At 45.6% G+C, this 57,671-nt stretch carries 51 protein-coding genes and 2 tRNA genes (2 of these 53 cut by a window edge); 30 read left to right on the plus strand and 23 right to left on the minus strand.

The window, feature by feature from the left end; genetic code table 11:
- The 10 genes from dusB to hflX form a co-directional block, all read left to right on the plus strand.
- On the plus strand, positions 1–435 hold the 3' portion of the coding sequence (gene dusB / locus V7723_RS02410) for a tRNA dihydrouridine synthase DusB (RefSeq protein ID WP_335682824.1). It extends 552 nt beyond the left edge of the window; 435 of the gene's 987 nt are visible here — the last part of the coding sequence; its start codon lies off the left edge, out of view; the stop codon is at positions 433–435.
- Between the two features lies 1 nt (position 436).
- Entirely contained in the window at positions 437–1,555 is a 1,119-nt protein-coding gene (locus V7723_RS02415; RefSeq protein ID WP_335682825.1) for a two-component system sensor histidine kinase NtrB, read from the plus strand.
- Positions 1,556–3,001, plus strand: a complete 1,446-nt coding sequence (gene ntrC, locus V7723_RS02420; RefSeq protein WP_443024168.1) for a nitrogen regulation protein NR(I) — start codon at positions 1,556–1,558, stop codon at positions 2,999–3,001.
- Between the two features lie 100 nt (positions 3,002–3,101).
- On the plus strand, positions 3,102–5,315 hold the full coding sequence (locus tag V7723_RS02425; protein ID WP_335682827.1) for a sensor histidine kinase NtrY-like: 2,214 nt from the start codon (positions 3,102–3,104) through the stop codon (positions 5,313–5,315).
- Positions 5,316–5,317: 2 nt separating this feature from the next.
- Positions 5,318–6,724 (plus strand): nitrogen assimilation response regulator NtrX, encoded by a 1,407-nt coding sequence (gene ntrX / locus V7723_RS02430; protein WP_335682828.1) that lies wholly within the window; start codon positions 5,318–5,320, stop codon positions 6,722–6,724.
- A 50-nt stretch (positions 6,725–6,774) separates the two neighbouring features.
- Positions 6,775–8,151, plus strand: coding sequence for a Trk system potassium transporter TrkA (gene trkA / locus V7723_RS02435; RefSeq protein ID WP_335682829.1), 1,377 nt, complete (start codon positions 6,775–6,777; stop codon positions 8,149–8,151).
- Between the two features lie 5 nt (positions 8,152–8,156).
- Positions 8,157–9,644, plus strand: a complete 1,488-nt coding sequence (locus tag V7723_RS02440; RefSeq protein ID WP_335682830.1) for a TrkH family potassium uptake protein — start codon at positions 8,157–8,159, stop codon at positions 9,642–9,644.
- 15 nt (positions 9,645–9,659) lie between these two features.
- Positions 9,660–10,517, plus strand: coding sequence for a D-amino-acid transaminase (locus V7723_RS02445; RefSeq protein ID WP_335682831.1), 858 nt, complete (start codon positions 9,660–9,662; stop codon positions 10,515–10,517).
- Positions 10,518–10,726: 209 nt separating this feature from the next.
- On the plus strand, positions 10,727–10,972 hold the full coding sequence (gene hfq / locus V7723_RS02450; protein ID WP_251932295.1) for an RNA chaperone Hfq: 246 nt from the start codon (positions 10,727–10,729) through the stop codon (positions 10,970–10,972).
- A gap of 146 nt (positions 10,973–11,118) precedes the next feature.
- Positions 11,119–12,321, plus strand: a complete 1,203-nt coding sequence (hflX, locus tag V7723_RS02455) for a GTPase HflX (RefSeq protein WP_335682941.1) — start codon at positions 11,119–11,121, stop codon at positions 12,319–12,321.
- 9 nt (positions 12,322–12,330) lie between these two features.
- On the opposite strand, the gene mazG is transcribed toward hflX, so the two are convergent.
- A complete protein-coding gene (gene mazG / locus V7723_RS02460) occupies positions 12,331–13,146 on the minus strand; it encodes a nucleoside triphosphate pyrophosphohydrolase (protein ID WP_443024169.1) in 816 nt (271 codons plus the stop codon).
- Positions 13,147–13,247: 101 nt separating this feature from the next.
- Between mazG and V7723_RS02465 the strand changes: the two genes are divergently transcribed.
- Positions 13,248–13,850 carry a regulatory protein RecX gene (locus V7723_RS02465; RefSeq protein WP_335682833.1) on the plus strand — a complete coding sequence of 201 codons (603 nt, stop codon included), beginning with the start codon at positions 13,248–13,250 and terminating at the stop codon, positions 13,848–13,850.
- Between the two features lie 494 nt (positions 13,851–14,344).
- Here V7723_RS02465 and V7723_RS02470 read toward each other — a convergent pair whose 3' ends face one another.
- The 8 genes from V7723_RS02470 to V7723_RS02505 form a co-directional block, all read right to left on the minus strand.
- Complete coding sequence (locus V7723_RS02470; protein WP_335682834.1) at positions 14,345–14,806, minus strand: GNAT family N-acetyltransferase; 462 nt, start codon at positions 14,804–14,806, stop codon at positions 14,345–14,347.
- A complete protein-coding gene (locus tag V7723_RS02475) occupies positions 14,807–15,565 on the minus strand; it encodes an MBL fold metallo-hydrolase (RefSeq protein WP_335682835.1) in 759 nt (252 codons plus the stop codon). It lies immediately after the preceding gene.
- Positions 15,562–16,350, minus strand: a complete 789-nt coding sequence (locus V7723_RS02480) for a TatD family hydrolase (protein WP_335682836.1) — start codon at positions 16,348–16,350, stop codon at positions 15,562–15,564. Before V7723_RS02480 ends, V7723_RS02475 begins: the two co-directional genes overlap by 4 nt.
- A 13-nt stretch (positions 16,351–16,363) precedes the next feature.
- On the minus strand, positions 16,364–17,464 hold the full coding sequence (locus V7723_RS02485) for a DNA polymerase III subunit delta' (protein ID WP_335682837.1): 1,101 nt from the start codon (positions 17,462–17,464) through the stop codon (positions 16,364–16,366).
- The gene (gene tmk, locus V7723_RS02490; RefSeq protein WP_335682838.1) at positions 17,461–18,105 is read right to left on the minus strand and encodes a dTMP kinase; all 645 of its coding nucleotides are present in this window, start codon (positions 18,103–18,105) and stop codon (positions 17,461–17,463) included. Before tmk ends, V7723_RS02485 begins: the two co-directional genes overlap by 4 nt.
- 15 nt (positions 18,106–18,120) lie before the next feature.
- Positions 18,121–19,272, minus strand: a complete 1,152-nt coding sequence (locus V7723_RS02495; protein ID WP_335682839.1) for a D-alanyl-D-alanine carboxypeptidase family protein — start codon at positions 19,270–19,272, stop codon at positions 18,121–18,123.
- A gap of 79 nt (positions 19,273–19,351) precedes the next feature.
- On the minus strand, positions 19,352–20,338 hold the full coding sequence (locus tag V7723_RS02500) for a septal ring lytic transglycosylase RlpA family protein (RefSeq protein ID WP_335682840.1): 987 nt from the start codon (positions 20,336–20,338) through the stop codon (positions 19,352–19,354).
- A 69-nt stretch (positions 20,339–20,407) separates the two neighbouring features.
- The gene (locus V7723_RS02505) at positions 20,408–21,394 is read right to left on the minus strand and encodes a lytic murein transglycosylase (protein WP_335682841.1); all 987 of its coding nucleotides are present in this window, start codon (positions 21,392–21,394) and stop codon (positions 20,408–20,410) included.
- Between the two features lie 241 nt (positions 21,395–21,635).
- On the opposite strand from V7723_RS02505, the gene V7723_RS02510 reads away from it, so the two are divergent.
- From V7723_RS02510 to V7723_RS02530, 5 genes are all read left to right on the plus strand, one after another.
- Positions 21,636–21,725 (plus strand) — tRNA-Ser (locus V7723_RS02510).
- Positions 21,726–21,879: 154 nt separating this feature from the next.
- On the plus strand, positions 21,880–22,188 hold the full coding sequence (locus V7723_RS02515) for a hypothetical protein (RefSeq protein WP_335682842.1): 309 nt from the start codon (positions 21,880–21,882) through the stop codon (positions 22,186–22,188).
- Positions 22,189–22,343: 155 nt separating this feature from the next.
- Positions 22,344–22,904 (plus strand): cupredoxin domain-containing protein, encoded by a 561-nt coding sequence (locus tag V7723_RS02520; RefSeq protein ID WP_335682843.1) that lies wholly within the window; start codon positions 22,344–22,346, stop codon positions 22,902–22,904.
- Between the two features lie 62 nt (positions 22,905–22,966).
- On the plus strand, positions 22,967–24,700 hold the full coding sequence (locus tag V7723_RS02525; RefSeq protein ID WP_335682844.1) for a copper resistance system multicopper oxidase: 1,734 nt from the start codon (positions 22,967–22,969) through the stop codon (positions 24,698–24,700).
- Positions 24,697–25,422, plus strand: coding sequence for a copper resistance protein B (locus V7723_RS02530; RefSeq protein WP_335682845.1), 726 nt, complete (start codon positions 24,697–24,699; stop codon positions 25,420–25,422). Before V7723_RS02525 ends, V7723_RS02530 begins: the two co-directional genes overlap by 4 nt.
- 240 nt (positions 25,423–25,662) lie before the next feature.
- On the opposite strand, the gene V7723_RS02535 is transcribed toward V7723_RS02530, so the two are convergent.
- The gene (locus tag V7723_RS02535) at positions 25,663–26,505 is read right to left on the minus strand and encodes an alpha/beta hydrolase (protein ID WP_335682846.1); all 843 of its coding nucleotides are present in this window, start codon (positions 26,503–26,505) and stop codon (positions 25,663–25,665) included.
- A gap of 602 nt (positions 26,506–27,107) precedes the next feature.
- On the opposite strand from V7723_RS02535, the gene V7723_RS02540 reads away from it, so the two are divergent.
- The 4 genes from V7723_RS02540 (at position 27,108) to V7723_RS02555 (ending at position 31,588) form a co-directional block, all read left to right on the plus strand.
- The gene (locus V7723_RS02540) at positions 27,108–28,169 is read left to right on the plus strand and encodes a fatty acid desaturase (RefSeq protein ID WP_335682847.1); all 1,062 of its coding nucleotides are present in this window, start codon (positions 27,108–27,110) and stop codon (positions 28,167–28,169) included.
- Positions 28,170–28,424: 255 nt separating this feature from the next.
- Entirely contained in the window at positions 28,425–29,306 is an 882-nt protein-coding gene (locus V7723_RS02545) for a DUF2306 domain-containing protein (protein ID WP_335682848.1), read from the plus strand.
- Positions 29,307–29,650: 344 nt separating this feature from the next.
- Positions 29,651–30,400, plus strand: coding sequence for an SDR family NAD(P)-dependent oxidoreductase (locus V7723_RS02550; protein WP_335682849.1), 750 nt, complete (start codon positions 29,651–29,653; stop codon positions 30,398–30,400).
- Positions 30,401–30,496: 96 nt separating this feature from the next.
- The gene (locus V7723_RS02555; RefSeq protein ID WP_335682850.1) at positions 30,497–31,588 is read left to right on the plus strand and encodes a hypothetical protein; all 1,092 of its coding nucleotides are present in this window, start codon (positions 30,497–30,499) and stop codon (positions 31,586–31,588) included.
- 64 nt (positions 31,589–31,652) lie between these two features.
- On the opposite strand, the gene V7723_RS02560 is transcribed toward V7723_RS02555, so the two are convergent.
- Together V7723_RS02560 and V7723_RS19740 are read right to left on the minus strand one after the other, a co-directional pair.
- Positions 31,653–32,075: a GNAT family N-acetyltransferase gene (locus V7723_RS02560; protein ID WP_335682851.1), complete on the minus strand. Its 423-nt coding sequence runs from the start codon at positions 32,073–32,075 to the stop codon at positions 31,653–31,655.
- Between the two features lie 13 nt (positions 32,076–32,088).
- Entirely contained in the window at positions 32,089–32,346 is a 258-nt protein-coding gene (locus V7723_RS19740; protein WP_443024162.1) for a YjhX family toxin, read from the minus strand.
- A gap of 288 nt (positions 32,347–32,634) precedes the next feature.
- Here V7723_RS19740 and V7723_RS02565 point away from each other — a divergent pair, with 288 nt between their 5' ends.
- Positions 32,635–33,405, plus strand: coding sequence for a DUF4886 domain-containing protein (locus V7723_RS02565; protein WP_335682852.1), 771 nt, complete (start codon positions 32,635–32,637; stop codon positions 33,403–33,405).
- Positions 33,406–33,424: 19 nt separating this feature from the next.
- On the opposite strand, the gene V7723_RS02570 is transcribed toward V7723_RS02565, so the two are convergent.
- Positions 33,425–36,574 (minus strand): efflux RND transporter permease subunit, encoded by a 3,150-nt coding sequence (locus V7723_RS02570; RefSeq protein WP_335682853.1) that lies wholly within the window; start codon positions 36,572–36,574, stop codon positions 33,425–33,427.
- Positions 36,575–36,577: 3 nt separating this feature from the next.
- Complete coding sequence (locus tag V7723_RS02575; protein ID WP_335682854.1) at positions 36,578–37,714, minus strand: efflux RND transporter periplasmic adaptor subunit; 1,137 nt, start codon at positions 37,712–37,714, stop codon at positions 36,578–36,580.
- A gap of 323 nt (positions 37,715–38,037) precedes the next feature.
- Between V7723_RS02575 and V7723_RS02580 the strand changes: the two genes are divergently transcribed.
- Positions 38,038–39,756 (plus strand): tryptophan halogenase family protein, encoded by a 1,719-nt coding sequence (locus tag V7723_RS02580; RefSeq protein ID WP_335682855.1) that lies wholly within the window; start codon positions 38,038–38,040, stop codon positions 39,754–39,756.
- Positions 39,757–39,772: 16 nt separating this feature from the next.
- Here the strand turns inward: V7723_RS02580 and V7723_RS02585 are convergent, their stop codons facing one another.
- Entirely contained in the window at positions 39,773–40,246 is a 474-nt protein-coding gene (locus V7723_RS02585; protein WP_335682856.1) for an L-2-amino-thiazoline-4-carboxylic acid hydrolase, read from the minus strand.
- A 124-nt stretch (positions 40,247–40,370) separates the two neighbouring features.
- On the opposite strand from V7723_RS02585, the gene V7723_RS02590 reads away from it, so the two are divergent.
- Complete coding sequence (locus V7723_RS02590) at positions 40,371–40,982, plus strand: NADPH-dependent FMN reductase (RefSeq protein ID WP_335682857.1); 612 nt, start codon at positions 40,371–40,373, stop codon at positions 40,980–40,982.
- A gap of 2 nt (positions 40,983–40,984) precedes the next feature.
- Here V7723_RS02590 and V7723_RS02595 read toward each other — a convergent pair whose 3' ends face one another.
- The gene (locus tag V7723_RS02595) at positions 40,985–42,244 is read right to left on the minus strand and encodes a flavin-dependent oxidoreductase (protein WP_335682858.1); all 1,260 of its coding nucleotides are present in this window, start codon (positions 42,242–42,244) and stop codon (positions 40,985–40,987) included.
- Positions 42,245–42,268: 24 nt separating this feature from the next.
- Positions 42,269–43,036 (minus strand): SDR family NAD(P)-dependent oxidoreductase, encoded by a 768-nt coding sequence (locus tag V7723_RS02600; RefSeq protein WP_335682859.1) that lies wholly within the window; start codon positions 43,034–43,036, stop codon positions 42,269–42,271.
- A 178-nt stretch (positions 43,037–43,214) separates the two neighbouring features.
- Here V7723_RS02600 and V7723_RS02605 point away from each other — a divergent pair, with 178 nt between their 5' ends.
- Positions 43,215–44,519: a diguanylate cyclase domain-containing protein gene (locus tag V7723_RS02605; protein WP_335682860.1), complete on the plus strand. Its 1,305-nt coding sequence runs from the start codon at positions 43,215–43,217 to the stop codon at positions 44,517–44,519.
- Between the two features lie 68 nt (positions 44,520–44,587).
- Positions 44,588–45,232: a DsbA family oxidoreductase gene (locus V7723_RS02610; protein WP_335682861.1), complete on the plus strand. Its 645-nt coding sequence runs from the start codon at positions 44,588–44,590 to the stop codon at positions 45,230–45,232.
- A gap of 8 nt (positions 45,233–45,240) precedes the next feature.
- Here V7723_RS02610 and mfd read toward each other — a convergent pair whose 3' ends face one another.
- A complete protein-coding gene (gene mfd / locus V7723_RS02615; protein ID WP_335682862.1) occupies positions 45,241–48,741 on the minus strand; it encodes a transcription-repair coupling factor in 3,501 nt (1,166 codons plus the stop codon).
- A gap of 4 nt (positions 48,742–48,745) precedes the next feature.
- Entirely contained in the window at positions 48,746–49,024 is a 279-nt protein-coding gene (locus V7723_RS02620; protein WP_335682863.1) for an FAD assembly factor SdhE, read from the minus strand.
- A gap of 151 nt (positions 49,025–49,175) precedes the next feature.
- Here V7723_RS02620 and recG point away from each other — a divergent pair, with 151 nt between their 5' ends.
- Positions 49,176–51,269, plus strand: a complete 2,094-nt coding sequence (recG, locus tag V7723_RS02625) for an ATP-dependent DNA helicase RecG (RefSeq protein ID WP_335682864.1) — start codon at positions 49,176–49,178, stop codon at positions 51,267–51,269.
- Between the two features lies 1 nt (position 51,270).
- On the opposite strand, the gene V7723_RS02630 is transcribed toward recG, so the two are convergent.
- The gene (locus tag V7723_RS02630) at positions 51,271–52,008 is read right to left on the minus strand and encodes a DUF502 domain-containing protein (protein ID WP_335682865.1); all 738 of its coding nucleotides are present in this window, start codon (positions 52,006–52,008) and stop codon (positions 51,271–51,273) included.
- 205 nt (positions 52,009–52,213) lie between these two features.
- Here V7723_RS02630 and V7723_RS02635 point away from each other — a divergent pair, with 205 nt between their 5' ends.
- Together V7723_RS02635 and V7723_RS02640 are read left to right on the plus strand one after the other, a co-directional pair.
- Positions 52,214–53,905, plus strand: a complete 1,692-nt coding sequence (locus V7723_RS02635) for an ATP-binding protein (protein ID WP_335682866.1) — start codon at positions 52,214–52,216, stop codon at positions 53,903–53,905.
- Positions 53,906–54,006: 101 nt separating this feature from the next.
- Positions 54,007–54,762, plus strand: coding sequence for a glucose 1-dehydrogenase (locus tag V7723_RS02640; RefSeq protein ID WP_335682867.1), 756 nt, complete (start codon positions 54,007–54,009; stop codon positions 54,760–54,762).
- Between the two features lie 43 nt (positions 54,763–54,805).
- Here V7723_RS02640 and V7723_RS02645 read toward each other — a convergent pair whose 3' ends face one another.
- The gene (locus tag V7723_RS02645; RefSeq protein WP_443024170.1) at positions 54,806–55,306 is read right to left on the minus strand and encodes a peptidylprolyl isomerase; all 501 of its coding nucleotides are present in this window, start codon (positions 55,304–55,306) and stop codon (positions 54,806–54,808) included.
- A gap of 283 nt (positions 55,307–55,589) precedes the next feature.
- Here V7723_RS02645 and V7723_RS02650 point away from each other — a divergent pair.
- Positions 55,590–55,665 (plus strand) — tRNA-Lys (locus tag V7723_RS02650).
- A 238-nt stretch (positions 55,666–55,903) separates the two neighbouring features.
- Positions 55,904–56,629 (plus strand): class I SAM-dependent methyltransferase, encoded by a 726-nt coding sequence (locus V7723_RS02655; RefSeq protein WP_335682869.1) that lies wholly within the window; start codon positions 55,904–55,906, stop codon positions 56,627–56,629.
- A 90-nt stretch (positions 56,630–56,719) separates the two neighbouring features.
- Here V7723_RS02655 and V7723_RS02660 read toward each other — a convergent pair whose 3' ends face one another.
- Positions 56,720–57,553, minus strand: coding sequence for a tetratricopeptide repeat protein (locus V7723_RS02660; protein ID WP_335682870.1), 834 nt, complete (start codon positions 57,551–57,553; stop codon positions 56,720–56,722).
- 12 nt (positions 57,554–57,565) lie between these two features.
- A protein-coding gene (locus tag V7723_RS02665; RefSeq protein ID WP_335682871.1) for an MlaC/ttg2D family ABC transporter substrate-binding protein crosses the window boundary here: on the minus strand, positions 57,566–57,671 show its end. It continues 521 nt past the right edge of the window; the window shows 106 of its 627 coding nt (coding positions 522–627); the start codon falls outside the window, past its right edge; it ends in the stop codon at positions 57,566–57,568.

Raw genomic sequence — 57,671 nt, forward strand, 5'->3', positions numbered from 1 at the left:
TGGCGGTTTATCGGAGACGTTAAGCAAGCGGTTTCCCTGCCGGTTTTTGCCAACGGCGATATTTTGACCATTGAGAATGCCAAAGAGGCGCTTGCACAATCCGGCGCGGATGGCGTGATGATTGGCCGCGGCAGCTATGGCAGGCCGTGGTTTGTCTCGCAGGTTGCCGCCTATCTGGCAACCAATGATGTCGTCCCAGATCCAGACCATGAAACTCAGAAAGCCGTTGTTCTCGAGCATTATCGGGCCTTAATTGAATTATATGGCGAAGAGGTGGGAACCCGTGTCGCCCGCAAGCATTTGAGCTGGTATTCGGAACGGCTGCCGGGAGGCAGTGTTTTCCGCAGCAAAGTGATCCGGATGACTGATTGGCGGGCAGTCGAACAAGAAATAATTGCCTTTTATGACGGGTTTTCGTTACAGGAAAGTGCCTAACATGGACACTCGGACAGGAAAAGAACAAGAAACAGCGACAGACGCTGACGTGATGGCCAGTTCGGTTCTTAATGCCATACCCGATCCGATTATCGTCATTGATGAAAAAGATTGTATCAGTCTGGCTAATCCGGCCGGTGAAGCGTTCTTCGGCGCCTCTCTTTCCATATTACAACGCACAAACCTTACGGAATTGGTGCCTTTCGGAAGCCCGCTGTTCGGATTGGTTGAGCAAGTGCGGCAAACACGCGATTGCGTTTCGGAATATGGCGTAGATCTGGGCACCCCCAAAACCGGCATAAAAAATGTTAATCTTCAGGTGTCCTCCCTCTATGGCACCTCCAGTGTTGTCGTACAAATTGAAGAACGGACAATTGCCCTTAAGATGGACCGACAACTGACCCATCGCGGCGCTGCCCGATCTGTCACCGCCATGGCGACGATGCTGGCCCATGAGGTGAAGAACCCTTTATCCGGGATCCGCGGGTCCGCGCAGCTTTTGGAGATGAATGCGTCTGATGCGGATCGGGCGCTAACTCAGCTCATATGCGATGAGACGGACCGTATTTGCGCACTCGTCGATCGTATGGAAGCCTTTTCCGATGATCGGCCTATCGACCGGGACGCCGTGAATATTCACGAGGTGCTGGAACATGTGCGCATGGTTTCTGCCGCTGGATTTGGTAAAAACATCGTCTTTCGCGAGAATTATGACCCATCGTTGCCCTTCGTTTATGGCAATCGCGACCAACTTGTTCAGGTACTCCTAAATTTGATTAAAAACGCAGCTGAGGCCGTGCCGGACGATAAGGGCGAAATTATCCTGACGACGGCCTATCGCCACGGGATCCGGCTTGCGGTTCCAGGCAGCACGGATAAAGTCCAGCTTCCCCTTGAAGTTGGCATTCTCGATAACGGACCGGGCATTCCGGAAGAAATCGTCCCTCATATTTTTGATCCCTTCGTGACGACAAAAACCGGCGGCAGCGGCCTTGGATTGGCCCTCGTTGCCAAGATTGTTGGCGACCATGGCGGCATTGTTGAATATGACAATCGTCAATCTGGCGGAACTTTCCTGATCCGGCTGCCAATTTACAACTTTACCAGAACGGAACCATAAATAATGGCAAATACCATTTTAGTCGCAGATGACGACCAGAGTATTCGCACCGTTCTGGATCAGGCCCTCTCCCGGGCGAACTATATTGTTCGTTCTACAAGCAATGCGGCAACCTTGTATAACTGGGTGCTTGAAGGGGCGGGCGATATTATTCTCACCGATGTAGTGATGCCCGATGAAAACGGTCTGGATTTGTTGCCGCGGATCAAGAAAATACGCCCCGATATCCCGGTGATCGTCATGAGTGCGCAGAATACGTTGTTGACCGCCATTAAGGCGACGGAGCGCGGGGCCTACGATTACTTGCCGAAGCCGTTTGATCTGAAAGAGCTTCTACAAGTAGTCGAGCGGGCGCTGTCCAAGCCCAAGAAACCTTCACGCCGCAGTGGCCAGGATGACGAGGAAGAAACAAAAATTCCCTTGATTGGTCGTTCGCCGGCCATGCAGGAGATTTATCGAGTGCTGGCGCGGCTGATGGGGACAGATCTGACGGTTTTGATTTCAGGTGAAAGCGGGACGGGGAAAGAATTGGTCGCCCGTGCATTGCATGAATATGGCAAACGGAAAAACGGCCCGTTTGTACCGATTAACATGGCCGCAATTCCCAAGGAACTAATTGAATCAGAATTATTCGGACATGAAAAAGGTGCCTTTACCGGTGCGGATGCCCGGGCCATTGGCCGATTTGAACAGGCGCAAGGCGGGACATTATTCCTCGACGAGATTGGGGATATGCCGGTGGAGGCGCAGACGCGGTTGCTTCGGGTGTTACAGCAGGGTGAATATACCACTGTTGGCGGCCGGACGGCCATTAAGACGGATGTGCGCATTGTTGCAGCGACTAATCGGGACCTGCGGCAATTTGTGCGACAAGGGCTGTTCAGAGAGGATTTGTACTATCGTCTGAACGTGGTCCCGCTACGGCTTCCGCCTTTACGGGAGCGGGCGGAGGATATTCCTGATCTGGCGCGGCATTTCCTGAAACAAACCCACGAAGAAGGCTTGCCGACCAAAAGTATTGGCAGTGACGCCCTGGAAATGCTCAAGAAGCATAAATGGCCGGGAAATGTTCGGGAACTGGAGAATCTTGTGCGGCGCCTTGCCGCCCTGTATTCCGATGATGTGATTGATACCTCCATCATTGAACAGGAGCTTGCGCCGCAAATTTCAAGTGGCGTTGGTGATGTTAATATTGAAGATGAGAATCTTGGGACTGCAGTAGAGCGGCATCTGTCGAAATATTTTGCGGCGCATTCCGGGAATCTTCCGCCAACCGGCTTGTATGACCGCATTTTACGGGAAATTGAACGGCCTTTAATCAGTCTTTCGTTAGAAGCAACTAACGGAAATCAGATAAAAGCCGCGGATTTACTAGGGGTCAACCGGAACACCTTGCGGAAAAAGATACGTGAGCTTGATATTCAAGTTGTGCGCGGCCTAAAGTGATGCTTAAATACCACAATGTGGTATATTGACGAACTGAACCTATTTGTTGGAGAAAGAGCTGTTTTCAGCCCCTCCGTCGTTGATTTGGTGGAACAGTAGAGTGACACAAACACAACAGGTTGATAAGAAATCGGATTTCGCATTGCTGCGATGGGCGAAGAAGATCGGCCTCGGCCCGAAAACCTCTTTCTTTGTGGCGATGCTGGCCATTGCCAGCGGTATCGCTACTTATGAATCCCTGACCATTGAAAACCCGGTTTACACACGGCTTCTGCTGATTGTCGATATTGTCATCGTTGTCCTGTTGGCGATCGTTATTTGTCACCGTTTAATCCGTATGTGGCGTAAAGGGCAGGTGGGCGGATCAGGTAGTCAGATGCATCGTCGGATCGTCCGGCTGTTTTCCCTGATTGCCGTGGCGCCGGCCTTGATGGTGGCGCTGTTTTCGGCGCTGTTCTTTAATATTTATTTTCAAAAGCATTTCTCGGATCCGGTGAATACGGCAGTTTCGGAATCTCTAGTTGTCGCCGATGCCTATATCAAGGAACATATCCAGAATATCCGATCCGATGTGTTCGCCATGGCTGCGCAGATTAACCGGGCGCCACCGCAAATTCTAGAAAACAGGGCTCGTTTTGGTGCGTATTTGAGCGATCAGGTAATTGCCCGTAATCTGAGTGAGGCTGTTGTCATAGATGGGTCACAGACGGTCATCGCGCAATCCGAACTAAGTTTTGCGTTAGAGTTTGATGAAATATCTCCGGCGACATTCAATGAAGCTCGGGAGCAGGATGTTGTCATTACGACTAACGGGACCGATGATCGGGTGCGAGCGCTGATCAGGCTCGACCGATTGTTGGATGGCTATCTGTATGTAAGCCGATTTATCGAACCCCGGGTTCTCGAGCATCTGGAACGTACTCGGGCCGCTGCGGCGGATTATCAGGAACTCAAAGATGAAGGGTTCGGAATTCAAATTCAGTTTGCGGCTGTCTTCTTTATTATTTCGCTCATGGTGGTTTTGGCCGCCGTATGGTTTGGGCTGGTTATCGCTTCCCGTCTGGTTGGCCCCATAGAGGATCTCGTCAAAGCTGCGGAACGGGTTCGCGCTGGTGATTTACACACTAAAGTGGACGAGCACCGGGCATATGACGAAATGGCAACTTTGTCCCGGGCTTTCAACCGGATGACAGGGCAATTACTGACTCAGCGCAAAGAACTGGAAGAGACCAACGATAAATTGGATGAAAGACGCCGTTTTACCGAAGCTGTACTATCAGGTGTTTCTGCCGGGGTGATTGGGGTCGATAAACATGGCCTCATCAATCTGCCCAACCGTACGGCAACAGAACTGCTTGGCAAGAAGTCTCAAGAACTGGTCGGTCAGCCGTTTGCAGATGTTTTACCGCAAATTGCTTTCCTGCTCGATGAAATCAGAGAACGGCCATACCGCGTTGCGGAAGGCCAGGTTCAACTACAAACCGATGGCATTCATCGGCATTTACTTGTTCGGGTGTCCGCCGAGATTTCCGGTAGCGGATTGCAAGGTTTTGTTGTCACATTGGATGAAATTACCGATCTGGTGTCTGCCCAGCGGATGGCCGCCTGGGGCGATATCGCCCGCCGTATTGCCCATGAAATCAAGAACCCACTGACCCCAATTCAATTGTCTGCAGAGCGGATAAAACGTAAATACGGCAAACAAATTGTCGAGGATATTGATGTCTTTAATCAATGTACCGATACGATTATTCGGCAAGTCGGCGATATTGGTCAGATGGTTGATGAATTTTCGTCCTTTGCCCGTATGCCAACGCCGAAATTCAGTCCCGAAAATTTGGGTGAACTAGTAGGCCAGGCGACCTTTTTACAAAAAGTTGCGCACCCTGAAATCGAGTATATTTTCGATGATACGCCCGCGCCTATGACTTATGACTGCGATGCATCGCAAATCAATCGGGTCATCACTAATCTGCTGCAAAATAGTGCGGATGCTATTGCTGGACGCGACGGTCTGGAGATAGATCTTGAAAAAGGCCGGATCGTAATCGAGATGTTCCGCCAGGCTGAAAACTTTGTCATACAGGTTACGGATAATGGCCGAGGTCTACCGGAAAAAGATCGCAGACGCTTGACTGAACCCTATGTTACGCACCGGGAAAAAGGCACCGGCCTGGGATTGGCAATTGTGACCAAAATTATTGAAGAACATGGTGGCACGCTCACCATGCTGGATGCACCGAACGGGACAGGGGCTCAAATACAAGTGACCTTTCCTACAAATGAAATAAGATTAAGAACAGGGAACGACTGATTATGTCTGCGGACATTTTAATAATCGACGACGAATCCGACATTCGGGACCTCATTGCTGGAATCCTGGAAGACGAAGGATATGAAGCGCGAACGGCCGGAAATAGTGATGAATGCTTCTCTGAAGTCTCTCATCGCCGACCTAACCTCGTTATCCTGGATATTTGGCTTCGGGGCAGTAAACTGGATGGCATTGAGATCTTGCAACAACTGGTAAAAGATCATCCGAATTTGCCGATCCTTATGATCTCGGGCCACGGCAATATTGAGACAGCGGTACAAACCATAAAGCTTGGTGCCTATGACTTTATCGAGAAACCTTTTAAAGCAGAACGCCTCATTCAGCTGGTTGAAAGATCATTAGAAGCCGTGCGATTGCGTCGCCAGGTTAAGGAATTGAAACACAAGGCCGGTGAAGTCCTCACAGATTTAATCTGTCGATCCAATGTAATGATACAGTTACAACAAACCATTGAAAAGGTGGCGCCAACAGGCAGCCGTGTGCTGATTGCCGGTCCCTCGGGCTCGGGTAAGGAAGTTGTGGCTCGCCTTATTCACGAACAATCAACCAGAAGCGCTGGACCATTCGTTGTCCTCAACGCCGCCACCATGGCACCTGAAAGAATTGAAATTCAGTTATTCGGGGTTGAAGAAGGACGCATGAGTTCGACAAAAGGCGGGCGACGTGGTTTGCTTGAAAAGGCCCATGGCGGTACGATTTTCCTGGACGAGATCGCCGATATGCCAATGGAAACACAGGGCAAAATCTTGCGCGTACTTGTGGACCAATCATTTCAGCGGGTCGGTGGTAGCGAAAAAATAAAAGTTGATGTACGGGTCATATCGTCGTCCAGCCAAGATTTGCAGGACGCCATGCAGAATGGAAAACTACGCGAAGATCTTTATCATCGCTTAGGGGTCGTTCCAATTTCGGTGCCACCGTTGAGGGAAAGGCCCGAAGATATTGGACCGTTGGCACGATTTTTTATCGAACGCTTCGCGACCAGTTCAGGCTTACCCATCAGGAAAATAGGAGAAGACGCTGTGGCAACATTGCAAGCGTCATCCTGGCCTGGCAATGTACGGCAGCTTAAAAATGTTATTGAGCAAATAATGATTTTGGCGACGGGTGACAAGTCAGCTCCAATAACCGTGGATATGGTGCCACCAGACGCCGGATCTGCGCAATCGGTTATGGTCGGGCAAAATGATAACACGGAAATCATGGCTTTGCCGTTGCGTGAGGCCAGAGAACGCTTCGAAAAAGAATATCTGGAGGCCCAAATAAACCGGTTTGGTGGAAATATTTCGCGTACGGCCGCTTTTGTTGGTATGGAGAGATCCGCTTTGCATCGGAAGTTAAAATCGCTGGGCGTGAACAATGGTGAACGAAAGAAATTTGCCGAGTAGTGCCTGTGATTTAGGGTGTCGATGTTGACATATGGGGAGTATTTACCGCAATGAAGGTAATTGTTTGTGGCGCAGGGCAAGTCGGATCGAATATTGCGCGTCAGCTTGCCCGAGAGGGAAATGACGTCACGTTAGTGGACCAGTCAGCAGAATTGGTGCGTAAAATTGGCGACGAACTCGACGTGAGAGCGATGGTTGGGCATGCTTCCCATCCGAATGTGCTTGAACGGGCTGGCGCAACTGATGCTGATATGTTGATTGCGGTAACTTACAGTGATGAAGTCAACATGGTGGCGTGCCAAATTGCCCATTCGTTGTTTGATATTCCGAAAAAAGTCGCCCGTATCCGCTCACAACAATATCTCGACCCTATGTGGGCTCATTTATTCAGTCGCGATAATTTACCGATCGATGTCATTACCTCACCAGAAATCGAGGTGGCACAAGCCATTGAGCGACGGTTGAAGGTTCCTGGTGCCATAGATACTGTTTCTTTTGCCGACGGCCGGGTTCAGGTGATCGGAGTTCGGCTGGATGAAAGATGCCCGATCGTCAACACACCTCTGCGGCAATTGACAGAATTGTTCCCGGATTTGAATATTGTCGTCGTCGCCATTTATCGTGAAGGCAACATGATTATTCCGTCAAGCGTTGACCAGATGTATCCTGGAGATGAAGTTTATTTTGCGGCGGACAGTAAACATGTTTCCCGAGCCATGCCGTTGTTTGGGCATGAAGAACAGGAAGCCAGGAGTATCGTCGTTGTTGGCGGCGGGAATATTGGTCTTCATTTGGCGCAATTTATCGAAAAGAACATGCGGAATGTTTCGTTGAAAATTATTGAACATAATCGGAAACGGGCGGAGGATATTCTGGAGCATTTGGAGAATACGGTCGTGTTGCATGGCGATGCACTTGATCCGGATTTGCTTCAGGAAGCCAATGTTGCTCGGGCGGAAACCATTGTTGCGCTGACAAACGATGACGAAGTCAACATTCTGTCTTCCCTTTTAGCAAAAGGGCAGGGATGTGAAACAGCTATTACACTGATTAATAATCCGGTATTCGGTAATCTTGTAACAACGCTAGGTATTGATGTCGTTGTCGACCCACGTGCCACTACTGTGTCCGAAATTCTCAAACATATTCGTCGTGGCCGGATCAGAGGTTTGCATTCCTTCCGCGACGGTGCTGCAGAAGTTGTCGAAGGCGAAGCACTCGAAACGTCGCAACTTGTCGGCAAACCCTTACGGGAAATTAATTTACCGGCGGGCACAATCGTCGGCGCGGTCATTCGAGGTGATAAAGTCGAAATTCCGAGAGGGGATACGATCATCAAAACCAATGACCGGGTGGTTATGTTGGGGTTGCGCAATGCGGTGCGTAAAGTGGAAGAAATGTTTACCGTCAGCCTGGAGTTCTTCTAAGACTTATGTTGCTCGCTCCCGCATTCATGATTTTGGGTTGGTCGCTGGTGTTCCTGTCGGGGTTGATGGTACTACCGCTCCTGTTTTCATTACTGGTATCGCAGATGTTTGTCGCTACCAGCTTTTTTATGTCCGCGATCATTACTGTTTTTCTCGGCGGCGGATTGGTTTTCGCCACTCGAACCGACACAGCCAGCCTTGGCCGACGTGAGACCTTTCTTACGGCGACACTGATTTGGGTAATTGTTCCATTATTTGCGGCGTTGCCACTCTATTTGAGTGATGCAATTCCTTCAGCAACCAATGCCTATTTTGAAGCCTTATCCGGATTTACAACGAATGGTGCATCCATAATCGAAAACTTGGATGATCAAGCACCCAGCGTGTTGCTATGGCGTAGTCTCATCCAGTGGGTAGGCGGGTTTACACTTATTGTTTTTGTTTCGTTACTTGCATCAGCATTTAATATCCCGGGAAATAATCCACTCACGCGCGCCATCGCTAAAAGTACGCGTCGTCGTTTGTCTCGGCGGATAAGGTTTGCGGTCTTGTCTATCTTAAAGATCTACGCCCTACTGACAGCTATCTGTATTGTTGCTCTTTGGGCGGTTGGCATGCCGGCTTTCGACGCTATTTGCTATGCATTCAGTACAATTTCAACCGGCGGATTTACGACATCCGACGATACAGGGGCAATTTTTAGCAGTCGTTCCATAGAAATTGTCTTGATGGTTTTTATGGTGATCGGCGCCCTCAATTTCTCGCTCCATTGGTCCTTCTTCAACGGCGATAGAAAAGCCTATTTCAAGGATTCCGAATATCGTTATTTGTTGATGGCTATTGTGCTGGGAAGCTTCGCTGTCTTCTGGTTAATGATGGCGGAAACGGATATGGGAATCTTCGATACCATACGGTACGCTATATTCAATACAGTTTCCGCTATTACAACAACAGGATATAATTTGCCTTTGGTCTCCAGTACCGGGCAGTATTATTGGCCTGTTGGTGCTCTTTTTCTGATTTTGTTTTTGATCACTGTCGGCGGATCGACGGGATCAACGGCGGGCGGCATCAAATTGATGCGTGTATTCGTGCTTTTTAAACTTTCAGGCGCGGAAATTAAAAGGCTCAGTTTTCCCAGTGGTGTGTTTCCCCTTCTCTACGGCGGGAGAAGGCTCTCTCGGGAGCAAATAATGTCTGCCTGGACGTTCTTTGTTATCTACTGTTTTGCTCTCGTTGTGGTGACGTTGTTATTGGCGTTCAATGGCCTCGATTTTCAATCATCGTTGTCTTTAGCAGTAACCAACCTTGCAAATGCAGGGTCGGCGGCCCAACCATTGATCACAGATGTGCAAATTGGCACCGAAAATTTTATAAGCTATAATCAGTTACCAAATGCATCTAAATGGATATTGTGTATAACAATGCTAGTAGGGCGGCTCGAATTTTTCGCCGTACTTTCACTTTTTAATCCGGCTTTGTGGCGGCGCTAATTAACAGGAAATAAGATGTCTCGAATTGCTTATGTAAATGGCCAATATCAGCCACATAGTCACGCAAATGTTCATATTGAAGATCGGGGATACCAGTTCGCAGACGGCGTTTATGAAGTTGTCACAATCGTGAACAGTAAAATGATCGATGAAGAAGGCCATTTGCAAAGACTATGGCGGAGCCTAGCAGAGCTTCGTATCGATGCTCCCATGAAAGCAGAACCGTTGAAAATGGTCATGCGAGAAGTTGTTCGCAGAAACGGTATCGTCAATGGCATTATTTATTTGCAGGTAACGCGCGGCGTTGCGCCACGGGATCACCCGTTTCCGAAAAATACCCCGCCGGCATTGGTCATGACGGCCAAACGCCTTTCCATGGACAAAGCTGAAAAAACTGCGGAGAAAGGGGTGAGTGTTGTTACGGTTCCCGATATTCGATGGGCGCGGTGTGACATTAAATCTGTATCCTTGCTACCCAATGTTCTGGCGAAACAAGCGGCCAAGGATAACGGGGCCTATGAGGCCTTTCAAATTGACGCAGACGGCATGGTGACGGAAGGCAGTTCAACCAATGCTTGGATTGTCGACCAAAATGGAAAGGTCATCACCCGACCGACCAGCAATGAAATTTTGGCGGGAATCACGCGTGCTTCATTGATTAGGGAACTCGAAAAGAAGGGTGTGGAGTTCGAATTACGAAGTTTTACCGTTGAAGAGCTCCATAATGCTCGCGAAGTATTCCTAACTAGCAGCACATCCTATGTTTTACCGGTGGTTAAAGTCGACGAACATGTGATTGGCAACGGCAATCCAGGCAGTATTTCGATGACTTTGCGGGAAATCTATCGTGAATTTATGAATGCGGCTTCGTAGAGTCCCAGCATGTTTGTACAACGATTTGTTGTTTTTTTGCCAAAAGCTATATTTATGGCCATTTTTTCGTTATAATGCTTGTGTTTAGTTCAATAAATCCTTATGTCAGGGAAACTTTTTACCTATTGCATTAGATTTCGGTTTTGTATTAACCGCGCGGACTAAAAAGTTACCAAGATAATTCGATGACTGAAGGATGATTAAACCAAATGGCCGCAGAAAAATCACAGAACGTGCAGGATGTATTCCTGAACAAAGTACGGAAAGACAAAGTCCCTGTGACTGTATTTCTAGTTAATGGTGTGAAGCTTCAAGGCGTTATAAGTTGGTTCGACAACTTCAGCGTATTGTTAAGGCGCGATGACCACGAGCAACTGGTTTATAAGCATGCTATTTCCACTGTGATGCCGTCAGGCCCAATCAAATTATTTGATCCGGCGGCCGGTGAGGTATAAATTTCTAATATTATTGGACATTTATTATAACAGAATTTGATCCCAATGCGGAACGCGAAGGCCTGAGCTCTGGCGAAACCGCATTAGTTTTATATCCTTTCGTAAAGAAAAACGAGAAGGGCAAACTTCGTGATCCAGAAGGGTGCCTGTCGGAAGCCGTGTCTTTGACAGCTGCCATTTCGCTGGATGTCGTTCATTCAGAAGTTGTTCCACTTCGAAAAGCCAAACCAGGCACATTATTCGGAGACGGAAAAATTGATGAGCTTGGCGGCTTTATAAAAAACCTACATATTGATGTTGTCATCATCGATGGGCCTGTCACTCCGGTTCAACAACGGAACCTGGAAAAGCGGTGGCAGGTAAAAATTGTCGACCGAACCGGCTTGATTCTTGAAATATTTGGAGAGCGGGCCCAGACTAAAGAGGGAACCCTGCAAGTTGAGCTCGCCCACCTCAGTTATCAGCGGACCCGTCTCGTGCGATCCTGGACCCATTTGGAGCGCCAGAGAGGGTCTCTGAGTTTTATTGGCGGACCTGGCGAATCCCAATTGGAGATTGACCGGCGCCTTATTGATGATCGAATTGTAAAAATAAAACGACAACTGGAATCTGTCGTGCGAACCCGCGATCTCCACCGAGCGAAGCGAAAAAAAATTCCGTACCCGATCGTCGCACTCGTCGGTTATACAAATGCCGGTAAATCAACGTTATTTAACCGTTTGACGGCCTCGAAGGTGTTTGCCGAAGATCTTCTCTTTGCGACACTTGATCCAACGATGCGAAAAATTGATCTTCCCGGAGGTCAAACCGTTATTCTGTCAGATACTGTTGGTTTTATTTCAGATCTTCCGACAGAGCTAGTCGCTTCTTTTCGAGCGACCTTGGAAGAAGTCCTTGAGGCCGATCTGATTGTTCATGTGCGCGATATCACCCATACAGATACCGATGCGCAGAAAAAAGACGTTTTTGATGTGTTGACGCGCCTTGGTGTCGATTACGATGACGAACATGGCTATTTGGAAGTGTACAATAAAATAGATCTGTTGGATCCGGACCTAGCCGAAACAGTCCTTAACGGTGTTGAGCGTGACGAAAGTCTGGCGGCAATTTCTGCTATAACAGGCAAGGGGACAGATAGTCTTCTCACGATAATTGAGACAAAATTAACGGCACGACAGAATATACTATCCCTAGATATACCTGCGTCAGATGGTGCGACTCTATCCTGGATTTATCGGAATGGCACCGTGTTGGATCGCGAAGACCGCGAGGAAATCGTTCATATTGACGTAAAGCTCTCGCCCGAAAATGTTGGGCGGCTTGAAAAAATGATAAATATAACCGTATAACTCATTGTTTTATTTGTTGTTTTTTACTTTATTCCAAAGACCATCCATTTCTTTCAATGTGCTGTCGGAAGGTCCTTTCCCGCGCTTAGCAAGAAGTGCCTCCACTGCTTGGAACCGGCCCGTAAATTTTTTATTTGCTTGCCGTAATATTGTTTCAGGTTCTAACTCAAGATGACGTCCTAAGTTCGCTAAAACAAACAGTAAATCACCGTATTCTTCGGCAATACGGTGCTGTGAACCACCTTGCTCGATTTCTTCTTTTAATTCTGCCATTTCTTCATCGATTTTATCGAAAACCGGTCCAATATCGGGCCAATCGAAACCGACGCGAGCGGCACGGTTTTGTAATTTGACGGCTCGTGTAAGGGCAGGGAGGCCGTTTGCTACTCCGTCTAATGCGGAAGGCGGCGTTTGCCGTGCTTTGGCCTTTAACGCCCGTTCCTGCGCTTTTGCGTCTTCCCAGGCTACGGTCTGAGCCTCAGCTGATCCGATGTCTGTGGTGCCAAATACATGGGGATGCCGGCGGATCATCTTGTCAGATATGGCGTCGATAACACCGTTGAAGTCAAAATCCCCATTTTCCTTTGCCATTTGCGCATAAAAAACCACTTGAAACATCAAATCTCCAAGCTCGCCCTTTAAATCCTCCATATCGCCTTCTGCAATTGCATCTGCAACCTCATAGGCTTCTTCGATAGTATGAGGGGCAATGGTCGAGAAATCCTGTTGAAGATCCCAAGGACATCCGCCATCGGGGTTTCGAAGCCGGGACATAATATCGAGGAGACGGTTCATCGGTGAACTTGTATCAAGTTTATCCAAAATAGGGACCTCATGGGTTAAATTTATGAATTCGACTTTAAAGTATTTCTTTTAGGAAGGGCCAGTCGTAACATTGCAAATTGTATAAAAAACAAAGCGAGATCATGCAAGACGGCGATAACCAAAAACCGAAAAAACAACGAAAACCGAAAGAACCGACGGCACGATGGCTTCGCAATCAAGCGCTGAGATATTTGGATCGCTTTGCGACATCCACCGGTAAAATGCACCATCATTTGTTCAGAAAATCTCAACCTGCGTTGGCGTTGTTTGACCTTGATGAGGCGGAGCTTCGCGCCTCCATTGACGTTGAAATAGCAAAGTTGGTAGATTCTGGTTTTATAAATGATCAAGAGTATGCGGCCAGTAAGGCCCGGATTATGGCAAAGCAGGGTAAATCTTTAAATCAGATACGCCGTAAGCTAATGGATCTTGAGGTTTCGGAAGATATTCAGGAAGCCGCTATCTCTGGCTTGGGAGAGGATAGTGAAGGGCTGGATATGGTTGCCGCAGCCCTTTATGTTCGAAAACGTAAATTTGGCCCTTACAAACCGGAAGAGTCACGGCAGGCACGGTGGGAAAAAGAAATGAGTTCGTTGGCGCGCAACGGATTTTCTTACACTGTCGCCAGTGTCGTATTGGCTAAAGAGTCCATTGAAGGCATTGAAGAAGTAATCTTCAATGACGCGGGGTTAGGTGAGAGATAGGGTAAATTCATATCTGTCGTTTGATAATCTATTTTGCGCATAATATATATTATGGAAAATACTGATATCTTATGCACTAATCGTCTTTACCGGCTTTTCCAAAGGCATATCCCATTGATCCGGCGATAAAAGTCGCTGCGTCGCCCGTTCAAGTGTCGTTGACAACCAATATTCTGCCGATAGGTAATGATATCGACAAAATTGTGTAACGGATAAATTGCCAGCCAATACCCTTGGTATCCTTTACGCTAGTTCTTTTACGATTTAGATACCAAATTTACATGTGGCACAGTTACTTAAAAACCAGTCCATTCAAACCTTGCAAGTTATTTGACACCCAATTTTCAGCGACCTCAGGATCAGATTAGCGTCCTTGTGACCTGATCGCTGCGTAACACGCCTCTACAATCTTTCTTATATTAGTAATCTGGTGTTTAGTCATACCAAACTTGCATACTATCAAGATTTCTCAATGGGCCAATTTTTAGGGATTCTCAGATCTTCTTTTTGTATCCAATATGGCTCGCGGTAAAACCAAGGTTATCATAGAACAGATGGGCATCGTCCCGGGTCTTGTCCGTCGTCAATTGGACGAGCTGGCAATCTGATTTTTTTGCTCTGTCGATTGCATCAAGCATCAATTTGCGACCTATACCAGACCCGCGCAGGTTTTGGTCAACTCGCACGCTTTCGATTTGGGCACGCGGTGCGCCACCGCGCGATATGCCGTAAATGAGCGTGAATTGATAACATCCAATAATTTTGCCGTTTTGGCTGGCGATGATGAAATTGTTGTTTTTTTGCGATTGCATGTTCTGGAAGGCATCAGAATACGCTTTTGAGGGTGGATTTGTGAGCGTTTCCCGTTTGGATCCTAGTTGATCTTGCGCAATTAGCCGCAAAATATCATAAAGGTCCCTCTCCTGCGCGATTTTGAATTGGAGAGTTTCAGCCACCTAGACCTCTATTTCCATGCCATCATAGGCGGGTTCAACGCCGTCAGGTAATTCTTTTAGAAGTGTCTGATAGTCCAGATCAACATGCATATTTGTTAATATTGCCCGACGTGGTTTTAGCCGTTCAATCCATTTAAGGGCCGTTTCCAGATTTACATGTGTTGGGTGTGGTTTATACCGCATTGCGTCGACAATCCAGGTATCAACGCCACTCAATATTTCAAATCCATTTTCATCAAGATTTACAAGGTCATTGGAATACCCAATTTTCCCCATCCGAAATCCCAAACTAGTGATCGAACCATGATCTTGATCAAAGGGAATAAAATCTATATCCCCAATGTTAAAGGGGCCTTCGATAAGGTGATCCGTTAATATCGCAGGATAAGGATTTCCGTTAAGCTGTTCAAAACAATAATCAAAACGGCGTTTCAGAACAGATAATGTTTTATGATCACTCCAGACATCGACACGGCGGCGGTTATGAATTGCCAGAACCCGAAGTTCGTCTATGCCATGGCATTGGTCTGCATGTTCATGGGTCCAGACAACGGCATTTAGATCGTCAACATCTGCATCCAGTAATTGTTGGCGAATATCCGGAGACGTGTCAATTAAGACGCGTGTCTCTTTTTCCTCAACTAAAATCGAACAGCGACGTCGCCTGTTTTTGGGCTCATTTGGATTACACGCGCCCCATTCATTACCAATCCGCGGGACACCACCCGATGTTCCGCATCCCAGGATTGTTACTTTCATTTTGCATTCCGTTCTATTTTATTAAACAAATTGAAGAAGTTATCTGTCGTTTTCTCAGATAACTTTTCAAGTGTTGTTTCTTTTAACTCCGCGATTTTTGCGGCGGTATGGGCAACAAAGGACGGCTCATTAGATTTCCCCCGTTTGGGAACGGGCGCTAAATAAGGTGCATCTGTTTCTACAAGAAGTTTCTCTAACGGAAGCCGGCGAACATGATCTTGAAGCTCGGTTGCGGTTTTGAATGTTACAATTCCGGAAATTGAGATAAAAAATCCAATTTCCATAGATTTTTCCGCAACTTTCCATCCAGAGCTAAAGCAATGAATTACCCCTGTAAACGGACCTTTCTTATATTCTTCTTGCAAGATATCAATTGTGTCCGTGTCGGCATTTCTCGTATGGACAATAAGCGGCAATCCGGTTTCACGTGCGGCTTCAATATGTATTCTAAAGGATTTTTTTTGCAGGTCCCGTGGCGCATGTTCATAGAAGTAATCCAGACCCGTTTCACCGATTGCAACAACCTTCCTATTTTGAGACAGGTCAATCAGTTTTTCAGTCGTGACCTCATCACCTTCGGTTTCAGCTTCATGGGGATGGACACCGACGGAACAGTGAATATTGTCATAGGTTTCTGCTATTTCGAGAACCTGATTGAATTCACGTAATTTGGTGCCGATGGTCAACATATGTCCCACACCTGCGTCCCCTGCCCTGGCGACCACATCGTCAAGCTGGCTTGATAGCTGTTCAAAATTTAAATGACAATGACTGTCGACGAGCATAATGGATCCTGTTCTATTTTTTCGGTATCATGCGTTCTACATTCAAAAACAGATTGAGAACAACTTGTTTCCGGTCAAGATTAACGGAATTTGCTTTTTCAATAAGCCGATTTCCTTTTTCCCACAAGTCAACCCAGCGTACGAGAGTGTTACCAGACACCATTTTACGCATGATTTCGGCTTCTCCTGTTACTAGACCGTCTATTTTAAACTCACTATTTGCGGCACGTACAAGCCGGGATATCCACCATGGATATAAGTCACAGATGGTTCTGTATATGTTTTCACCATCTTTGCGCGCCGAAATGTCGGCTAACCCATGTAGTTTCTCAGCGTCAAGCCGCGGGTAATTCCGAAAAATGTCCAGAAAACCCGCGAAGATATCGAGCCCCCCGGTTTCCAGTAATTGCAGTGCTTTTCCAGGACTACCTTCCGCAAGCGACATGAGCATTGCCGCTTGTTCAGGTTCAAGATCCGTCACATAGGGCGTGAGTGCTTGGTGAAGGTCGTCGAGTTGGAGCGGTTTCAAAGGTAGCAGTCGACAACGAGATCGAATAGTTGGTAAGAGGCTTGCGGGTGTGTGAGAGAGCAAAAGGAATATGGTTTTTTCTGGCGGTTCTTCAAGTATCTTCAAAATTGCATTGGCCGCATTATTGTTCATGTCGTCAATTGTATCGACGATGACGACCCTCCAAGTCCCTTCTGCTGCGGTCATTCGAAAGAAATTAGTAAGCGAGCGAACATCATCGACGCGAATAACACTAAATATTTTTTTCCCTTTAGGATCATATTGTCGTTTGAGGACGGCAAGACCCGGATGCGCCCCCGACTTGATCAGGGAAATGGCAGGGTCGGAAGCATCAATTTCCAAATTCTCAGGAGGTCCAAACAGGCCGCCTGAAGACGCCGAACTCAATAAGAATTTCGCGGCGCGATAAGCAAACGTCGCTTTACCGACACCTTTTGCACCTGTAATCAGCCAGGCATGATGGAAACGACCACTATTAAAATTATCCACAAAGATTTTTTCAGCTTGGGAGTGACCAATAAGGCGTGTTGTGTCTTGGGGGTGTGGGTAATTATCCAGCACATCAGAAGCCGGAATATCAGTCACGCCAATAACCTTTCTCGGATTACTCGCCGCAGTTCCGCTTGTATAGTATCAATTGGTTTCGTGGCGTCGATTACAACACATCGATCTTTATTCTTCTCTGCAATATCAAGAAAGCCGTCCCTGAGCCGCTCATGGAAGGCGATATCCATTTTTTCAAAGCGATCCTCATTGTGAAGACGATCATCTGTTCTGCGCAGGCCCTCTTCCGCCGGCATATCAAAAATAAACGTCAGATCGGGTTCGAAGTCACCTACCGCAAAATCATGCACTTTTCGAACAACATCCTCGCCCAATTGATTTCCATAACCTTGATAGGCCATGGTTGAGTCTGCAAAGCGGTCGGAAAGTACCCAATATCCCTTTTTAAGTGCTGGCCAAACAGTAAGACGCAAATGATTTCTTCTTGAGGCATAGAACAATAATGTTTCCGCCACAGCGTCCCAACGGTCCGGTTCACCGGTCAGGATAAGCTCGCGAATTTCATCGGCACCTGGGGCACCGCCGGGCTCTCTCGTCAGTAAATTTTTGATAGATTGACCTGTAAGATAGTCGCCAAGCATGCGCGCTTGTGTCGATTTTCCACTGCCGTCGCCGCCTTCTAGGGTTATAAATTTACCCGGAAACGGGTCGCCGTCCTGCATGTCAATAATTTCACTTTACTGCGCTGAAGGCCCAAATATAAGATATTCAACAGCTGAGGTCAGTCGGCGGACAACACCAGGTCGGGCAATATTCTCCGTTGCAATCAACGGGACTGTAATAGGTTCTTTGTCAGGCACTTCAATAAGCAATTGTGCCACTGGCGTACCTTCCAAAATTGGTGCCGGAATAGGCTCGTTATAAACAACTTTTACAACCATGGATTTTCTCTCTTGGCGAGAAAGGGTAATGGTGACGTCCTCTTCGACAGTCAGCGGTACCGTATCAGTTTCACCAAGCCAGACCCGCGCGTTGTCAACTATATCGCCAGGCTTGAAAAGGCTGTAATTGCCAAACTCCCGGAACCCCCACTCCAACAGGCGTTCACCTTCGCGGCTCCGCTCCTTTGCACTGGTCAAGCCGTTAAGAACAACGATCAAGCGCCGATCATCGCGCTTCGCAGACCCAACGAGACCGTATCCAGATTCTTCCGTATGCCCGGTTTTAAGGCCATCGGCGCCAGTGTTTTTATACAGCAGCGGATTTCGGTTTCCTTGCTTGATTTCACTAAAGGTAAAATCGATCTCGCTGAAAATACCGTAATACTCAGGAAAATTCTCAATGATGTGCTTTGCTAAAATACCTAATTCACGAGCGGTCATGCGGTGCTCTGGGTGCGGCCAGCCAGTCGCGTTTTTGAAAACACTTTTCTCCATACCAAGCTCACGCGCACGGGCAGTCATTGCATCACCGAAAGCTTCTTCAGATCCGGCCAATCCTTCTGCTATTACAATACAGGCGTCATTTCCCGACTGGATAATCACACCACGCAAGAGGTCTGATATCTTTACTCGAGTATCAACCCGGACAAACATTTTTGATCCGCCCTTTTTCCAGGCAATTTCACTGACCGGAAGGGTATCGTCCATTTTAAGCGAACCGTCCTTAAGACGTTCCATGACCATTGTCACAGTCATCAGTTTGCTCATGGAGGCAGGCGGCATCAGTTCGTCTGCATTCTTTTCCATCAAAACCGCGCCCGTATTCATATCAAATACAAAAGCCTCTCGAGCTGGTGTATCGAGAGCTTGAGCTGCGGTGACCGTAGTGCCAAAACAAACAGCCAACACTACAAGGCTCTGGCGGATTTTCAATAGTCTCTGTGACATGATCTTGTTTCCAGTTGGTTGCAAGCGACATATTTGAAGGGTGGATCAAACATCCTTTCCCCGTTCACGAATTTAACGATTATTCTATAATAATGCGTGCCCCTGTATGACCAGCATTTATCAGATTTGCAAGTAGTTGATCTGCTTGACCGATATCATATACCGGGCCGACCCGAACACGGTAAAAGTCTTGACCATTGACCAATACCTGGCTGACTTTGGAGGCGCCCATGGTGGAAAGTCGTGCGCTAAGTTTATTTGCATTATTAAAGTCGACAAATGCGCCTGCCTGGACAAAAATTTCTGAATTCTTTACAGGTTCTACGGTGACAACAGTGTCATTTTCTGTGATTGTACTGACCGCCGCGACCTGCACGGGACGTTCCGCGATAGGTGCAGGAAGTGGTTCTAATCGAGGACCCGACGATGTCTTAACATTCGAAGGTGGCGCCAGGGCATCCGTTGTAATCGTCGCGCGGGGAGCTGCAGCAACATTATTCTTTTCGTTTAAGGGCGTGATTGGCTTCGCAATTATCTGTGAATTTGCATTGGCTGTTGCGTTTCCATCGCTATTAAGAACCTGAACCCGTACCTTGGCCGTCCCCTTCTGAATAACTCCCAGAAGTTCCGCAGATCTTTTGGATAGATCGATAATTCTTGAATGCGCAAAAGGCCCGCGATCATTTACGGTAACAACGACTGAACGACCATTCTCAAGATTTGTGACGCGAACATCTGTCGGCAGTGGTAACGTTTTATGAGCAGCCGTCATTTTGTTCATGTCGTAGACAGCACCATTTGCTGTTTTTCGGCCGTGAAAGGGTTCACCATACCATGAGGCAATTCCTGTCTCATCATAAGTCAGATCTTCCGCCGGGTAATACCACACGCCGTAAATTTGGTAGGGCTTACCAATTTTTGCAGTTCCTCTGTCAATGCCAGTATTGTTTGCTGCAACAGGAGACGGTTTTACCGCGTCATCACCGGAGAAGGTTTTTGCTCCATAACTGAGTAAATTAACTTCCGAACATCCAGCAAGCACAACAGCAGTTATTACTACTATCAACAGTTTTAATTTTTGACCAAAACACATAATCTAGTATGCACCCATATTAAAAAATACCTATTTAGTATATTAACCGTCACCGATGAGATCGGCAAGCTGTCCGACGGACATCGCAAAATAAGTTGATCTGTTCCATTTCAGGATGGTCCGATAATTGTTGTAAACAAGGAAAGTTTGACCATTGCCGCCTTTCGGCTGGACCAAGGATCCCATCAACTGGCGAGACGGCAAACTTTGACCGGAAGCTTTTCGAATCCCCAGGTCTTGCCATTCTTGCATGGGCTTGGCTATTTTCAAGCTAATCAGCGACAAATCAAATCCTTTGGGGAGCGTGACTTCCCTGCCCCAGGTTTGATCGCCTTTCCAACCCGATTTAGACAGGTAATTGGCGGCCGACGCGAAAACGTCCGCTTTCGTGGTCCAAATGTCAGTTCTGCCGTCCTCATCATGATCTACAGCAAAATTAACAAAGCTGGAGGGCATAAACTGGGATTGTCCCATTGCCCCGGCCCACGAGCCTTTCATGTCAGCCGCAGCAATATGTTTGTCTTCAAGGATTTTCAAGGCAAGAAAAAGTTCTTTCCTAAAATATGCGGCGCGCCGGTTGTCATAGGCGAGCGTCGTCAGGGCGTCGATGACACTAAAGCCACCCGTGTATTTTCCATAGCGTGTTTCCACACCCCATAAGGCGACGATAAACCGGGGTTGGACGCCGTATTTTTTGCCAACTTCCTCAAGGACTTCACGATTCTCGTTCAGTCTTGCTTTCCCCGCATCAACGAGTGATTTAGGTAATCTCTTTTCCATATATTGTTGGAATGTCTGTGTGGTTTCCGGCTGCTTACGATCTAGTGCTACGACCCGTTCCAGGATTTTCACATTTGCAAATGCAGCATCTATGGTCGGTTGCGAAATGCCCTTTGTAAGGGCCTCTGTCTTGACATTGGCCAGCCAAACATCAAAATTTTCTTTCGCCGCGTATCCCGGCATGGCGATAGCCAGAAAACAAATGCATAACAAAGACGAAAGAATAAGACGCGTCGATTGCTTTGCCATTGGAACTCCATTTTACTAATCGATCCTTTTTGCCACAGCTTCGGTACTTTCGCAACGATAAGCGACGCCGCCAGTCGATTTTTTAAGTAGTGCTTTTTTTACTCAATCAAGATTTATCGGATTTTGCCTATCAATTATATTGACACTGGCAAAGGGGAACTTTAAACGATCAGGATCATTCGGTATCCGTTATCGATCCCGTGGCTTGATTTCTGATCAAAATCAGGATTATCCACATTGCGGAGGGTTGGCAGAGCGGTTGAATGCACTGGTCTTGAAAACCAGCAAGGGTGCAAGCCCTTCCGGGGTTCGAATCCCCGACCCTCCGCCATTCACTCAAGGTTTATTGTTTTCTCTTTCCAATCAAATATTGATTTCGAGATGTAGTGATATTAAATCTATGGTCGTCAACATATTATTGTTAGCAACCTGTAAGGTAGACTGTGATTAAAGAGCGAGCAAATATCGATAGTCGCAGACGGAATATGAGTTTCGTTATAGCTTTGATTTTTGTATTCAATATCTTCGCTATTGTTCCTTTATCAGAAAGCCATTCTAAAGACAGCGATATTTCTCATTTTATGGTCTCGGCCATGGATGATATGTCTGAACGACCAGATAAGATGCGACATGACCATATCGAAAAGTGTGGCGTTGCGTCCTGTTCAATTGCTGTACCTGATTTCTCCTCTGCTACGTCTGCCGTATTTGGACAAAAAACATCCTTCAGTGTTTCAACAACGCAGCTTGGATCATTACACGTCATCCCTCCTGATCGTCCCCCAAGAACCTAGTTTTATTCTGTTTTTCTAGCCCGTCCCATTCCCTGTTGGTCGTGGGTAACGACGGCTGGTGCCATACTCCAAACTTCAAATAATCAATCTATCTCCGATTTTACCTGGGCAGCTTGGATGCTGGCAGGATGCGGAGAAATGAGTAGGAATAAGCTATGAAAATCAAACGCACTTTTTTGTCCGGCGTGGCTGGATTGACCCTTATCACGGCCGTAGCACTTAGTTCTGTCGTTGCTCTCGCTGCTGGCAATCATGACGGTGGACACCATGGTGAAAAATCAGCCATTGGAACTCCTGGAAAAGCTTCTGAAGTCTCCCGGACCATCGAAATCAAGATGTTCGACAACTATTATGAACCAGAAGAGATCTTCGTAAAGAAAGGGGAAACTATCCGGTTTAAAGTTGTAAATACCGGTGAATTTGTTCATGAATTCAATATTGGCACCGCCGAGACCCACGCTACCCATCAAGAGGAAATGATGATGATGGTCGAGCATGGCGTTCTCGAGGCCGACAAAATCAATCATGAAATGATGAAGATGGACATGGGTAATGGCAAAACCATGGAACATAACGATCCGAATAGCGCCTTGTTGGAACCGAATGATACTGCGGAGATTATCTGGAAATTTGCCGATGGCGGAGAACTGGAATTCGCCTGCAATGTACCGGGGCATTATGACGCCGGGATGATGGGCGAGCTAACCATTCAATAATGAGACCTTGCGCGGCTGGAGATAGGCCGCGCATCTTTTCTCCTCTTCTAAGGACGTAAAAAATGAGAAAATCATTAATACATGCCTTTCGTATTGGCTTAATGGCCAGCCTTGGCATTACTTTAATTCCGGCCCATACCTTTGCCGGAACATATGACATAACAGTTGATAGAGTTTTGATTGATACCGGTAACTTCACAAAAGAAGGTATTGGTTATAATGGCAAATCTCCCGGGCCGGTTCTTCGGTTCTCGGAAGGAGAAGACGTCACGATAAACGTGACAAATAACCTTGATGAGACAACTTCTATTCACTGGCACGGACTTATCCTGCCTTACCAGATGGATGGTGTTCCGAAAATCAGTTATCCCGGGATAAAGCCGGGTGAAACCTTCACGTATAAATTTCCAATCAATCAGCACGGCACATACTGGTTCCACAGCCATTCAGGTTTCCAGGAGCCGGATGGTGCTTATGGATCAATTGTCATTGAACCAAAAAAGAAAGAACCCTTCCGGTTTGATCGGGACTATGTCGTGCAGTTTACCGACAAACACCCCCACTCCGGAAACCGCATTATGCGGAACCTGAAGATGGCCGCTGACTATTACAACCGCAAGCAACAGACATTGGGTGATTTTTTCTCGGACATGAAGAAAAACGGGTTTGATGCAACGGTTTCAGACCGGATGGACTGGGGCAGCATGCGGATGATGGCATCGGATATCGAGGACGTGCAGGGATTTACGCCATTGATCAATGGCAAAGGACCGGAGCAAAACTGGACGGGTATTTTCACGCCTAAAGAGCGGGTTCGGTTGCGATTTATCAACTCCTCCGCCATGACCTATTTCGATGTTCGCATTCCGGGATTGAAGATGACGGTCGTGGCGTCGGATGGAAATCATGTTCAGCCTGTCACAGTTGATGAGCTCAGGATTGGCGTCGCAGAAACCTATGATGTCATCGTAAGGCCCAAGGAAGACAAGGCCTATACCATCTTTGGCGCGAGTATGGGTCGGACGGCGTATGCCAGAGGTACCCTGGCCCCTCGCGAGGGCATGGTGGCGGAAATTCCGGAAATGACCGAACGGCCGCTTCTCACCATGGCTGATATGGGGATGGATCACGGTAATATGGCTGGAATGGATCACTCTAATATGAAGGGCATGGATCAATCGACAATGAAAGAGATGGATCAGTCGAGCATGAAGGGTATGGACCACTCCAATATGAAAGGTATGGATCACGGCAATATGAAGGGTATGGGATCGGATGAGGATGACTTTTATGCCGGTGGAAGTGGTCTTGCCCCCTCAGCAGCGAACGGCGGAAAATTCCTTTCCTACGCTGATTTAAAGGCGCAAAAACCGATCTATGAAGACCGGGAGGCTACAAGGGAAATAGAATTACGTCTTACCGGAAATATGGAGCGTTACATCTGGTCAATCAATGGCGTGAAATATGAAGATGCCGAACCGATCAAGTTACAATTTGGAGAGCGTGTCCGATTTAAGTTTGTCAATGAAACTATGATGACCCACCCCATGCATCTGCATGGCATGTGGAGCATTCTGGATGTCGGGGCCGGCAAATGGAATCCAGCCAAGCACACCATCAGTGTCGCGCCCGGCACAACTGTTTACTCAGAAACCGAAGTCGATGCCGAAGGTCAGTGGGCATTCCATTGCCACCTCTCCTATCACGCCGATGCGGGTATGTTCCGCAAAGTCGTGGTCGAAGGAGGACCGAAATCCGCAAGCATACCCACGACTGAAGATGGAGTATTACAATGACACCAATATTAAAATACTTTCCGAGTGCCTTGGTTGCTTTTGCTCTGTTTACGCCGCTCACAAGCCAGGCCGAAGAACCGGCCAATATTTTCTATGGCTTTCAAATGGAGGAGTTTGAATACCGATACGGTGAAGGCGGGGAAGAGATCTTTGCCTTTGACGGCGACGCTTTCGTCGGAACGGACGAGCTTAAGCTTCGCTGGGAAGGAGATGGAGAGTTTGACCTAAATGTCGAGAAGTTTGAAACCCTCTCTAATCAGCTTTCCCTGCAAACACCTGTTTCTGATTTCTGGGATATCAAGGGTGGCGTCAGATACACAAGCCCACAAGGGCCCGAACGTTGGTATGCTGCCATCGGTTTGAGCGGCCTCGCCCCTCAATGGTTTGAAATAGATACTCAGCTGTATTTAAGTGAGAAAGGAAAACTCTCCGCCGATCTCGATGTGGAGTACCAGGTCCTTCTCACCAATTACTTGATCCTCACTCCGTCAGCGACCGTTGATATTGGCTTCTCAAGCGATGAGGAAATTGGTGTTGGTTCCGGCGTCAACAGCGTTGAGGCCGGTATGAGGCTCAGTTATGACGTCTGGGATCGTATCTTCTCTCCGTATGTCGGGGTTGTGTATGAACGCAAGTTTGGCCAGACAGCAAACTTTGTTGAAGCGGAGGGAGAAAGCGCGGACATCTGGTATGCCGTGATCGGTGCCAAGCTAATGTTCTAACTGGATGTACAATTAACTAGCTAAACTGGGAGGAAAATTAAAGTTCCTCCCAGATTCCGCAGTTCAAAAATATTGGGATATTGCCGCCGAACAATCTGCAATGAAACAAGAGCATCTGTCCCTTAAATTTCCTCAATACGATACCTCGCCCATTTTCCTTTTTGTCGCTGCCTTAGAAAGGGTTTCGAAGAAATTAAAGTGCGGACAACGAAAAAGGAAAGGTTCTGAATGACCAGTTGGTCAACGATTTGAATTGTCTGCATCAGCGATCGAGTTGAAAAAAGACATAATGTCGTCTTTTATGCCCATGGATTGCAAATTGAGATGTGTCCCATTTTCATATGAAATGAATTGTTTCGGTTGAATTGCTGTTTCGAACAATAGCTTTCCAAAACTAATATCAATAGATTTATCCTGCTCTCCATGCAGCATGAGAAGAGGCGCATTAATCTTTGCAATCTGCCGCATCGAGTCGTAGCGTTCCCGATACATAATCAAACACATGGGAATGCCTTTAAATTCCGCCGTGATAACATCACAAAGCCTGCTATATGCCGCAACTAATATGACACCGGAAAATTCTCTTTCTGCGGCAAGCGTGACAGCAACGCCGGTGCCGAAACTGTAGCCGTATGCGACGCGTTGATTTGCGGGAATAGGTTTACTCAATAGCGAGTCAAGCTGATCGTAAAGCACACGAGCATCCGCACCTATAGCCAGCTCAGACGGGTCACCGCCCACGCCACTGGATCCTCTGTAAGCTAATGCTGCGAGCCCGTACCCTTTATCCAAATATGGCTTGAAAGAGCGTACGGAAGGGCCAATTGAGGAACCATTTCCCAAGAACCCAAAAATGACGGGTGCCTCATCCGATGGCGGTTTTATCCAAGCTGTGATTTTTTCTCCATCTTCGGATATCAATTGAACGACTTCGATATTCGTCAGGCCAAATTTTTCTGGACTGCCTGCGGTATTACCAAAATGGTGGATGTGACCGAATAAATACTGCATCGCAAAATATCCAGCAATAATTGCCAGGCTAATTATAACGCCAATCGATATCAAACCGTTTTTAATGTTCATTTGCGTTAGACTCTCAAAGCTGTTGGGAAAGGTCAGATTCCCTTAACGTACGAACGTGTATTATTGTTTTCTAGATAGCCCAACAATCCTAAATTACAGCTACGATAATGATCCTTTTATAATGAATCTCAATTTATAATTGATTAATGCGCCCAATACTGCGGAAATAGTAGACAGAAAATTGTGAAAGTGAACGCCCGGCAATTCATTAAATCTCTTTTTTGGGATGGTTTAACAACAGGAATTAAGACTGAGTATCCTGTGAACAAGGATTTAGACGGTTAGGTGCCCGTAACCTCCCTTACAAAAGTTTCGCAGGCATGAGAACCGTAAGTATCTAGCTATTTGTCGGAGCAGGCAACATCAGGTATTCTATTTTATTGCCTATCGTATTAAATTCTGACCACCGCCCGGAGAGTGTTCTGCAATTTTTTTGCTTGTGAAATGGCGGCTTAAGCCTCGAAAAAGGCATTTGCTTAATTTCGGAAAACTTCTGTTTTGTCGATGCGATTGGGCGCTATCTATAAGGGTATGTCTGTCTGATAGGGTAATTTCACTCAAAATTACTTGTGAAAGCTTACTTTTACTATAGAAGTATGCGCATGAAAATTACTCCCGATACTTCTCTGACCGAAGGCAATTCGATCAGCCAGACAATGCCGCAGAATACCGTGGGATCAGAGGCCCGTCAGTGGGCAAATATTGCTCGACGGCACGTTAACCCTGAAAACCGGAAAAGCATTCTCCAATTGCTGACAACCATACTCCCTTTATTGGCATTGTGGATCGCCATGTTTGCCACAGTTGGGGACGCATATTGGTTGACCCTTTTATTGTCAGTGCCAGCGGCGGCCTTCACCGTCAGGCTATTCATTATCCAACACGATTGCGGCCATCACTCTTTTTTTAACTCACGCCGTCTAAACGATTGGCTAGGTAATCTTATTGGTATTGTTACACTCACTCCTCACGGATACTGGCGGTATACTCACAATACCCATCATGCTACTTGCGGCAATTTACGGAAGCGTGGCATCGGCGATATTAAACTCCTCACCGTTACGGAATATCTCGCTTTGTCACGTTGGGAACGAATTTCCTACCGTATATACCGTAATCCTGCGACTATACTGGGGATTGGCCCAATTTACCTGTTTGTAATAAAATACCGTCTGCCGTTGGATCTGTTAAAGGACCAACCAAAGATGCTGATTGGTGTCATGGCCACAAATCTTGCAATTGTTCTTGTATTGACGAGCCTAAGTTTCGGATTTGGCTTAACCGATGTATTGTTGGTTCAAGCGCCGATCGTGCTAATGTCCTCAACTGCCGGGGTTTGGCTTTTTTATGTCCAGCATCAATTCGAAAAAACGCATTGGAGCAAGGATCAGAAGTGGGACTTTCACGAAGCGTCCGTAATGGCGAGCAGTTATTATGATTTGCCTCAACCGTTACGCTGGTTTTCTGGAGACATTGGTATTCACCACATTCATCATCTCTGTAGCCGCATCCCTAATTACCGTCTGCGTTCTTGCCTCGATGATCTGCCCATGTTGCAAACTCTTAACCGGATAAGTTTTCGCGAAAGTCTATCATGCTTTCGGCTTTCACTCTGGGATGAATTGACTCAAAGCCTTAGGCCGTTCAAGAATTTATCTCAATGAGACCAAGTGCATGATCAGTGGGCATTTTTCCTCAAAAGTACCAGGATTGAGCGAATAAGTGAGAGCCATTTTGCTCTAGCTCGTCATACGCTGAATTGACGATTGCGGCGATAACGCTCGTCCATTTGGTAAATTGGGCATTTGTCACGCACAGATTCGGATGGTCGTGTAAATGGCGGGTAGTCTAAATATCGGTTTGGCTATACCTTACATCTTAATGTTTTAAACCTTATCGACACTAGCCAGGAGTATGACATGGCCCTGCCCTTTGGTGTTATTGCAATCTATGTGGCATTGGCTGCTTGGGCGGTCATCTTAATACGGGATCTGAGACGGGGTTCATTTGGCGCTTTTATTTGGGTTGGAATAGCACTGCTATTAATCCTTAATATACGCTACTTTATAGAAGGAGCGCCGGATGCAATTGCCTTCTTCATCGGCATTTATGATGTTCTCGACAACTTGGGATTATCGGCGACTGATGGTGCCGCGGCGCTTGCCCCCTGCCCCGATAACGCTTGTACGGTTTGGGGCGATCGATTTGTAAATCATCCATCTTGGGGGGTTGCATTTCATGACCGGTTTCTTAACGGATCGAATTTTCGCAACTTGCTTTTATACGTTCATTTAGGACTTAATTCCATTGTCTTTGTGCTGATGCATATTCAATTGGCGAGAACAGGTGCCGGAGAGCATAAGACCCTGCATAAATTACTGGGACGCGTTTCATTTACTTGTCTCACGTTGGCAACCGTTTCCGCTGTATGGCTCGCTTCTCAACATGGAAATGTTAGCGAATATGGCGGAAACCTCTCTGTTTACGGTTTCTGGTTTATGTCTTTTTGTGTCTATGGCTGCGCTGTGTTGGGTGTGATTGCCATTCGTAGAGGAGATGCTGCGTCTCATCGTATTTGGATGATCAGGTTTGTCGGATCCATGTGGGGTGCGTTTTGGATTTTCCGAGCGATGCTCCTGGTTACTGGCCCTTTGATGAGAAATTGGGAATCTGCGTCGATATTGACCTGTATCTGGCTTTCCGCCCCATTGGGCATACTTATCGCGGAATTATTTCGTATACAGCTTGATCGCAGAAAAGCTAATCCAAGTGCTACGACGTCACCAGCTCCCGAAAAATAATGGGTGATCATGTTCGACGCACATATACGGTCTTGACTGTTTTCAGATGTTCATATGCCAACTGGATTGTTGTTTTATAAGGGCGGTTATAATTTTTCTAACTCAAAAATTTCCTTAATCACCTGACAATTGACCATTTCAAAAAAACAAATGCGAGTTCAAGCAATCCGATTGGAAGCATAAGTACGGGACGCCCTTCAGCAAATTCCCTGGAACAAATTTCCTAACTATGGAGTCGGATTGCCGCTATCAGATCCTAAACCTATTGTATTCGGAAAAGAGTAAGCAATATAATCTGTTATTCAACGTAAAACAGACTTTTAGATTTTGAAAAAGAGGTATAAATGACCCAACGCTTGAAAGGCAAAAAGGCACTGATTACAGGTGGCGCACAGGGTATTGGTGGCGCAATTGTGACGGCATTTGCCAAAGAGGGTGCAGATGTCGCAATACTGGATTTTCAAAACGAGAAAGCGATCGAAAAATCCAAAGAACTTACGCAATATGGGGTAAATTCGGTAGCCGTATTTGCTGATATTAAGGATGAAGTACAGGTAATAAGTGCAATAGAATCAGCGACAGCTCAATTGAAACAGATTGATATTCTAGTAAACAATGCCGGAATTAATAGCACATCTTCCGTCATCGATATGACGACTGAAATGTGGGATGAAATGATATCCACCAATCTAAGAGGCGCATTTTTATGTACTCGGGCTGTATTAAAGTCAATGATCGATAGAAAGTTTGGCCGTATTATAAATATATCATCGCAACTTGCTCATAAAGGTTCAGCCGAAATGGCTCATTATGCGGCTGCGAAGGCAGGCATCATTGGATTTACTAAATCGCTTGCTTATGAGGTTGCCGCATATGGCATAACATCTAATGCAATATGCCCTGGACCAATTGATACGGAACTGCTTGCAAAGTTGCCTGAGGAATGGAAAAAACGAAAATTTAGTGTGTTACCAATTGGAAGAGCCGGGCAAGTAAGTGAAATTGCCCCCCCCGCTGTTTTATTGGCATCGGATGAGGGTGCATATTATGTTGGCGCAACCATGAATCCAAATGGTGGTGATGTTATGATCTAGGGCAAGGGTTATAATTTCGGTTTAGATTATGTTTAGTATTTAAATTAGTTCGGTTAAAGCCATTGCGTTAGTAATCGTTGATACGGGAGACCTCAAGTGCCTCTAAATAAGCAAAAATCGACCGAGGGAATGATCGACTACAATGAAAACTCGTCCGCTCAACAGCGGCTTGTGCAAAAACATCAATCCCGTCTTCAAAGTTTGGTTGAGCGACTTGGTGATGTCGGTTCTGAAATGCGGATTGTCGACTACGGATGTGGCCCTGGTAAAAGTACGATAGAAACTGTGCGCCCTGCGGTGGCAGCGTTCGGTGCCGCACATCCAGATACACCGATTGTTGTATGTCATGCCGATCAACCGGGAAACGACTGGAACGCTCTATTTAGACTTGTTTCCGGATCGTCGAGCTACTGGAACGACAACTATATTGTTCGAACAGAGGCCGCTATTGGCTCCTTTTATACCCAAATGGCCCCTTTCGGGTCTGTTGCCCTTGGAACTTGCTTCGCAGCAAGTCATTGGTTGAGCCAAGCCGTGCAACTTCAATCTCCCGAAACGATTTGGTTTGCCGACCTTTTAGGTGACGCGAGATCGGAAATGTGGCGTTTAGCGAAATCTGATTGGACTAGGTTTCTGACAATGCGTGCTGACGAATTACGATCTGGCGGTTTTTTACTGGTGTCCACATTGGGATCGATACCCGATGACCGGGAAGTAAATGGAGCGGCGGCCTCTGGTCGCGGCATTTATCGCGGACTTAATGTTGTGGCGGCGTCAATGGTAGGAGATGGGATGATTGATAGAGATACTTACAACGGATTTGTCTTTGCACTTTGGTTCCTAACAGAAACGGAAGCGCGAGAACCGCTGGAGAATGATCCGATCTTGAAAGAGGCCTTTGAAATTGAGGAAATCAGGGTCGCACCAGCTCCCGAAAATGCGACTGATTTTTTCATCGAATTAATTGATAACCCCGTTGAGTATGCCAAAGCCTATACAGGATATATCCGTGCCTTCGCTCACTCAACATTGCGTACGCAGTTGTTTGAATCTTGTTCCGCCAATCATTTTACATCAGATCAACTCGCGGATGAGTTCTATCGACGTCTGAATAATTTATATCAGACGAATTTGGGTAAATATACTTTTGAGCTGTGGAACCTGACTGTCATTTTACGCAAACGTTGAACGAAAATAATTTCCGTCCTTTTATGGCGGCAGGGAAAATCTGAAAATTCTCCCTGCCCCATTGTCAATTTTTGCACATAGTTAAAACAATTTCACTAGACGCCTCGTGAAGATGACGTTCGGTTTCAATAAAACCATATCCGTCATAAAATCGACGGCCAATCTTATTTTTCTCAAATACTTCAACTTTTAGCGGACCCTTCAACCTAAAAGCATGGTCGATTAATGCGCGACCAAATCCTTGCCCATGATGGGCGGGATTAAGAAATAGGCCGCCGACTTCGTTTCCTATCAATGCTACGAATCCAATGGCTATTCCGTTAACTTCCAAAATCCAGGTTTCGGCATTTGGCAAATACAAAGCCCGCATATCATTCTCGACCCTTTCGACAAAGGCTTCGAGCAAAAACGGATGGGCAATGGCATTTGCCGTTTGCCAGATCGCTATGAGGTTATCGATGTCCTCTGGTTTATATTTTCTGATCATTTGAGGTTTTCTCTTACCGGTTATCTAATTGTGAGCGGACAGAAGTAACTCCTAATCGCGACGCGCGGTAAGGCTGACCATTTTTCGAAAGGATGAAACGTCTTTTTCTGAGACGTTTAAAAATTTCGAACGTACAGTCAGACAAGATGTGACCCTCCCGTGTGAAACAGATAATTTTGCGTATTTTGCCATTTTCAGTTCTTTCATGATAAATGGCGCCGCCTTGAGCAAGAGCGTGTAATACACGCTGCTCGTACTTTGATATATTCAATGGTTTAACTCGATTTTACGTGAGAAAATAACAAAAGCTTCGCCAAGCCTAGAGCTCAGGCGTTGCTTCTGTTCTAAATGTTCCTATTGGCTGGAACTAGCGGCGTACCGCAATCTCTAACATAAAATCTCCAAAACCTGAGAGGAGTTGAACTCAGGTACTTTTCATATATCAATTTTTAGTATCTGGAGCAAGATCTATAAATTTCACCGGGAAATTTACGATTTATCAAGAGGCGATGCGTAATCTTCTCTGATGACAAGATACCTGTTCCTCCCAATAGTAGCCTTGATTGCTGCATATGTTATTTACACCATTTCTTCTTCAGAACTGGAAGAAGAAACACGTGTGCTGTTTATTGGTAACAGCCTGACCTACGCAAACGATCTCCCGAAGATGATTTCGGAAATCGCGGACGCTGGCGGCCGAAAAATGAACTATCAATCCGTGACTCCAGGTGGCCATCGTTTAATTCAACACGCCAAAAGCAACCATGTTATGGAAGAGATGGCGGACAGGCCCTGGGATTTTATCGTCCTGCAGGAGCAAAGCCAATATCCGGGTTTTGGAGAAAAGCAGCTTAAAAAATATGTTTTTCCACCAGCGGCAAAACTTGTCGAAATGGCCCGGCGCAGTAACCCGACCGCCATTGTTGTTTTCTATATGACCATGGCCCGAAAAAAGGGCGATCCGGGAAATGCCCACATATCATCTGAGCTAAAAAGTTATGGCGGAATGCAAAAAAGGGTGAATAAAACATATCTTAGGCTGGCAAAAAGCAACAAAGCCGATGTAGCGCCTGTCGGTGAGGTCTGGGAAACCTTTCGTCTCAAATACCCCAGGATCGAGCTTTATTCCGATGACATCCACCCCAATAGAATAGGGTCATATCTCGCTGCATGCGTTTTCTTTTCGACGTTTTTTGAGCTGCCCTGTACTAACACGGGCATCCCAAAGAATGTGCCAAAACCGATTGCCGAAAGTATTCAAATAATAGCTGACAAAGTTATGTTCTCCACTGGCAGCAAGTGGCAATGGAAACAACGTGAAGCTCACTAGTGATTGAACGATAGAAAATCTATTTTCCTTCTTCCACTTCAGGCAAATCAGGTGATTTCCTACCGATAGATTTCACCCGTTCACGCATTGTCTGAAAGAGATAGTAAAGGATCGGGATATAGATGATACCAATGAGAGTCGCCGCCAACATGCCGGTAAAAACGATCACGCCTAGTGACACACGGCCTGCAGCCCCTGCGCCGGTTGCAAAGACCAATGGTAACACGCCGAGGATAAAGGAGAAGGCAGTCATCATCACCGCACGGAAACGCAATTTTGAGGCTTCGACCGTTGCATCAAATATACTATGTCCGTCTTCTCGAAGCTCTTTTGCAAATTCGACAATCAGGATGGCATTTTTGCTGGCTAGACCAATGAGCAACACCAACCCGATCTGAGCATAGATATTCAGCGGCAATCCGACAACAGTGGCGCCCAACATAGCACCTACTATGGCGACGGAAACCGATAATATGACCGGCGCCGGTATTGACCAGCTTTCATACTGTGCGACGAGGAATAAGTATACGAACAAGATTGCCAGCACGAAAATCGAAGCGGTTTGGCCAGCGGATTGAATTTCCTGAAATGTTGTTCCAGTCCATGAAATACCGTACCCATCAGGAAGTGTTTCCGATGCCAGTTTTTCCATAGTCTCAATGGCTTGCCCCGAACTGTATCCTGGCGCATTTGATCCACTAACACTGGCGGACGCATAAAGATTATAACGAGTTATAGAGGGTGGTCCTACACTTGGCTCTACATTAATAAGGGACGTAATCGGGACCATATTGCCTGTATCTGAGCGAACATAAAGTTTGTCAATATCCTCAATATCACTTCGATCTGCAGCTTCAGCTTGAATCATTACGCGATATACACGCCCGAACAAATTGAAATCATTAACATAAAGGGATCCCAAATTCGCCTGCAATGTCATAAAGACTTCAGATATTGGAACACCCAAGGCTTCCGTTTTATCGCGATTTACATCGATAAAGAGTTGCGGCGAATTAGCATTGTATCGACTAAACACCCGAGAGACGCTTGGATCTTGGTTTGAGGCGATCAATAACCCACCCAGGGCCGATTGAAGCTCTTGCGGCGACCTCGCTGCTAGGTCTTGGAGTTCCATTTCGAAGCCACCAGAAGTACCGAGGCCAGGAATTGGCGGCACGTTAAACGCCACAGCATTTGCACTTGGGATTGCGGCAAACCTTTGATTGATTGACGTCAGGATGGTTTTTAGGCTTTTCTCGTCGCCTTCCCGTTCATCCCAATCTTCAAGAATACCAATGGCCAATGCGCCGTTGGAGCTGGCGCCGGCAAGGAGACTATAGCCACTTACATAAAGCACGTTGGTTACCCCAGGTGTGTCCAGGATAATTTTCCGCACCTCTTCCATCGTCTCTTCCGTCCGGTTGAGGGAGGCACCTGCAGGTAGTTGTATATCCGCCATAAAGGCACCTTGGTCTTCGGATGGAACAAACCCCGTGGGCAGGCTTGTGCCGAGCTTGTAACCAAGTGCAAGTGTAAGACCCATGATGACGACGGTTAAAACAATCCTTCGCGCGATCAAGGAGACTAGAGAGCCATATTTTTCACGGCAATAATCGATGATCTTGAAAAACCAGCCGATAAAGCCTTTAGGTGGACCCAGCCGTTTTCTCAAAAGCAATGAACAGAGTGCGGGACTTAACGTCAGGGCGTTAATTGATGAAATGAGCACGGCCACAGAAATGGTAACTGCGAATTGTAAATACAGAACACCGGTTATGCCGGGCAAAAAACCCGTTGGTACAAACACAGCAAGTAAAACAAGGGTCGTGGCAACGACCGGCCCCGTGATTTGCAACATGGCCTTACGGGTTGCATCCGGTGGCGACATGTCTTCATCGTCAATTAATCGCTGTGTATTTTCCACAACGACAATAGCGTCATCAACAACCAATCCAATCGCTAAAATTAGTGCGAACAGCGTGATGGTGTTAATGGTCATTCCAAAGAGTAGTAGGAAGGCAAAAGTTCCTATGAGCGATACAGGTATTGCGATGAGAGGAATGAGAGCCGCCCGCCAATCTCCGAGGAAAAGGAAAGTTACAATCGCAACAAGCGCAAGCGCTTGGAACAATGTTACGACAACTTCCTTGATCGAAACGCGCACGTAATCGGTTGTGTCATAAAGGATCTGGTATTCCAAATCTTCAGGGAACCGTTCAGCCAGTAAATCCATTTCCTTGTAAATCGCGTCTGCCGTTCCGAGCGCATTAGACCCTGGAGACTGGTAAATACCAATCATGGCTGTCGGTTGTGCGTCATCCACTAATGCTGTGGAGGTAAAATATTGAGCTGAAATTTCTGTTCTAGCAACATCTTTTACCCGCACAGTGGAGCCGTTCAAATTGGCGCGAACAATGATATTTCCAAATTCTTCGACCGTATTAAGACGCCCTTTTGCTTCAAGAGTATATTGCCGTTGCTGCGGTCCATCAAAGGGAGGTGCACCGATTTGGCCGGCAGACGCCTGGATATTCTGGTTTTTTATTGCATTGGCGACATCTGTTGCAGTTAGGCCAAAGCCAACCAACCGATTGGTGTCCAGCCAAATGCGCATGCCATAATCCAGTTGCCCAAACTGACTGACATCTCCGACGCCATTTGTCCGTTTTAATGGATCTTCAACGTTTATTGCTGCGTAGTTCGATAAAAACAGTCGGTCATAGGTCCCTTTCGGCGAGACCAAATTGACGACCAGCAACATACTGGTTGATTGCTTTTGAGTTACTACGCCTTCCCTCGTGACTTCTTCCGGCAGTGAGGAGAGAGCCTGTGCGACACGGTTTTGAACATTCACCGTGTTAATGTCAGGGTCAGTACCGATTTCAAAACTTACTGTAAGTGAATACCCTCCGTTATTGTCACTTGTGGATGACATATAAATCATGTTGTCTACGCCATTTACCTCTCTTTCAATAACTGAGGCAACGGTATCAACCACGACCTGTGCATTGGCACCGGGGTAGCTGGTTGTAACTTGCACAACAGGAGGCGTAATGTTCGGAAATTGCTCAATCGGCAAAGCTTTAAGGCCGATGAGACCCACAATGGTTAGGACAATGGAGATGACAAATGCAAATTTTGGACGGGTGATAAAGAAGGCTGAAAACACGGCTTAATCCTTCGATGTATCGGTGGAAGGCGCTTGCGTCACGGCAACTTTTTGTCCGGGCCTCACTTTTTGAAGTCCCTCAACTATCACATTATCGCCCTCTTCAAGTCCGTTTTTGACGGTGAAGTCTTCCCCAACTTTTCGTCCGATTTTGATATTTTTCACCGTCACAATGTCTTCGGGGCCAATGACGAGAACATAGCGCCCAGCCTGATTTTCAAGGACAGCAATTTGCGGGACCAATAATTCTTTTTCCGATTCAAGGGTATCCCAATTCATAGTCACATATTGGTTTGGAAATAATATTTTGCTTGGATTTGGAAAGGTTGCCCGGACAGTAATGGTATCGGTCGTGGCATCAACTTTGTTGTCAATAAAGTTGAGCTTTCCTGTGTGATCATATTCTTGGCCATCGGACATCTGAAGCTTAACTTCAAGCTGTTCTGCACTTCCTTCCGTATGAGTTTTCCTATATTCCAACAAATCTTTTTCGCTCACTGCGATGGAAACGTAAATAGGATCAAAACGGTAGACTTGCGCCAATAACCCGCTGGAGGAATTGACAAGATTTCCAATCGTAATTTCCGTTTTACCAATGCGTCCAGGTATTGGCGTTGAAATCGTCGTATAGGAAAGGTTCAGTTCTGCCTGACTGAGATCCGCCTGTAACTTCTTTATGTTAGCGGTCGCATTGGTAGCTGTTGCGAGGTATTCATCCCGCTTCGCCTCACTTATATTCCCGCGCTTGATAAGCTCATTTGCCCGGGCCAAATTTTGCTGTGCTTCTTTAAGCGTACCTTTTGCACCCTCAATTTCGGCCTTTATTCGATCAATATCATTTTGGTATTGTGCCGTTTCGATCTGAAATAGCTTCGTCCCTGCTTCGACAAATTCACCATCAACGAAATTCTTTTCAGTTATAAATCCCTCGACCCGACTAATGGCATCAAATCGATCAATTGCCTCAACCCGGGCGACAAATGAGATATTCTGTGTCGTTTCTTTCTTTGATATCGTCTGAGTTGTTACGCCAACTAACGGCGCTTCTTTCTTCTTCGCCGCCGCCTGATCGTCACATGCTGTGATGAATAAAAGCATGATTGCGGCAAGGGGAAAGTAAAGAAAGTGATTTTTAAGCATTTTTATTCTCTGTAAAGTTTCTGTCGGAATTTAGGTCAATATTGTCATTAGGCTATCCTAATTCTTAGTTCATGGTAAGTGGCATTATCGACATCCCTAATTTTACTGACTTTCTTCGGTGGAGAACGTGCGGATAGTGCTTTTCGTAATTGTATATTTTCTAAAATTGGCCGAATGTTGAATTAAAATTATCAAATGCAAATGTTGAGTCGGATAAATTGAAGTGAAAGAGAATTTTTTTCTGTAAAACATTTCGTTGCAGAAATACTGTATAATCCTAGAATAAAAAACAGTGTACCGAAAATAAATGCGGGAAATTTGTTATGGGCGAGCAAATCGACGAAATTACAATTGTTGGCGGCGGAACAGCTGGTTGGCTGACTGCGGCATTCCTTGTCCGATATATGAATTTAAGATCAGAGGAAAAGCCGACAAAAGTGACGCTGATTGAATCTCCCAATGTACCGACTATCGGTGTCGGCGAGGCCACTGTTCCAACTATGGTGTCTCTATTGGCGAGCCTGGGTATATCCGAAAAAGATTTTTTTAAACGATGCAATACGACTTTTAAGCTTGGCGTTCGTTTTTCGAATTGGAATCATGATGCCAACGGAAACCCGACCTCCTTTTATCATCCTTTCGAAACAACAGATTCACAATTGGCAGGCCAAAACCCAGCTTATCATTTTCATAAATATGGCGGCCCGCCGGGCCGTGAAAATATCGACCAGTGTTTTTCCGTTTGCGTCGCGGCGATTGAAAAAAAACTCGGCCCGAAGGGCTTGGAACATGGCGATTACGAAAAGCACCTAAATTATGCTTATCATTTAGATGCTGGAAAATTTGCGGGATTTTTGAAAGAGGTTTCTATAGAGCGTGGTGTCAACCATGTGCTAGATGACGTAGACGATGTTGAACAAGATGAACGCGGGTTTATTTCGGCATTACAACTGCAACGGCAAGGTCGCCGACCTGTTGAGCTCGTTATTGATTGCACTGGCTTTCGCGGTGTAATTATTAATCAAGTGTTGAAGGTCCCTTTTCACGATTACAGTAAATATCTTTTGAACAATCGTGCACTAGCTGTCCAAATTCCACATCGAGATCTAGAAAACATAGAGCCTTGTACGACGTCGACGGCTCTTGGTGCCGGATGGGTATGGCGAGTGCCACTCTATAATCGCATTGGAACAGGATATGTTTTTTCTAATCATTTTAGAACGGATGAGGAAGCAACTGTAGAGTTTCTCTCGCATCTTGGCGCCGATGGAAAAGATGCAGAGCCGAGAACAATTCCAATCCGGGTTGGCCGTTTAGAGCGTGCATGGGAGAAAAACTGCATAGCCATAGGTTTGTCCGCCGGATTTATTGAACCTTTGGAATCTACGGCCATCTATATGATTGATAATTTTGTAAAATTGCTTCTGGTCAATTTTCCGGACAAAAGTTTCGCTCCCGGGCTGGCCAAAAGATTTAATGACGATACAGAAAGGATGATGGAAGATATTCGAGATTTTATCATCCTTCATTACTGTGCAAACAATCGGCAGGATAGCGAGTATTGGCGCGTCGCACGTGAAGAAATGGTCATACCGGACAGCTTAAAAAGCCGGCTCGATGATTTCAAACATACTTTGCCAGTTACAACAGATTTTGATCGTTCTTTTTTGTTTGAAAATTCTAGTTACATTCTCGTCTTAGGATCAAAAGGATATTTTGATGACGTCAAATACCCGGCTGAACGGTTTATAGCTAAGCAGGATTGGGATCATAGAATGGCGGAAACGGATGCCCATGAAAATCGTATACTATCGAAATTGCCGAATCATTATGAATTGTTGAGAAGTTTTAGGGGTGAAACACCGGAACCTGTTGCGAGCACGGGTGTATCTTTCGGCGGATTTCAAGGTTACCAGCCTACCGTAAGTACTGCAGGGGCTCAAGCAACTGTACAATTTGGTTCCGCGGCCATGAAACCCGCAATCAAATTTGCGAAAAAGGATGCGGATAAAGAGGATTTCTCGGGATCAAATATTTTATAGGTCTTTCAATGAGATCCTATTCTGTTTTTACTGTGTATCGAAAATCGCAATGAGTGGCACCCTGCATAATCGTTTGGGTGCGTTCCAAATTAATCTTTGGATCATAACCGTTGCAAAAGGTACCATCCCGCCCACAAGACAATAGATGCCCAATTTCGGACAGCCCCATTTCTTTGTACATTTCAGCATATCGGCATCTGGTCACATTGTAGTCAATTGCCTCTTTTGTTTCTTTTAACATCTCAACTTCCAACGCACCGCCGGCTGTCCATTGCGGTAGTAATGAATGAAAAGACGATAATGAAGTTGGTTGATCCTGGCTTTCAGCATATGCCTTACCTTGTTCAACTGCGTTTTTTCGAATAGCGGTTCCTAAAATATCTTTGGCTTTATCTATCCCGAGCACAATAACCATCTCCTCAAAAATCGGTTTGATAATATTGGCTTCAATTCTGCGCTGTTCCAGGATCGGTAAATCTGTTTTGCTCATAGCATCCTCGTTTTTTCTTGTTCGTTATTTTTACATTGATTTCGAAAGAAATGTCCGATCTTCTTGGTTGCTACTATAACCGAATACAAAACCGTCTCAATGCTTCGTCTGCTGGGAGAATTTAATGATTGCCACAAAAATCGGAATTATAATAGGAAGCAACCGTGAAAATTCGCAGTCGGGCAGAATTTCAAACTATATCCATTCTCTATTAGGTAAATTTCAAGCGGAAGTGTCTGTCGAAATCTTTTCTCTTCAAGAAATGAAACTACCACTTTGGACGGAAGAGAAATGGCAACCTGATAGCAACTTGGTTGACCTGTGGAAGCCTTATTCCACCCGTTTAAAAAAATGCGAGGGTTTTATCGTTATTTCGCCCGAATGGGCCGGCATGGCGCCACCTCATTTAAAGAATTTTTTGCTCATGTGCGATGATGGGGAACTAGCACATAAGCCTGGATTCTTGGTTGGTGTCAGTTCAGGCCTTGGGGGTGCCTATCCCATAGCGGAGCTCCGCATGAGCGGCTACAAAAATAATTTTTTGTGGTGGATGCCAGATCATGTCTTATTACGCCATGTAAAAGATTTGTTTGTAGAGGAAACACCAACAGATCTGGATAAAAGTTTATCTGATCGTTTGAATTATTCTCTGGAGTTTTTAGTTGAGACGGCGGTCGCAATGAAGCCAGTCCGCGAAAAAGTACAAAAGCTTGGGATATATAAGCACGGAATGTAGTGTTACGCCGATAAATTGACGCTTTGTCTATCGAAGCCCGCAAGTTTCTTGTATTTCAATGATATATCTTCCAATATATTTCGGGAAATGCAGGTATGCTGTTGACCACATTCCCCCTCGCATTTTTCGTAAACCATCTGCATAACCTGTTCCGGACCTGTCTGTCGGTTCGCCAATATAATTTTCGATGTCGGTTCCAAGCGAACCTTTTCGTATGCTTGTAATGCCTCAATGATGTCTAGCCGGGTTGCCAAGATATCTGCAAAAGTAAGTGCATCTAATACACCTTGCGACACACCGTTTGAACCATTGGGATACATAGCGTGGGCGGCATCCCCCATCAATGTTGCTCGGTCAAAACTCCATTTCGGCAGGGGATCACGATCAATCATTGGAAACTTGTGGATCGACATTGCATTTTCGAATAAGGCCTTGATATCCAGCCAGCCTAAATTCCAATTGATGAAATCGCCGCGAAATTCATTTAAGAGACCCTCTTCGTTCCAATCACCCTGCCGCTCTGCTAGATCTGATGGAATGCGACGTTCGGCAATCCAGTTGATATAGGATTTTCCGCGATCCGCACTTTCTTTTCTGATGGGATAAGCTACCAATTTCAGATTATTATGCCCAGCCATGAACATGGACCGACCATCTAGAAATGGATCCATTTCTGTAACGCCGCGCCAGAGCATCTGACCTGAATATTTGGGAGCGCCTTCAGTCGGATAGTAATGCTGCCGAACGGTCGAATTAATCCCATCAGCACCAATCAAGAAATCTGCAGTTACACGGTCTTTCTCAGCACCAGTTTTTCGATCAACAAAGGTAGCTGTCACATTTCTATTGGTTTGCGATAAATCGGTAAAATGGTACCCCGATTTTACACTTTTTACACCCAAACGTTGTTGGACGTGTTTAAGCAATATCATATGAAAATCGCCCCGATGAATGGAGAGTTGCGGGACTTCATATCCCGCGTTCAATCCTCGGGGTTCCTTCCAGATGGTTTTTCCGTCTGCGCTGTAATAAGCAAGACTAGACGTTTCTATCGCCACTTTTCTTAAATCGTCCAACAGGCCCAATTTAGCCAGATTAAGTACAGAATGCGGCAGGAGGTTAATGCCGACGCCGAGGGGTTTGATTTCTTCAACGCTTTCGAATACCTGAACAGCGATACCTTCTTGGTGGAGTGCAAGAGCTGCCGTTAGGCCAACTAGCCCGCCACCGACGATAATACCGTTTATTTTCCCTTGCTTCATTAGTCTCGGCTTTCTTAGAAATTTTTAAAACCCGGAAACTGTCAGGCCGTCGTCAACTTCCAAAATGGATCCATTCATGAAGTCCGAACCAGAACCCGCAAGTAATAACAAGGCTCCGTCTAATTCATTCGGCTCTCCGACCCGTCGTCCTGGTAACTTACTTATCAGTCGTTTGCCGGAATCCGTTTCCCAATAATCCCTGTTTAATCCTGTTACGATATAACCAGGATTAATACAATTTACGCGTATCTTGTAGCGTCCCCATTCATCCGCGAGGGCCTTTGTCATATGTTTCACCGCAGCTTTGGACATGCAATAGGCGATATTCTGCTTAAGTACACGATTGGCAGCAACGGAGGCGATATTAATTATCTTGCCCCCGGCCCCGCGCTTTATCATACTATTGGCGACGGCTTGTGCGACAAAAAAAGCGCCTTTTGCATTGGTATCCATAACAAAGTCAAAATCTTCTTCGGATACTTTTTCGGAAGGACATTGCGCGCTGACACCTGAATTGTTGACTAAAATATCGATGGGTCCCATTTCTGTCTCTGAAGCAATAACACCGGCATTAATACTTTGGATATCCGTAACGTCCATCTGAACCGGTAAAGCCCGGCCATCAAAGGCCTGAATTTCTTTGGCAAGTGATTCCAATTTATCGATGCTTCGCGCCGCGAGCGAAACTTTCGCGCCTGCCCGCGCTAAAGTTAATGCAAATTGCCAACCGAGGCCGGACGAAGCCCCGGTCACAAGGGCATGTTTACCCGCCAATTGATGATGGGACGTCATAGAAATTCTCCATTAAGTGCTTGGATTTATGATTGATATTATTCGCATGATTTATACTCTCAATGCCAAAATCAAGAATCTTTTTGAAGTTTAGTATAGTTCGGGGCCGTTTAGCCCTTACAAATTGTTAATTTATTTCGGGTTTACTGATCATTCGACGAATTTGGAGAAACGATTAATGCGCTATATCGCCAATTTACTGGTTGTAACTGATAATGATCAGTCCGAATTATGTCCGGCCCTTAGCACGGCAGGATATTCATGTGATTATATTTCATTTTCACAAATGCTCGACGGAAATTTCGGGAAGGAACCTTTTGACCTTCTTATTGTCGATAATGAGCATAATACAACAAATGTTGATATTGAACATATCGCCAGCTTTGCAGACTTAAATGGATTTTCAATTCTAATTATTGGTGAAACTGATGTCCAATGCCATGCGTCCACTCTTTCACCTGGGTATTGTGATCTCGAACTTTTATCTCGAGTGTCGTCGCTTGTTCGGCTTGAAAATATGCAACAGGAACTGAACCGGCGGATTGTCACAACCGAGACTTACGGTATCGACCTCAGTAACCTAGAAAAACCAGACAATGATATTTCCGCCACGCATATTCTAATAATTGGAAACAAAAGTCTCATTCTAGGAAATATTTTACTTCGTTTCGATTGCCGAGCAAAAATTCAAATATTAAAAGAACCTAACACGGCCATTACTGAATTGCGAAAACAAGAGTTTGATGCCGTGATATTGTCAGGCACGGGGCATGGAGATCAAAATTTAAGAGTCGCCAATGAAATCAGAAGTGATAGCCGGTTTTACAATTTACCTATGATCATGGTCCTTGAAAATGCGGAAAACAGAGAGGCAGCCTATATTCATGGGGTTTCCGACATTGTTCTGCACGAAACAGAAATGGACACACTCATTAACCGAACGACGGTTCAAATTCTACAATACCGGTATCGGTCTGCCATGCAGAGCCTTTTTAAGGTGACGAAACCCCATCCCCTTGCCGATGGCCCGACAGATATATATTCATTCGGTTTCATGAAAACTCATCTTCCAAATATGATGGCAGAGCATGAGCATCGCAATAAAACAATGTCTGTTGCCAGTTTGAAAATTAGTAATCTAGAAATGGTCAATTCAAAACATGGATTTGCATCCGGAGATCAACTCTTGCGTCAAGTTGGATCTGCGATTTTTTACTTGGTCCGAGGCGAAGATTTCTGCGGACGCTATGAGAAAGGTCATTTTGTTGTCGCTCTCCCCGGTACGCGTGAAAAAGAAGCAAATATTGCCTTGCGCCGCCTGGTTGGTGTCATTCGGAACACCGAATTTGCACTCAAAGGCGCTTCTAGTCCCGTAAAAGCGGAGTTAACATTTGGACTTGCTGAAGCTGTATCAAGTGAGTCACTGGAAGACTTGCTGATCCGTGGCTTCTTGTTTGAACAAAAAGATGAACAAGCAGCCTAAAATCTATATTAGACTGATCATTCCAAATTAGACTTGTCTAAATGACCGAGCTTTCCTATGTTAGGTTTATGAAAATAGACATAGTCTCAGACACTGTTTGCCCTTGGTGTTTCATTGGTAAACGTAAATTGGAAAAAGCATTGGCTCAGCGCCCCGATATGGACGTGGAGATTACCTGGCGACCTTTCCAACTTCACCCGGATATGCCTCTTGAAGGAGCAGATCGAAAGGAATTCATTGCACAAAAATTTGGAAGCCACGAACGGGCAAAAGAATTGTATGCAAATGTTAAAATGGCTGGTGATGCTGTTGATATCGACTTCAACTTCGACAAAATCGAGCGATCCCCTAACACTTTGAATTCTCACCGACTATTACGTTGGTCCGAGACTGCCGGATGCCAGGATGCCATGGCGGAAATTTTGTTTAGACGCTTTTTTATAGATGGGGAAGATCTTGGTGATCGTTCTGTTTTGATAGCCGCAGCGACTGAAGCAGGTATGGATCATGATTTGGTGAGTGAGCTTTTGGATAACGACGCTGATCTGGAAACAATTCGTCAAGAAGATCAAATGGCCCGTCAAATGGGTGTGTCAGGCGTCCCCTTCTTTATCATTGATGATAAATATGCGCTTTCCGGGGCGCAGGATCCGGCGGCTTTTTTAGCGGCTTTTGACCAGGTGAAAGCTGATAAAGCCAAAGAAAATAGCTAGGGTGTAAATTAAACAGCCTTCGCTATTTTCGCTAAATTTTGTGCGAGCCATAAAACACCCTTGAGCCGATCCTCAGGGTGTTTCCAATCCCGGGTATGAACAAGTTTGTGATCTCCCCTAATTTTTGTCGCTCCTGGTTGCTTTGAAATAAAGGCAACAAGGCCACCTGGGTTGCTGAAATTATTGTCCCGGAAAGACATGACCGCCCCTTTCGGTCCGGCTTCGATTTTCTCTATATTCGCTGTCCGGCAAAAATGTTTTATCGTCATAATTTCAATAAGATGGTTTACCTCATCGGGCAACGGCCCGAAACGGTCCACAAGTTCGACAGCAAAGGCACTAATCTCTTCTGCTGTCTCCTGTGCAGCGATCCGCCGATATAACTCCATGCGTAGCCCCAGATCGGCGACATAATGCTCCGGAATTAAGACGGATGTCCCAATATTGATGCTGGGCGACCATTTATCATCTGCTTGATTAACCTCATTACCCAGTTCGGTTTCCCGTGCTGCGGCGACAGCTTCTTCCAACATCTGCTGATATAGTTCGAAACCGACTTCCTTGATATGGCCTGACTGCTCGTCTCCCAGGAGGTTCCCTGCGCCGCGAATATCAAGATCATGGCTCGCAAGCGTAAATCCTGCACCTAGCGTATCCAAAGATTGTAACACGCGTAGTCTCTTTTCAGCTGCATCCGTCAATCGTTTCCGAGGTGGAAGCGTCAAGTAAGCATAAGCACGGGTTTTTGATCGTCCAATACGCCCTCTGATTTGGTAAAGTTGAGCAAGGCCGAACATGTCCGCCCGATACGTTATCAATGTATTCGCTGAAGGTATATCGAGGCCGGATTCAACGATGTTCGTGGCGACCAGCACATCATAAGCACCGTCATAGAAGGCGTTCATGACCGTATCCAGCTCTTTTGCGGGCAATTGTCCGTGAGCTGTCACATACTTAACTTCAGGCACCTGTTCCCTTAAATACTCGCCGACCTCTTTCAGATCAGTCAACCGGGGACACACGAAAAAACTCTGGCCACCCCTATAATGTTCCCTCAACAAGGCTTCACGAATGACAACTGGATCAAATGGAAGAACGAATGTCCGGATTGCCAAACGGTCGACAGGTGGCGTTGCAATAATAGACAAATCGCGAATGCCGGTCATCGCTTGTTGCAGTGTCCGGGGAATTGGTGTTGCGGTCAGTGTAAGTACATGTAGATCGGCCCGCATTTCCTTTAAGCGCTCTTTATGAACAACTCCGAAATGCTGTTCTTCATCGACAACAACTAGTCCTAAATCCTTAAATTTAACGGAATTGCCAAGTAATGCATGGGTACCAATTACGATGTCGACAGTCCCGGCAGTCAAACCTGCCTTGGTGATATTGGCCTCTTTCGTCGTGACCATTCTCGATAGCTGAGCCACATTTATAGGAAGATTTTTGAACCTTTCGACAAAACCCTTGTAATGTTGCCGGGACAAAAGCGTGGTTGGCGCAACGATGGCAACCTGTTTGCCGGCCATGGCCGCCGTGAACGCGGCCCGCAGTGCGACTTCTGTTTTTCCAAATCCGACGTCGCCGCAAATGAGGCGATCCATCGCTCTGGCCGTAGCCATGTCATTTAATGTATCGTCAATCGCTTTCAGTTGGTCTTCGGTTTCTTCAAATGGAAATCCGGCGCAAAATTCTGCATACAAACCTTCTGCAGGGACAAGTTTCTCTGCTTTGCGAAGTTTTCGGGCCGCCGCAATCTTGATGAGTTGGTCAGCCATTTCCATGACTTTTTTCTTCAATTTTGCCTTACGAGCCTGCCATCCAGACCCTCCGAGCTTATCTAATGTCGCTGACATATCGCTACCGCCGTAGCGAGAAAGCATCTCGATATTTTCAACTGGCAAGTAAATCTTATCGCCGCCGGCATATAGCAAAGTCACACAGTCATGAGGAGCGCCTGAGATATCAATGGTCGTGAGGCCGTTATATTGCGCAATTCCGTGTTCCATATGGACGACGTAATCACCAGGAGAAAGCTGAGAGGCTTCTGCAATGAAATTCTCGTTCCGGCGCGACAACTTTCGAGGCCGAACAAGTCTGTCCCCAAGGACATCCTGTTCGCCGATAACCACCAAGTCGGGTGTTTCAAATCCCTTTTCTAATCCAAGAACGGATAAAACGGGAATATTGGGTCCCTTCTCTATTTCAGTATAATTATTGGCTCTTTGAACCGGCTCAATACCATGGTCTGCCAACACTGTGAGATTTCTTGCCCTAGATCCCTCTGAAAAATGAGTGAGAATAACGCGCTTTTTTTGATCAAGTTTTTCTATGATGTGTTTTTTAACGTGATCATAAATATTGGTATCAGGCAAATTTCTTTCCGGGCCAAAATCCCGCCCAAGACTGCCTTTAGCATCGATGACATTATCAGCTATTGTTCCTGACCTGAAGGGCGTTATTTGGCAAAGGCTTTGGTTGCCGATATTTAGATTCCACTCCTCCGCATCCAAATAAAGTGTTTTTGGAAGGAGCGGCTTGTAATCCGCTCCTAGCGTCGGTGCAGCATCCCGCCTGCTCTCGTAATAATCCGAAATGGTATCTAAACGGGCTTCAAGAGCCTCCTCTACCAAATGATCCAGATATATCTGGGCATCCGGCAAATAATCAAAGACGGTCGCCATACCATCATGGAATAAGGGCAACCAATGTTCCATTCCTGCGTGGCGCCGTTTTTCACTGACGGCCTCATACAACGGATCTTCGTGCGTCACTGCTCCGAAGTGCGACCGATATTCAGTACGAAAACGACTGACCGCGTCATCATTCAGTAGGAATTCAGAAGCGGCCGTAAATTCTATTGATTCTATTTTTTCCGTCGAACGTTGTGACAAAGCATCAAAGGATCGGATGGATTCTACTTTTTCTCCAAAAAGATCTAAACGGACCGGATTTCCTTTACCAGGCGGAAAAATATCAATCAAACCACCACGGACAGCGAATTCTCCGGGCTCCATAACGGTTCCGATGCGGGAAAATCCATTCGACACCAGATAAGATGTTAGTTCCGTCAGGCTAACCTTATCCCCGATTTTGATAGTCAAGAGGCTGTTCACAACCATTTCAATCGGAGGTACACGTTGTTGAACCGCGTTGATTGTTGTTAGAAATATTCTAGGTTTTATAACCGTCTCACGCATTTGTCCCAGGGTTGTCATCCGATGAGCGACAATTTCTGGATTCGGAGACACCCGGTCGTAGGGCAAGCAATCCCAGGCCGGAAAAGTAAATACTTCGATCGCGGGATTGAAAAATTTTAGTGCAGCTTCAGTCGAAGCCATGCGAATATCTTCGCGTAAGACATAAAGAATGTCGTTTTGGGACGACTTGATCAGTTCCGAAAGCAGGTATGCGTCATAGCCTTCGGGGACAGATTCAATTGAAAAAGCGTACTTCTGTAACGCAAGTTCTGAAATCTTGCTACATATGCGCGAAAAGGATGTCGTGGTCATTAAATTAGGGCGTAACTATATGGTCAAATTGGCTAAATTTTTTGAGCAACGTCATAACACTCGTATCATACTCGTCGGGAACAACTTCCCGCCCGACTGCCCAGACATAAATATTTGGATCACCTGCCGCGAGAAGTGTTTCGTAGATATCCAGCTCTTCGTCAGAAAATTCACTAATATATTTATTCGCAAATCCTCCCAGGAGAATGTCAGTCTCCTTCATCCCGGTGTATCGGGACCGATGGATGAGACGCCTGCGACGAATACTAATATCTTCAGTCATATGATGAACTCTAATTGAATGATAAGAAGGATATAACCTGTCTTTTTGCCGCTGTCAGCAGGAAGTGGCAAAATGCAATATTTTTGCCTGTTGCATTGACCTGCCTCTGCTCACATTTCACAATATGTGAAACTTAAACTAGGAATAACCTGTGCGGCCAGAAATTTTATTCAGCTTGTTCAATCCAGTGAACAAATTAGGCGGAATCGGACCGCGGCTAAGCAAGCTCATTGAAAAAATTGCCGGACCGAACTTGATCGATCTGCTGTGGCACCTTCCTACAGGTTTGGTGACTCGCGAAAATCTTGAAGCGCTTTCTTCTGAATATGTGGATCGGGAAGTACTCCTGGTTATAGATGTCATAAAACATACTCCGTCTCGTAACCGTAGGGTACCATACCGGATAAACTGTTTGGTTGGTGATGATAGTTTGACGCTGGTATTCTTTAACGGCCGAGAAGATTATCTAAGGCGCCAGTTGCCCGATGGTGAAAAACGCAAAATAAGCGGTAAGCTTGAAGACTTTAATGGCACCTTTCAAATGACCCATCCTGATCATATTGCGACATTGGCCGATGAAAGCTCCATCCCGCTGTTCGAAGCCGTCTATCCATTGACGGCAGGGTTAACCAATCAAACTTTTATAAAGGCTAATCGTCAGATATTCCCGACGTTACAAGAACTACCAGAGTGGAATGATAAAAGTCTGATGAAGAGAGAAGAGTGGTCGGATTGGAAAAATAGTGTCGTTAAAGCTCATTCGCCAACTTCCGAAGTGGATTTTGATCGGACAAATCCCGCTAGAGAGCGGTTAGCTTATGACGAGCTGCTCGCTAATCAATTGGCGTTGGAATTGGTCAGAAGAAGTATGAAGCGTAAACCAGGCAGAGCCTTACAGGGAGATGACACTCTGGTGTCAAAAATTAGAAAAGCACTGCCCTTCTCCCTCACCGCGGCCCAAGAATCTGCATTGGAGGAGATCAAGGACGATATGGTGGCCCCTCACCGTATGTTACGGCTCTTGCAGGGCGATGTGGGAAGCGGAAAAACAGCAGTTGCCCTTCTGGCCATGGTTCGTGCGGTCGAAGCCGGTGCACAAGCAACGATTATGGCGCCCACGGAGATTCTAGCACGCCAACATTTTGCCTCCATTGAGCCATTGGCTGCCAAGATCGGAATAAGCTGCGTTCTTATTACAGGGCGATTAAAGGGTAAAAAACGAGATGCTGTCCTTACTGATTTAGCCAATGGCGATGTTAATCTGGTTATTGGGACGCATGCGTTATTTCAAGAAGATGTCTCGTTTTTCGACTTGGGTCTGGCGATCATTGACGAGCAGCACCGTTTCGGCGTTCATCAAAGATTGGCTCTAAGTGATAAAGGCCGAAAAGAGAATGGCGGCGTTGATGTTCTTGTCATGACTGCGACACCCATTCCGCGAACACTAGCCTTGACCGCATATGGTGATATGGATGTTTCTGTCATCACAGAAAAACCACCTGGCAGGAAACCAATTGATACAAGAGCTTTGAGTATCGAAAGATTGGATTCTGTAGCTCAAGGTTTGAGCCGCAAGCTTGAAACTGGTGAAAGGATTTACTGGGTCTGCCCCTTAGTGGAAGAGTCAGAAGTCCTTGAGGTGGCAGCCGCCGAAGAACGGTTTGAGTATTTGAAGCATCTTTATGGTGATCAAGTAGGCCTTATTCATGGTCGCATGAAATCAGATCTTAAAGATCAGGCGATGCAATCCTTTATGTCGGGTGACATTAAAATTCTTGTCGCAACCACTGTAATAGAAGTAGGTGTTGATGTCCCCGAAGCAACGGTGATGATTATTGAGCATTCAGAACGTTTTGGGCTGGCGCAGTTACATCAATTGCGCGGCCGTGTGGGTCGCGGCGGGCTCGCAGGCAGTTGTTTGTTGCTTTATGCGCCGCCACTGGGCGAAACGCAAAAAGCCAGACTTGCTATCATGCGAGAAACTGAAGATGGCTTCCAAATTGCAGAAGAAGATTTAAGACTACGCGGTGCTGGTGAACTCTTAGGAACACGACAAAGCGGTCTCCCCGTATTCCGGATTGCTGATTTACAATCGCATTCTCGGTTACTGGCTATTGCACGGGATGACGCACGGTTAATTTTGGAAAAAGACGAAAGATTACACAGCGAACGCGGTCAAGCGCTTCGAATATTGCTTTATTTATTTGAAAGAGACAACGCGATTAAATATTTGAAATCTGGGTAATTTACTTTTCCTGATCAATAACGTTTTCATTCACATCGTCTTTCTTGGCCGGCAGATCCTCTGGCCAAATCATACCCGCTGAAATGACAAGTTTGACACCTTCTTCCACTGTCATATCAAGATATTTCAGATCACTTTTGGGGACAAAAAGAAGAAAACCAGAGGTTGGATTAGGTGTCGTTGGCATAAAGATACTGATCATATCTTCATCTTTTGTGGCATTGACCTCACCCTTAGCTTGGCTTGTGACAAAAGCAACTGCCCAAATGCCCTTTCGAGGATACTCGAGAAGGACCACATCTCGAAAAGAGGTACTTGATTGCGCAAGGACGGTTTCCATAATCTGTTTCAAAGCATTGTAGATGGATCGAACGATCGGCATCCTGCCGACAATTCTCTCACCAAACACAAGTAATGCTTTGCCTAAATAATTTGCCGTTAGAAAGCCAATTAGAACGAGCACGAAAACAGCAATAAAAACACCTAAGCCTGGAATACCAAAAGGTAGATAGGTCTCCGGGTTATATTTGACGGGGACCAACGGTGTCACATTTGCATCAACGAAAGAAACGAAAACATAAGTCAGGTAGATCGTGATCGCGATTGGGGCTGTAACAACAATACCGGTCAAAAAATATGTTCTAAGGCGGGCGAATAATCCAACCTTTGGTGCTGGAGCTACCAGGATAGGCTTTTTTTCCGCTTCGAGGTCTTCAGTTTCGGTCGATTTGTTTTTCATAACATTGTTTTCATTTCAAATAACTTGGAGCAAATTCCTGCTTATATCGGCAGTTTAGGCGCGCGGACAATACCATTAACCTGCCGTGCCGTCTTACGAATTCTCAAAACTCGATAAAATCGTTTCGTAAACCTCCTATTAACAATGTTTCCCTATGGTTAAAGGCAGTTAGAGTAATTAATCTTAAAGAAAAAATTCGACCAATATGACTGCCAAAAATACAAATAGACTATTCTGGTCAGGATTGCTGTTTTCGCTCTTCATTATCTCGTCTTCCCTAGGCTGGATCGCACCATCATCTGCGGTTTTTATATTGTTTGGTTTTCTGGCAGCAACTTTATTTGTAAGCCTCTTTTTTTGGGACAAAATTACTACTTTGGTAATTCCTGAAAAACCGACAGAAACACTTCTTGATATTGTGTTGGAAAATCTGCCAATCGGTATCTGTGTTTTCGATCAAAATCTAAATTTGGTAAAATGGAATGATAACTACCTCGGAATTATGGAAATCGAGGAAAGGGGATTAACAATACCAGTTCACTTTCGAGATTTGTTAGCAGAAAATTTCGACAAATATCAATCCGTAGGAACGAACAAAGACAAATTTATTGCGCTTTGTGTTAGAGACGCAGAACTCGGAATAACAAGAAAGATTGATCGCACTTTCAAAAATGGCAAGATAATCGAAATTACGTTCACTCCGAGTCCGCAAGGTGGATTCGTATCTACATCGACAGATGTCACGTCCAATAGGCTTTCCGCAAAAGCCATGAAAGAGAATGAAGATCGCTACCGGCGTATGGTTGAGTTGTCTCCAGATTCAATCGTGGCCCATCAAGACGGTATAATTTTGTATGTTAATACGACAGCCGTAAAGATGTTCAAAGCTGAAAGCCAGCATGACCTGATAGGCACCCATATTCGGTCCTTTTTCCCATTCTCAGACGTCGAAAGATTGTCTACTTACTTCGGTAGTGCGGAAGAGATGATGTCCGGCGAAACATTGCCAGCAGAAAAAACCAAAGTATTTATTGAAAATGGTGGCCAGACTGATGTGGAAGTAGAAGCTTCTGCATTAATGTACGGTGAGCGGCGTGCTCTTCAATTGATTATCCGAGATATTTCGGCCCAAGTGCAAATTGAGGAGTTTCTCGAACATGCGAAAGAAGAAGCCGAGTACGCTTCCCAACTTAAAGGTACTTTCCTTGCCAATATGAGCCACGAGCTCCGCACTCCTTTAAATGCCGTCATTGGTTTTTCTGAAGTGATCAAAAGCCAGCTATTTGGGAAAGTCGGGTCTCCCAAGTATCTTGAATATGCTCAAGACATTCACGACAGCGGCAATCATCTTCTTGAATTGATTAACGATATTCTCGATTTCTCAAAAATTGAATCAGGTGAACAGGGCATCAACGAAGAAGATATTGAAATCGATATGCTGGTCACCGAATGCGTCCGATTAACGCAGCAACGCGCAATCGATAACGACATTAATATCAAGCTTGAGTTTGATCCATTGTTGCCTCAGATTTTTGGCGATCGCAGAATGCTCAAGCAAATCCTGATTAACCTACTATCAAATGCGATCAAATTTACGCCTTCTGGCGGACGCATCATTACGTCTGTGAAAATTCCCGAAGAAGCGGGTCTTGAAATAAGCGTTACAGATAACGGCATTGGCATCAAACACGAAGATATCGTAAAAGCTTTGACACCTTTTGTGCAAATTGACAGCGAGCATAATCGTAAATATCAAGGCACTGGCTTGGGATTACCGTTATCTAAAAATTTGGCAGAAATGCACGACGGCAAACTCGAACTGCAAAGTGAATACGGTTCTGGCACGATTGTCAGCCTAACTTTACCGAAATCACGCATCCGAGAAAAAGCGGCTTAAATTTTTTTCCTATATCTAGATTTATTAACAAACCTCACATCCCTATTGCCATTTAATTCCATTCAGCCGAATATCTTTTCCAAAAATAAGGAGAAGAAAATATGAGGTTAAAAGATAAAGTTGCGATCGTGACCGGCGCGGGTTCCGGTTTCGGTGAAGCAATGGCGACATTGTTTGCGGCAGAGGGCGCTAAAGTAGTCGTAAGCGATATTAACGCCGACGCGGCCGCAAAAGTTGCTAAAGCTATTACCGATATGGGAAATATCGCCATAAGCAACATTTCGGATGTTACAAACGAACATGATGTTGAGGGCCTTGCGCAACAAACTCTGAGTAATTTTCAGAAGATTGATATCCTTGTCAATAATGCTGGAATGCCGCAACGCGCCGGGTCTATGTTTGATGTGGATGTTGCGACTTTTCAAAAGATATTTGACGTGAATGTGAAGAGTATTTTTCTGACGACAAAGGCGATCGTTCCTCACATGTTGGAAAACGGTGGTAATATAATCAATATAGCATCAACCGCTGCCCTGAGCCCCCGTCCCGGCCTCACCTGGTATAATGCCAGTAAAGGTGCCGTCGTAACTATGTCCAAATCCATGGCTATTGAACTTGCACCGCAACAGGTTCGTGTAAATTCACTTTGCCCGGTATTTGCCCATACGCCTATGGCTGTTGAATTTATGGGTGGGACGGATACTCAGGAAATTAGGGACAAGTTTGTATCAAGTATCCCATTAGGGCGGGAAAACACACCAAGAGACCTTTCTCATGCAGCTCTTTGGCTTGCATCAGACGATGCGTCCTTCATCACCGGTGTCGCCCTTGAAGTTGACGGCGGACGCTGTATTTAGGCCTCGTAATAAATACCGGGTGCGTTAGCACCCGGTATCCCCACTATTTAACATCTGCAGCAACTTGCATTTGAACGATTATATCGGGGTCACGAACAATTCCGCTTTTCCCAATACCTTTTTTGATCATATCAACAAATTCCATACCCTCAGTCACTTGGCCCCACACCGTATATTTTCCGTCTAGAAAATGCGATTGGGCAGTGACAATAAAGAACTGGCTATCTGCGCTATGCGGAGATTGGGAGCGGGCCATGGAAACGACACCTCTTTCGTGCGGAATGTTAGAGAATTCTGATCGCAGCTTTCGACCAGAACCACCTTTACCAGTTCCCGTGGGATCGCCTGTTTGCGCCATGAAATCTTCAATGACTCGATGAAATTTGATTCCATCATAAAATTTTTCTCGAGTTAATTCTTTAATCCGCGCGACATGTTGCGGGGCAGCAGCGGGCAATAATTCTATGACGACACGTCCATATTTTAAATCTAGATAAAGAGTGTCTTCCAGATCGGCTGCCAATCCGGATTTCTGGGGGATCATCAGGATACCTATAAACGCTAGGATCAATGAAAATTTTGAGAATGTCTTCAACAACATACTATTCCTCATAATTACGTATAGGACGGGGTTATTCCCGTTTTTGCCATTAAAAGCAGGATTGCAGTATACTTCTTATTTAGCAAAATAACGGCTTTTTTCATAGCTTATAAAAAAAACAAAAACGAAGCTTGACCATCTTGTTCTAGGTGCCTATGTTGCAGCCGCATTGCGACGGTTCTTCGTGTTTTAAAAGTCCTTGTTTGCAATAAACTTCTCACATTGTGGGCCCGTAGCTCAGTTGGTAGAGCAGCTGACTTTTAATCAGCGGGTCACAGGTTCGAATCCTGTCGGGCTCACCATTTCATTTTTGCAAAAGACGATCAGTGACGTGTTTGTTGCATAAGAAGATATACAATTTGTACGTCTTCTTATGCAACGAAGGCATTTGAATGGCTATTAGCAAACCTCGTAAAGCTGACTGATTTTCACCGCGCGCTAGAAAAATCCAAAATATAAAATTCAATTTCAATAGAAATTAAATATGAAATAAGCTAATTTGCAAAAATAGAATACTGTCTCCTTTTTTGGCGCGTATAAATGAAGTTCCGATTTAGAAAAAAAAGCAAACCGCCGATTACCGATCCGTCTCCTCTAGATTCACTGGGCGGCCTTTATCATCATTATGCCTTCTTCGGTCATAATAATTATCAATTGCCGGGTATTTTTGAAAAAAATCAAATGTGCAAACAACCGGTTATTACTGCCTATATAGCTTACGCTATTGCAATGGCCAAAGCTGCTGCTGAAACTGAAATTTCGTTTGTCGAGCTGTTTTGTGCAGACGGATTTTACGCAATGACGGCGGCGAACCTTGGTTGTCAGAAATCTGTTGGTATTGATAACGATCGCGATGGTCATCTCAGGAATGCGACCATAATTGCGAATACACTTGAGCTCAGTAACGTGGAGTTCCTAAAAGCAGAAATTAGTCCAGATGCAACGTTCGAAAAATATGACATAGTTGCTAACGTTGGCGGCTTATATCATGTTGATAATCCAGAAGAAATCTTATTAAAATCGTATGACATGGCGAACCGTTTTCTTATTATTCAAAATGTCGTATCTCTCGCGTCAACATCTGAAGATTATTACGAATCTCCCGCACCTGGTTGGGATTGGGGAAATAGGTATAGTCGACAGTCATTTGACAAATTGGTTAAATCTCACTTTAAGAAGATTGTATTCGAACATTTTAATGAGCTGACCGGAAATGATGGTTTAGAAAATCGCGGTAGTCTTTATTATCTCATCGAAAAACCATAACAAATTTCGGATCTTTTCGAATTTTTTAGATATTGTCGACTTCCCAATATTTAATTCGTAACCTGCCTTTTACTTTCACAGAACATTACGTCATGTTTTCTTCTTAAAGTTTTCCGCGAGAGCCTCGGCTTCAGATATGTCATCTGAATTCATTCTCGCTCGGAAAAACTCTTGTTTTTGGATAGCACCAATAATGCCGTTTCTTGCTGCAAGAATAGCCCATTTCAAGGCTTGAACGTTGTCTTTCGCGACACCTTGCCCCATTCCATATTTACTTGAAATACTATTTTGAGCTTTGCCATAGCCTTGGTTGGCGGCTGCTTCAAACCATTTCGCTGAAACAGTATCATCAACATTGACGCCATACCCATCTCGATACATTTTACCAAGATTATACTGGGCATTTGCCAATCCTGATTCAGCGGCCATTTCAATATATTGGAAAGCAAGATCCTGATTTTCCGGGATACCAATGCCAAATTGGTGAATTTTCCCCAAGGTATACTGGGAAGCTGCAAAATCTTTTTCAGCCGCTTGCCGTAGATAATCTATGGCTTCAATATTCTTTTTCTCCGCCAAAAGTGACAACGCCAGATTATGCAGAGCTGGTGGGTATTCCGCTTCAACTGCTTGATTGTTCCAATAGGCAGATTTAGCAGAATCTGGGTCTACGCCTCGCCCTTGTTCATAAAGCACCGCCAAATTAAACTGAGCCTTCGCGTCACCGGATTCTGCAAGTGGCTCCCATATTTCATAGGCTTCCACGAAACGTCCTTGTTGGTACAATTTCCACCCAGATTCAAAATCAAGTGCTTGAACTATTGATGACGATAACGTCCCCGTTGCGAAAACGCATACGGCTGCGAAACCAACTATTATCCGGGATATTCTTGCAAGATAGCGTGAATGGCTTTTACTGCTCATATCTCATCGTTCCTAATAAAGTGGTTGTGCGGACAGTCTCTCAGCCCGAATTGCCAATAATGTGATGACGCCATCAACGCCGTCATCCTTAATGACGCCATCAAAATGTTCACGATGG

Source organism: Sneathiella sp., from assembly GCF_036960985.1.
GTDB lineage: Bacteria > Pseudomonadota > Alphaproteobacteria > Sneathiellales > Sneathiellaceae > Sneathiella.

Excerpts from the sequence above, each read along its gene's own strand:
- V7723_RS02415 (WP_335682825.1), top strand. The coding sequence starts at position 437 with ATGGACACTCGGACAGGAAAAGAACAAGAAACAGCGACAGACGCTGAC.
- ntrX (WP_335682828.1), top strand. The coding sequence starts at position 5,318 with ATGTCTGCGGACATTTTAATAATCGACGACGAATCCGACATTCGGGAC.
- trkA (WP_335682829.1), top strand. The coding sequence starts at position 6,775 with ATGAAGGTAATTGTTTGTGGCGCAGGGCAAGTCGGATCGAATATTGCG.
- V7723_RS02440 (WP_335682830.1), top strand. The coding sequence starts at position 8,157 with ATGTTGCTCGCTCCCGCATTCATGATTTTGGGTTGGTCGCTGGTGTTC.
- V7723_RS02445 (WP_335682831.1), top strand. The coding sequence starts at position 9,660 with ATGTCTCGAATTGCTTATGTAAATGGCCAATATCAGCCACATAGTCAC.
- hfq (WP_251932295.1), top strand. The coding sequence starts at position 10,727 with ATGGCCGCAGAAAAATCACAGAACGTGCAGGATGTATTCCTGAACAAA.
- V7723_RS02465 (WP_335682833.1), top strand. The coding sequence starts at position 13,248 with ATGCAAGACGGCGATAACCAAAAACCGAAAAAACAACGAAAACCGAAA.
- V7723_RS02475 (WP_335682835.1), bottom strand. The coding sequence starts at position 15,565 with ATGAAAGTAACAATCCTGGGATGCGGAACATCGGGTGGTGTCCCGCGG.
- V7723_RS02480 (WP_335682836.1), bottom strand. The coding sequence starts at position 16,350 with ATGCTCGTCGACAGTCATTGTCATTTAAATTTTGAACAGCTATCAAGC.
- tmk (WP_335682838.1), bottom strand. The coding sequence starts at position 18,105 with ATGCAGGACGGCGACCCGTTTCCGGGTAAATTTATAACCCTAGAAGGC.
- V7723_RS02495 (WP_335682839.1), bottom strand. The coding sequence starts at position 19,272 with ATGTCACAGAGACTATTGAAAATCCGCCAGAGCCTTGTAGTGTTGGCT.
- V7723_RS02505 (WP_335682841.1), bottom strand. The coding sequence starts at position 21,394 with ATGGCAAAGCAATCGACGCGTCTTATTCTTTCGTCTTTGTTATGCATT.
- V7723_RS02515 (WP_335682842.1), top strand. The coding sequence starts at position 21,880 with ATGAGTTTCGTTATAGCTTTGATTTTTGTATTCAATATCTTCGCTATT.
- V7723_RS02520 (WP_335682843.1), top strand. The coding sequence starts at position 22,344 with ATGAAAATCAAACGCACTTTTTTGTCCGGCGTGGCTGGATTGACCCTT.
- V7723_RS02525 (WP_335682844.1), top strand. The coding sequence starts at position 22,967 with ATGAGAAAATCATTAATACATGCCTTTCGTATTGGCTTAATGGCCAGC.
- V7723_RS02530 (WP_335682845.1), top strand. The coding sequence starts at position 24,697 with ATGACACCAATATTAAAATACTTTCCGAGTGCCTTGGTTGCTTTTGCT.
- V7723_RS02535 (WP_335682846.1), bottom strand. The coding sequence starts at position 26,505 with ATGAACATTAAAAACGGTTTGATATCGATTGGCGTTATAATTAGCCTG.
- V7723_RS02540 (WP_335682847.1), top strand. The coding sequence starts at position 27,108 with ATGAAAATTACTCCCGATACTTCTCTGACCGAAGGCAATTCGATCAGC.
- V7723_RS02545 (WP_335682848.1), top strand. The coding sequence starts at position 28,425 with ATGGCCCTGCCCTTTGGTGTTATTGCAATCTATGTGGCATTGGCTGCT.
- V7723_RS02550 (WP_335682849.1), top strand. The coding sequence starts at position 29,651 with ATGACCCAACGCTTGAAAGGCAAAAAGGCACTGATTACAGGTGGCGCA.
- V7723_RS02560 (WP_335682851.1), bottom strand. The coding sequence starts at position 32,075 with ATGATCAGAAAATATAAACCAGAGGACATCGATAACCTCATAGCGATC.
- V7723_RS02575 (WP_335682854.1), bottom strand. The coding sequence starts at position 37,714 with ATGCTTAAAAATCACTTTCTTTACTTTCCCCTTGCCGCAATCATGCTT.
- V7723_RS02580 (WP_335682855.1), top strand. The coding sequence starts at position 38,038 with ATGGGCGAGCAAATCGACGAAATTACAATTGTTGGCGGCGGAACAGCT.
- V7723_RS02585 (WP_335682856.1), bottom strand. The coding sequence starts at position 40,246 with ATGAGCAAAACAGATTTACCGATCCTGGAACAGCGCAGAATTGAAGCC.
- V7723_RS02590 (WP_335682857.1), top strand. The coding sequence starts at position 40,371 with ATGATTGCCACAAAAATCGGAATTATAATAGGAAGCAACCGTGAAAAT.
- V7723_RS02595 (WP_335682858.1), bottom strand. The coding sequence starts at position 42,244 with ATGAAGCAAGGGAAAATAAACGGTATTATCGTCGGTGGCGGGCTAGTT.
- V7723_RS02600 (WP_335682859.1), bottom strand. The coding sequence starts at position 43,036 with ATGACGTCCCATCATCAATTGGCGGGTAAACATGCCCTTGTGACCGGG.
- V7723_RS02605 (WP_335682860.1), top strand. The coding sequence starts at position 43,215 with ATGCGCTATATCGCCAATTTACTGGTTGTAACTGATAATGATCAGTCC.
- V7723_RS02610 (WP_335682861.1), top strand. The coding sequence starts at position 44,588 with ATGAAAATAGACATAGTCTCAGACACTGTTTGCCCTTGGTGTTTCATT.
- mfd (WP_335682862.1), bottom strand. The coding sequence starts at position 48,741 with ATGACCACGACATCCTTTTCGCGCATATGTAGCAAGATTTCAGAACTT.
- V7723_RS02620 (WP_335682863.1), bottom strand. The coding sequence starts at position 49,024 with ATGACTGAAGATATTAGTATTCGTCGCAGGCGTCTCATCCATCGGTCC.
- V7723_RS02630 (WP_335682865.1), bottom strand. The coding sequence starts at position 52,008 with ATGAAAAACAAATCGACCGAAACTGAAGACCTCGAAGCGGAAAAAAAG.
- V7723_RS02635 (WP_335682866.1), top strand. The coding sequence starts at position 52,214 with ATGACTGCCAAAAATACAAATAGACTATTCTGGTCAGGATTGCTGTTT.
- V7723_RS02640 (WP_335682867.1), top strand. The coding sequence starts at position 54,007 with ATGAGGTTAAAAGATAAAGTTGCGATCGTGACCGGCGCGGGTTCCGGT.
- V7723_RS02645 (WP_443024170.1), bottom strand. The coding sequence starts at position 55,306 with ATGATCCCCCAGAAATCCGGATTGGCAGCCGATCTGGAAGACACTCTT.
- V7723_RS02655 (WP_335682869.1), top strand. The coding sequence starts at position 55,904 with ATGAAGTTCCGATTTAGAAAAAAAAGCAAACCGCCGATTACCGATCCG.
- V7723_RS02660 (WP_335682870.1), bottom strand. The coding sequence starts at position 57,553 with ATGAGCAGTAAAAGCCATTCACGCTATCTTGCAAGAATATCCCGGATA.